Annotated in this window: 58 protein-coding genes (1 of these 58 running past the window's edge); 4 read left to right on the forward strand and 54 right to left on the reverse strand. The window is 34.3% G+C overall.

Going from position 1 to position 57,671, the window contains the following annotated elements:
* The 17 genes from ESZ54_RS01095 to ESZ54_RS01170 all read right to left on the reverse strand — a co-directional run.
* A partial coding sequence (locus ESZ54_RS01095) for a reverse transcriptase domain-containing protein (RefSeq protein ID WP_275426528.1) occupies positions 1 to 547 on the reverse strand: 547 nt, incomplete at its 3' end.
* 569 nt (positions 548 to 1,116) lie between these two features.
* A complete protein-coding gene (locus ESZ54_RS01100) occupies positions 1,117 to 1,857 on the reverse strand; it encodes a M23 family metallopeptidase (protein ID WP_136135829.1) in 741 nt (246 codons plus the stop codon).
* 229 nt (positions 1,858 to 2,086) lie between these two features.
* The gene (locus ESZ54_RS01105) at positions 2,087 to 3,136 is read right to left on the reverse strand and encodes a peptidoglycan recognition protein family protein (RefSeq protein ID WP_136135830.1); all 1,050 of its coding nucleotides are present in this window, start codon (positions 3,134 to 3,136) and stop codon (positions 2,087 to 2,089) included.
* Between the two features lie 19 nt (positions 3,137 to 3,155).
* Complete coding sequence (locus tag ESZ54_RS01110; protein WP_136135831.1) at positions 3,156 to 3,491, reverse strand: phage holin, LLH family; 336 nt, start codon at positions 3,489 to 3,491, stop codon at positions 3,156 to 3,158.
* Between the two features lie 13 nt (positions 3,492 to 3,504).
* Positions 3,505 to 3,849, reverse strand: coding sequence for a hypothetical protein (locus ESZ54_RS01115; RefSeq protein ID WP_136135832.1), 345 nt, complete (start codon positions 3,847 to 3,849; stop codon positions 3,505 to 3,507).
* Positions 3,850 to 3,963: 114 nt separating this feature from the next.
* Positions 3,964 to 4,212 (reverse strand): hypothetical protein, encoded by a 249-nt coding sequence (locus ESZ54_RS01120; protein ID WP_136135833.1) that lies wholly within the window; start codon positions 4,210 to 4,212, stop codon positions 3,964 to 3,966.
* A 1-nt stretch (position 4,213) separates the two neighbouring features.
* Positions 4,214 to 4,630 carry a DUF1617 family protein gene (locus tag ESZ54_RS01125; protein ID WP_136135834.1) on the reverse strand — a complete coding sequence of 139 codons (417 nt, stop codon included), beginning with the start codon at positions 4,628 to 4,630 and terminating at the stop codon, positions 4,214 to 4,216.
* Between the two features lie 14 nt (positions 4,631 to 4,644).
* The gene (locus tag ESZ54_RS01130; RefSeq protein WP_136135835.1) at positions 4,645 to 8,913 is read right to left on the reverse strand and encodes a phage tail protein; all 4,269 of its coding nucleotides are present in this window, start codon (positions 8,911 to 8,913) and stop codon (positions 4,645 to 4,647) included.
* Positions 8,910 to 9,689 (reverse strand): distal tail protein Dit, encoded by a 780-nt coding sequence (locus tag ESZ54_RS01135; RefSeq protein ID WP_136135836.1) that lies wholly within the window; start codon positions 9,687 to 9,689, stop codon positions 8,910 to 8,912. Before ESZ54_RS01135 ends, ESZ54_RS01130 begins: the two co-directional genes overlap by 4 nt.
* 17 nt (positions 9,690 to 9,706) lie before the next feature.
* Complete coding sequence (locus ESZ54_RS01140) at positions 9,707 to 12,121, reverse strand: phage tail protein (protein WP_136135837.1); 2,415 nt, start codon at positions 12,119 to 12,121, stop codon at positions 9,707 to 9,709.
* Positions 12,122 to 12,136: 15 nt separating this feature from the next.
* Positions 12,137 to 12,445: a hypothetical protein gene (locus tag ESZ54_RS01145; protein WP_239433717.1), complete on the reverse strand. Its 309-nt coding sequence runs from the start codon at positions 12,443 to 12,445 to the stop codon at positions 12,137 to 12,139.
* Positions 12,446 to 12,483: 38 nt separating this feature from the next.
* Positions 12,484 to 12,852, reverse strand: a complete 369-nt coding sequence (locus ESZ54_RS01150; protein ID WP_136135839.1) for a tail assembly chaperone — start codon at positions 12,850 to 12,852, stop codon at positions 12,484 to 12,486.
* 39 nt (positions 12,853 to 12,891) lie between these two features.
* The gene (locus ESZ54_RS01155) at positions 12,892 to 13,395 is read right to left on the reverse strand and encodes a phage major tail protein, TP901-1 family (RefSeq protein WP_136135840.1); all 504 of its coding nucleotides are present in this window, start codon (positions 13,393 to 13,395) and stop codon (positions 12,892 to 12,894) included.
* A 79-nt stretch (positions 13,396 to 13,474) separates the two neighbouring features.
* Positions 13,475 to 13,639: a hypothetical protein gene (locus ESZ54_RS12460; RefSeq protein WP_162615054.1), complete on the reverse strand. Its 165-nt coding sequence runs from the start codon at positions 13,637 to 13,639 to the stop codon at positions 13,475 to 13,477.
* A gap of 132 nt (positions 13,640 to 13,771) precedes the next feature.
* Positions 13,772 to 14,164, reverse strand: coding sequence for a hypothetical protein (locus ESZ54_RS01160; RefSeq protein WP_136135841.1), 393 nt, complete (start codon positions 14,162 to 14,164; stop codon positions 13,772 to 13,774).
* Between the two features lie 50 nt (positions 14,165 to 14,214).
* Positions 14,215 to 14,541 carry a hypothetical protein gene (locus ESZ54_RS01165; RefSeq protein WP_136135842.1) on the reverse strand — a complete coding sequence of 109 codons (327 nt, stop codon included), beginning with the start codon at positions 14,539 to 14,541 and terminating at the stop codon, positions 14,215 to 14,217.
* 2 nt (positions 14,542 to 14,543) lie between these two features.
* On the reverse strand, positions 14,544 to 14,726 hold the full coding sequence (locus ESZ54_RS01170) for a hypothetical protein (RefSeq protein ID WP_136135843.1): 183 nt from the start codon (positions 14,724 to 14,726) through the stop codon (positions 14,544 to 14,546).
* A gap of 254 nt (positions 14,727 to 14,980) precedes the next feature.
* On the opposite strand from ESZ54_RS01170, the gene ESZ54_RS01175 reads away from it, so the two are divergent.
* Positions 14,981 to 15,292, forward strand: coding sequence for a helix-turn-helix domain-containing protein (locus tag ESZ54_RS01175; RefSeq protein WP_136135844.1), 312 nt, complete (start codon positions 14,981 to 14,983; stop codon positions 15,290 to 15,292).
* A gap of 15 nt (positions 15,293 to 15,307) precedes the next feature.
* Positions 15,308 to 15,712 (forward strand): ImmA/IrrE family metallo-endopeptidase, encoded by a 405-nt coding sequence (locus ESZ54_RS01180; protein WP_136135893.1) that lies wholly within the window; start codon positions 15,308 to 15,310, stop codon positions 15,710 to 15,712.
* A gap of 123 nt (positions 15,713 to 15,835) precedes the next feature.
* Here the strand turns inward: ESZ54_RS01180 and rplS are convergent, their stop codons facing one another.
* The 11 genes from rplS to ESZ54_RS01235 all read right to left on the reverse strand — a co-directional run bounded on the left by rplS (position 15,836) and on the right by ESZ54_RS01235 (position 24,653).
* The gene (rplS, locus tag ESZ54_RS01185; protein ID WP_136135845.1) at positions 15,836 to 16,183 is read right to left on the reverse strand and encodes a 50S ribosomal protein L19; all 348 of its coding nucleotides are present in this window, start codon (positions 16,181 to 16,183) and stop codon (positions 15,836 to 15,838) included.
* Between the two features lie 120 nt (positions 16,184 to 16,303).
* Positions 16,304 to 17,053 carry a tRNA (guanosine(37)-N1)-methyltransferase TrmD gene (trmD, locus tag ESZ54_RS01190; protein WP_136135846.1) on the reverse strand — a complete coding sequence of 250 codons (750 nt, stop codon included), beginning with the start codon at positions 17,051 to 17,053 and terminating at the stop codon, positions 16,304 to 16,306.
* Complete coding sequence (gene rimM / locus ESZ54_RS01195) at positions 17,053 to 17,574, reverse strand: ribosome maturation factor RimM (protein WP_136135847.1); 522 nt, start codon at positions 17,572 to 17,574, stop codon at positions 17,053 to 17,055. Before rimM ends, trmD begins: the two co-directional genes overlap by 1 nt.
* 121 nt (positions 17,575 to 17,695) lie before the next feature.
* Positions 17,696 to 17,950, reverse strand: a complete 255-nt coding sequence (locus ESZ54_RS01200; RefSeq protein WP_136135848.1) for a KH domain-containing protein — start codon at positions 17,948 to 17,950, stop codon at positions 17,696 to 17,698.
* Between the two features lie 12 nt (positions 17,951 to 17,962).
* Entirely contained in the window at positions 17,963 to 18,238 is a 276-nt protein-coding gene (rpsP, locus tag ESZ54_RS01205; RefSeq protein WP_136135849.1) for a 30S ribosomal protein S16, read from the reverse strand.
* A 91-nt stretch (positions 18,239 to 18,329) separates the two neighbouring features.
* Positions 18,330 to 19,766, reverse strand: a complete 1,437-nt coding sequence (locus tag ESZ54_RS01210) for an amidase (RefSeq protein WP_136135850.1) — start codon at positions 19,764 to 19,766, stop codon at positions 18,330 to 18,332.
* A 114-nt stretch (positions 19,767 to 19,880) separates the two neighbouring features.
* Complete coding sequence (locus ESZ54_RS01215; RefSeq protein ID WP_136135851.1) at positions 19,881 to 20,396, reverse strand: P-loop NTPase family protein; 516 nt, start codon at positions 20,394 to 20,396, stop codon at positions 19,881 to 19,883.
* 67 nt (positions 20,397 to 20,463) lie between these two features.
* On the reverse strand, positions 20,464 to 21,894 hold the full coding sequence (gene ffh / locus ESZ54_RS01220) for a signal recognition particle protein (protein ID WP_136135852.1): 1,431 nt from the start codon (positions 21,892 to 21,894) through the stop codon (positions 20,464 to 20,466).
* A gap of 11 nt (positions 21,895 to 21,905) precedes the next feature.
* Complete coding sequence (locus ESZ54_RS01225; protein WP_204249495.1) at positions 21,906 to 22,289, reverse strand: putative DNA-binding protein; 384 nt, start codon at positions 22,287 to 22,289, stop codon at positions 21,906 to 21,908.
* Positions 22,290 to 22,431: 142 nt separating this feature from the next.
* Entirely contained in the window at positions 22,432 to 23,964 is a 1,533-nt protein-coding gene (locus tag ESZ54_RS01230) for a HAMP domain-containing histidine kinase (protein ID WP_136135854.1), read from the reverse strand.
* Positions 23,964 to 24,653, reverse strand: coding sequence for a response regulator transcription factor (locus ESZ54_RS01235; protein ID WP_136135855.1), 690 nt, complete (start codon positions 24,651 to 24,653; stop codon positions 23,964 to 23,966). The genes ESZ54_RS01230 and ESZ54_RS01235 overlap by 1 nt, the downstream gene beginning before the upstream one ends.
* Before the next feature lie 335 nt (positions 24,654 to 24,988).
* On the opposite strand from ESZ54_RS01235, the gene ESZ54_RS01240 reads away from it, so the two are divergent.
* Positions 24,989 to 25,852, forward strand: coding sequence for a LysR family transcriptional regulator (locus ESZ54_RS01240; protein ID WP_136135856.1), 864 nt, complete (start codon positions 24,989 to 24,991; stop codon positions 25,850 to 25,852).
* A 39-nt stretch (positions 25,853 to 25,891) separates the two neighbouring features.
* Here ESZ54_RS01240 and gndA read toward each other — a convergent pair whose 3' ends face one another.
* The 16 genes from gndA to rimP all read right to left on the reverse strand — a co-directional run bounded on the left by gndA (position 25,892) and on the right by rimP (position 42,931).
* Positions 25,892 to 27,313, reverse strand: a complete 1,422-nt coding sequence (gndA, locus tag ESZ54_RS01245) for an NADP-dependent phosphogluconate dehydrogenase (RefSeq protein WP_136135857.1) — start codon at positions 27,311 to 27,313, stop codon at positions 25,892 to 25,894.
* A 128-nt stretch (positions 27,314 to 27,441) separates the two neighbouring features.
* Positions 27,442 to 28,365 (reverse strand): metal ABC transporter substrate-binding protein, encoded by a 924-nt coding sequence (locus ESZ54_RS01250; protein ID WP_136135858.1) that lies wholly within the window; start codon positions 28,363 to 28,365, stop codon positions 27,442 to 27,444.
* Positions 28,366 to 28,548: 183 nt separating this feature from the next.
* Positions 28,549 to 29,715, reverse strand: coding sequence for a molecular chaperone DnaJ (gene dnaJ / locus ESZ54_RS01255; protein WP_136135859.1), 1,167 nt, complete (start codon positions 29,713 to 29,715; stop codon positions 28,549 to 28,551).
* 148 nt (positions 29,716 to 29,863) lie between these two features.
* Positions 29,864 to 31,693, reverse strand: a complete 1,830-nt coding sequence (gene dnaK, locus ESZ54_RS01260; protein ID WP_136135860.1) for a molecular chaperone DnaK — start codon at positions 31,691 to 31,693, stop codon at positions 29,864 to 29,866.
* Between the two features lie 42 nt (positions 31,694 to 31,735).
* A complete protein-coding gene (gene grpE / locus ESZ54_RS01265; protein WP_136135861.1) occupies positions 31,736 to 32,287 on the reverse strand; it encodes a nucleotide exchange factor GrpE in 552 nt (183 codons plus the stop codon).
* A gap of 17 nt (positions 32,288 to 32,304) precedes the next feature.
* Positions 32,305 to 33,357, reverse strand: coding sequence for a heat-inducible transcriptional repressor HrcA (gene hrcA, locus ESZ54_RS01270; RefSeq protein ID WP_136135862.1), 1,053 nt, complete (start codon positions 33,355 to 33,357; stop codon positions 32,305 to 32,307).
* Between the two features lie 267 nt (positions 33,358 to 33,624).
* Positions 33,625 to 34,761 (reverse strand): radical SAM family heme chaperone HemW, encoded by a 1,137-nt coding sequence (gene hemW / locus ESZ54_RS01275; protein ID WP_136135863.1) that lies wholly within the window; start codon positions 34,759 to 34,761, stop codon positions 33,625 to 33,627.
* Position 34,762: 1 nt separating this feature from the next.
* Entirely contained in the window at positions 34,763 to 35,710 is a 948-nt protein-coding gene (gene ribF / locus ESZ54_RS01280; protein ID WP_136135864.1) for a riboflavin biosynthesis protein RibF, read from the reverse strand.
* 11 nt (positions 35,711 to 35,721) lie between these two features.
* Positions 35,722 to 36,645, reverse strand: a complete 924-nt coding sequence (truB, locus tag ESZ54_RS01285; RefSeq protein WP_136135865.1) for a tRNA pseudouridine(55) synthase TruB — start codon at positions 36,643 to 36,645, stop codon at positions 35,722 to 35,724.
* Positions 36,646 to 36,829: 184 nt separating this feature from the next.
* Entirely contained in the window at positions 36,830 to 37,789 is a 960-nt protein-coding gene (locus ESZ54_RS01290; RefSeq protein WP_162615055.1) for a Gfo/Idh/MocA family protein, read from the reverse strand.
* Positions 37,790 to 37,857: 68 nt separating this feature from the next.
* Positions 37,858 to 38,208, reverse strand: coding sequence for a 30S ribosome-binding factor RbfA (gene rbfA, locus ESZ54_RS01295; RefSeq protein WP_136135867.1), 351 nt, complete (start codon positions 38,206 to 38,208; stop codon positions 37,858 to 37,860).
* 12 nt (positions 38,209 to 38,220) lie between these two features.
* Positions 38,221 to 40,554 (reverse strand): translation initiation factor IF-2, encoded by a 2,334-nt coding sequence (infB, locus tag ESZ54_RS01300; RefSeq protein ID WP_136135868.1) that lies wholly within the window; start codon positions 40,552 to 40,554, stop codon positions 38,221 to 38,223.
* Positions 40,555 to 40,577: 23 nt separating this feature from the next.
* Positions 40,578 to 40,883, reverse strand: a complete 306-nt coding sequence (locus ESZ54_RS01305; protein WP_136135869.1) for a YlxQ-related RNA-binding protein — start codon at positions 40,881 to 40,883, stop codon at positions 40,578 to 40,580.
* A complete protein-coding gene (rnpM, locus tag ESZ54_RS01310) occupies positions 40,876 to 41,172 on the reverse strand; it encodes an RNase P modulator RnpM (RefSeq protein WP_136135870.1) in 297 nt (98 codons plus the stop codon). Before rnpM ends, ESZ54_RS01305 begins: the two co-directional genes overlap by 8 nt.
* A gap of 20 nt (positions 41,173 to 41,192) precedes the next feature.
* Positions 41,193 to 42,437 (reverse strand): transcription termination factor NusA, encoded by a 1,245-nt coding sequence (gene nusA, locus ESZ54_RS01315; protein WP_136135871.1) that lies wholly within the window; start codon positions 42,435 to 42,437, stop codon positions 41,193 to 41,195.
* Between the two features lie 20 nt (positions 42,438 to 42,457).
* Positions 42,458 to 42,931, reverse strand: coding sequence for a ribosome maturation factor RimP (gene rimP, locus ESZ54_RS01320; RefSeq protein WP_136135872.1), 474 nt, complete (start codon positions 42,929 to 42,931; stop codon positions 42,458 to 42,460).
* 565 nt (positions 42,932 to 43,496) lie between these two features.
* Between rimP and abc-f the strand changes: the two genes are divergently transcribed.
* Positions 43,497 to 45,005, forward strand: coding sequence for a ribosomal protection-like ABC-F family protein (abc-f, locus tag ESZ54_RS01325; RefSeq protein WP_136135873.1), 1,509 nt, complete (start codon positions 43,497 to 43,499; stop codon positions 45,003 to 45,005).
* Between the two features lie 51 nt (positions 45,006 to 45,056).
* On the opposite strand, the gene ESZ54_RS01330 is transcribed toward abc-f, so the two are convergent.
* The 10 genes from ESZ54_RS01330 to ESZ54_RS01375 form a co-directional block, all read right to left on the reverse strand.
* Positions 45,057 to 45,809, reverse strand: a complete 753-nt coding sequence (locus ESZ54_RS01330) for a tRNA 2-thiocytidine biosynthesis TtcA family protein (RefSeq protein WP_136135874.1) — start codon at positions 45,807 to 45,809, stop codon at positions 45,057 to 45,059.
* 13 nt (positions 45,810 to 45,822) lie between these two features.
* Complete coding sequence (locus ESZ54_RS01335; protein WP_136135875.1) at positions 45,823 to 47,667, reverse strand: LTA synthase family protein; 1,845 nt, start codon at positions 47,665 to 47,667, stop codon at positions 45,823 to 45,825.
* Between the two features lie 8 nt (positions 47,668 to 47,675).
* Positions 47,676 to 48,518: an ammonia-dependent NAD(+) synthetase gene (gene nadE / locus ESZ54_RS01340; RefSeq protein WP_136135876.1), complete on the reverse strand. Its 843-nt coding sequence runs from the start codon at positions 48,516 to 48,518 to the stop codon at positions 47,676 to 47,678.
* A gap of 80 nt (positions 48,519 to 48,598) precedes the next feature.
* The gene (locus ESZ54_RS01345) at positions 48,599 to 48,862 is read right to left on the reverse strand and encodes a type B 50S ribosomal protein L31 (protein ID WP_136135877.1); all 264 of its coding nucleotides are present in this window, start codon (positions 48,860 to 48,862) and stop codon (positions 48,599 to 48,601) included.
* A gap of 90 nt (positions 48,863 to 48,952) precedes the next feature.
* A complete protein-coding gene (gene rho / locus ESZ54_RS01350) occupies positions 48,953 to 50,224 on the reverse strand; it encodes a transcription termination factor Rho (protein ID WP_136135878.1) in 1,272 nt (423 codons plus the stop codon).
* 17 nt (positions 50,225 to 50,241) lie between these two features.
* Positions 50,242 to 51,507: a UDP-N-acetylglucosamine 1-carboxyvinyltransferase gene (locus ESZ54_RS01355; protein ID WP_136135879.1), complete on the reverse strand. Its 1,266-nt coding sequence runs from the start codon at positions 51,505 to 51,507 to the stop codon at positions 50,242 to 50,244.
* 198 nt (positions 51,508 to 51,705) lie between these two features.
* On the reverse strand, positions 51,706 to 52,572 hold the full coding sequence (locus ESZ54_RS01360) for a class II fructose-bisphosphate aldolase (RefSeq protein WP_136135880.1): 867 nt from the start codon (positions 52,570 to 52,572) through the stop codon (positions 51,706 to 51,708).
* A gap of 136 nt (positions 52,573 to 52,708) precedes the next feature.
* Entirely contained in the window at positions 52,709 to 54,184 is a 1,476-nt protein-coding gene (locus ESZ54_RS01365) for an aldehyde dehydrogenase family protein (protein WP_136135881.1), read from the reverse strand.
* A gap of 202 nt (positions 54,185 to 54,386) precedes the next feature.
* Positions 54,387 to 57,299, reverse strand: a complete 2,913-nt coding sequence (locus ESZ54_RS01370; protein WP_136135882.1) for a beta-glucosidase — start codon at positions 57,297 to 57,299, stop codon at positions 54,387 to 54,389.
* Between the two features lie 172 nt (positions 57,300 to 57,471).
* Positions 57,472 to 57,671 carry the 3' end of a GtrA family protein gene (locus ESZ54_RS01375; protein ID WP_136135883.1) on the reverse strand. 316 nt of this gene lie beyond the right edge of the window, so only the last 200 of its 516 coding nucleotides appear in the window; its start codon lies off the right edge, out of view; the stop codon is at positions 57,472 to 57,474.

Raw genomic sequence — 57,671 nt, forward strand, 5'->3', positions numbered from 1 at the left:
AAGATTTCATACTAACATCATAGTACATTAACTTATCATGATTCACAGTGTCAAAATAAGCTTTCATATCAATATCTACAACATATTTGTATCCTTGTTCGTAATACGCTTTAGCTTGTATGATAGCCATTTGAGCACTACGTTTTGGACGAAATCCAAAACTGTTATTGGAGAACTCAGATTCAAATATGGGTTGTAGTACTTGATTAATCGCTTGTTGAATCATTCGGTCGACAACCGTAGGTATTCCCAACTTTCGAACACCACCTGTTGGTTTAGGTATCTCTACCCTTAAGACAGGTTGTGGCTTATACTTTCCCGTTCTAAGTTGAGTTAATAACACCTCACGGTTTTCTCTCAAGTAGGGAAGTAGCTGGTCATACGTCATACCATCAATTCCAGCTGCTCCTTTATTTCTGACTACTTGGAGATATGCTTGGTTGAGATTACTTCTCGAGATAATTTTCTCAAACAAATCTACACCATCTTGATTGTTTTGTTCACCATGAAAAGCACTACACGCTCTATCATATCTTTCATGTTCCACATTATCCTTTTGACAGTAGCTTTATTTAACTGTTTTCTGTGATTTCTGCACTTTTCACACCTCCTAAAATTTTCAAGATTACTATTGTTCAATCCTTCATAGTTATCAGTCTAACTACTACTATGACGTCGGCTGACTTCTTTCGATTCATCTAAATGTCACCACTTAAATTGTACTTTGGCTTGTTTTTTTTTTTATTCAACTTGCACTTGTACCCTCGAAAGACCTCCCCCGGTAAGAGATATAACTTTCATTCCATGTAACTGTTAGATTTACTGTATAGGTTTCGGGCAATATTGGACTTTGTTTTGTTTAGCAAACTTATCCAACCTAATCCAGCCTTGTATCTAATTTCTGTTCGTCAGTTCGGAATTTTGCGTCGAGCTTCCTTCAGTCACTGCCTTACGGCAGACACCTTGCTTTTCGCTAACAGTTCCTATTGCCAAGCCTGTAGTGAACTTTCATCACCTAGTTATATCCCATGCGGGGCACACTAAAAAAACCACGGACTTTATCTTTAAAGATAAAGTCCGTGGGAATATAAACTAAAACATATTTATTTTTTTATGTTACTTATTTACACAATTAAGATGTTTAGAAATTACGACTTCATAATTTAATTTATTTGTTTCTAAATAATCAATTATTTTATTTTTCCAAACAGATTTTTGAGGAAAAGTTCCAATTTGGATATTAACATTTCCATCTAATTTATCAATAATTTTAAAGTCCATTCCCTCTTTTCTTAACCATGCTTCAACATTTTTCTTCGATTGACCATTCTTTGAATAGCCACCTGTTACTACATAATGTAAATTTCCTGTATCTGGTACCACTGGCCCCACTCCTTTATCTTCTTGAATAATTTTAATTGGATTCAACCACGTTCCATTATCAATGTCCCATGAAGCTTGCGCTTTTTTCCAATCAGATTTTGTCATTCCTAAATGCAGATGATATGTACTTCGAGTTCCAATCTGCTGTCCTTTCATGACTCTTTGACCAACTTTAACTTGAATATTTGAAGTACTGTGTCCAAATTCTTGATAAATTATATTCATTCCATCAGAATTTTTTATTACAATTACAGTTCCTAATGCTTCATATCCACTCGGCGCCCAATTCGCATAAATAATTTCTCCATCACATACTGCAAATAATCGAGTATCCGGGTATTTCGCAGACCCAAAATCAAAGCCATCATGAAAAAAACCTCGACCTCTTGGAACCTTTGTATTACCGAATTGTTGACCTTCTTCATAATATCCTAAATATGGTTTTACATTTGGCCAATTCCAATTTCTTCCCATTTTGAATTCCTCCTAATCCTAAAAGAATAAACAATCTTATCCTTTCATACTATAATTTTTTTAAGCCTAATTGCTTCCTACAAAAAAATATATTATCTGATCTAAGGCTACGCTAACCATTAGATACTTTATATTTCACATGTAAATTTATTTCTAATATTTACTTTTTCTATTCATCTCTATTCAATTCTTCTTATTACAAAAATAGTCTATACATGACTTTTACTCATTATTTTAATTCAGATGTAAATTCTGCATTAATATAACCGCACCATTTTCCTTTAACGTTATAGAGTGAATAATACGTAAATCCATTTTGATGGAAATATTTCCCTGTTACTTTAAATACTTGACATGCAGCATCAATTCCCTTTTTCCACCTCGTCCAATTAAAATCTGAATAAATATCACAATCTTTTGTATGAATCATGATATGTTTACTTTCTTTAAACCATTGTCCTTGGGGTTGTAGATAGAGATTGAAATTATTTTGTGAAACTTCCGTCGTATAACTTTTGTTAATATACCCTTCCCAACTATTGTTATCGTTATAAAGGGAATAATAAATTTGACCATTTTCATGTTCATATTTTCCAGTTACATTGAATTGTTTACGTCCAACATCTTCTCCATTTTGACGAAATTTCCATTTGAAATCACTATAAATATGAGCATCTTTACTATTAACAATCACTCTCTTATACTCATTCATCCATGGACCTTGCGGTGTGTCTCTTTTTACTGGTCGAACAGGTTTAAGCTCTGCTCCGTCCATAAATTTTTTGATTTCTTTAATAAAATAATCTTTAACCGCATTCATAGATTTACCATGCAAATCCCAAGAGCGATGGGGACAAGCTGTTGGAGAAAATTCTCTGTGCAATCGAACCGTATCTCGATTAGCTGATAATCCATAAAACAATAAATCTTCAGCTGCTTGTTTAAACACAACTTGTTCGTTTGCCAAAAAATCTGTCGTAGACGCTCCATAAGATTGACACACTTCATAACCAATATAATTCGCATTACCATCTGTATTAGCTGTATGCCACGCCATATTAAATGTATCCTCAGTTCTCACAATCGTAAATCTATCAATATAATAATGGACAAATCCATTGGCTAATTGAGTATTATTCATGTTACCTAACGCTCCTAAATAAGACTTTGCTGTTGCATAAACTGATCCAGCATCGTTATGAATAACCACTCCTTTGACATTGCCTTGCCTCTTGCCAGCAACTCCATGACAAACGGATTTATTAATCACTTCAACCATTGACTCTCACCCCATTGGATTAGTTATCATTCAAAACATCTTCTATGTTTTTATTCATTTCAGATACTGCTGATTCAATAAATGCTTTTAATTCAGTTTCAGTAAGTCTAATTCCATATTCGTTTAATAGTTCAACTGACATGGTTTTAGCAGCTTTATACTTATCTGAAATATTTTCGATTGTGGCAATTTGTTCAACAGCTTTCACTGCGATTCCGACTTGTTCTTGTTTCTTTTCCATTAGACTAACAACACCTTTATTTTTCAAAAAGGTAGTCACTTGTTTTGTTCCAAATCCTAAGATACTAATTAAGATTGCTGCCATTAAATTTAATACTGCTGTTTGAATGTCCATATTTATCCTTCTTTCAAATTAGTTTTAAAATTATATCGATCACAACATACACTAATCCGCCACTACCGAAAATTGCAAAGCCAATTTTAAAAGCTGAATTAATTTTTATTTTGGTTAATTCATGGTGTCGTTGATCTGATTGGTCATTTCTTTGCAACACTGCACTTAAAATTTGCGTGTTCTGTTCTGATTGACGTGTATTTTGTTCCCTTAAAAATCGATTTGATTCATCTACTCTAAGTAAGCTCTCACTTATCGATTTATTCATCGTTTTTATTTCACTTTTAATATCTGAAATTTCATCAGTGTGAGCTTTTAACATTTTGTCATGCTCATCAACTCGTTTCTCTAATTCCATCCTTTCTCACCCTTAAATCAAAAGTATCTGAAAATGACCAGATACTTTACTTCTTTCTTAAATACATATCTCCCCGATTTATTAAATCCTGTTTTTAATAATTAATGGATTGATTTATTTCTCCATGGCAATATCTTTAACAAATTGATCTTCAATTTTCCAAACTTTTTCTTGAAATTCTTTAATTTGTTTTCTACATTGTTCTTTATTTTTAGAATATGCATCCTGATTATAAATTGTTTGATTTACAGTTGTACTATCCATATTTTCTGCTGAAACATCAGCATACAGATTAACAATTACTTCGTTCTCTATTTTTATATCTGCTGCTAGTCTTGTTGTTTGTTTTATATATAATGACATCTTAATTTCCTCCTAATTTTTCTAATTCAGTCAATAACTCATCAAAAATAAGTAAGTCGTTTCCCTTTAATTCTGCATTATTATTTTCAATTGCTTCAATTAAATTACTCATATACGGTTCAAACTCCGTTAAATCAATCACGACTTCTTCATTTTTTAAAATCATCATTTCTTTGCCTGCTTTATATGCATCTTCTGCTCTAAAGTTATAAGTTGTTGGGTCGATAAGCTGACCATCTTCATCTTTTACACCATACTCATTTACAATTTTATATTCGTCTTCTGCATACTCTTGTCGTTTTGCTTCAACCAACTTCATAAATTTAGCAACAGCTCGCGCATGCTTTCCTTTTGCTGATACTACATTAAAAAATTGAGTAAAATTTAATACTTGTAAATTTGTTATTGTTAATTTCATTTGTTTTCCTCCAGTTATTTAAATCCATGCCAATTAGATTTGTGTCTAAATGCAAGAGTACCCCAATCACCAAAAAAGATACCACAGTTATTTGCTGTATTTCTAATAGCCAAACCACCTTCATTGTTTAAATGTAATCGTTCAACAAACATTACTGAATTTTGAGAATAGTTTGTTGTACCAAATTTTTGTAATCTTAAAATTGAATTTGGATTAACATCAATATGTCCTGTATTTCCGTGAATGGTAATAGCAGGATTATACACATTACCTTGATTATTATCTCCCTGGAAACCTAAATCCAATTGATAGTTTCGTTTAGCCCATAAAACAATTCCGGCAGTTGAATCTGACATTGACCCTACCCAATTTCCACCATTCCAAATTTGAATCCCATCTGGAAGATATTTTGACGAAACTGATCCATTATTTCGATAAGAAACTAGACCTTCACTTGTAATTTGAACAGAATTATTTACGCCATTCCATGCAGACCTAACAAATTGAGTCATATTTCCAACTAATGAATTGACATTTATATTTATAACATTCAAGTTGGCACCATTAAAAGTACCAGCTGAAATTTTTGAAGCATCTAAAGTATCGATCATCGCCGATTTTATCGTCGCATTAGCAATATAAGTTGTCTGAGGTGTAATCATAACTTTATTTCCTTGAACGTCAAATATTTGTCGATTCGCATCTAGATTAATCTGCGACATGATCTTACCTTTTTCAACAACACGCATATTGATATCTTTAATTGTTTGTGTAAATTGTGTTTGCGTGGCACCCGCTTTTTTTATTGTATTTTGAATTAAGTTGGACATCTGAACTTGTTCTGATTTAATACCCGTAAGATCGTTTGTTGTTGTTTGACGGAAACCTTCAAATGTTTGTACAAATTGAGTAAATTCAGTTTGTGTTATTGGAATTCCTCCATGTGACCATGGCGATGCTACCTTACCAGCTTCAAGTTGTGGAGCAGCAAAAAATACTTTCGTTTCATCATTAATATTAGATGGCTCAAATCTAAGTGCTGCAGAATTACTCTTTATTTTATCTAGATTGGCAAACTTAAAGTATGTTTGTATCCGGACCCAACCATCTTTTTCAAACACATTGTGTGTGTATGCACTTGCATCAATATGATATTTATTCGAATTATCAAGCTGACATAAGAAACTCATCTTAACCACACCAGGTGACTCTACTTTAATGTACTGACTAAAAGTGTACCAATCAGCTTCATTAACGAACTGCCTATGGTTTAAAAGTCTTGCTTTAGGCGCTCTCCATACATTCTTAGTTGAATATACGTCAGTCCCTCGATATTTATCTGGTTCTTTGATCATTGGACCAATATCATTAATCCAAGCTTCGCCAGTCATAGATGAAGCATCTATTAAGATATTAGTAGGAATTTGGTCAATACCATCAAGTCTATTCTGTGTTTTGCTCATTTCAACTTCAAATCGATCTGACTCTAATCTAAGCTTTCCTATTTCTGTTTCGTTATTGGTTACTTTTTGAGATTGTAATTGTATTAAATTATCAAGTTGAGTGAATTGAGTTTGAGTAGTAATTTCATTCTGTGAAACACAATATGGAGTTGCTTTACTACCATATTCAAGCTTTCGTTTGTAAACTGTAATCGTACTCCCAACTGGTGTTTCAGTATATCCTCCTGAATACATTCGAATTGTAAAATCCTTTGTATCTTTTCCTAAAGTAAATGTCCATGAAAAATAACCATTCTTTTCTATTTCTACGGTTGTATTAGCAGGATTTTTAGATGTTGTCCTATCATAAACACGTAAAGAAAAACGTTTATTATCAGAAGGAATAATATTTTTTACATAACCACTAATTGTATAAGTTTTATCACTTTCTGGTATGGTAGCAATTATTTGATTGTTAAAGCCATTAATGGCTTTAGGATATACAATTTCATTTGTTGAATCAGAAAGTAAGTTTTGATTTTCATAACTTAAACTATCCATTTTTTCAACAGTATTTTGAATTATTCCAGATAGCTGTACTTGCTCAGATTTAAGCCCTACAAGTTCATTCTCAGCTGTAGATTTAAAACCTTGGTAATTTTGTTCGAATGTAGTGAATTCAGATAAATCAAGTAAATCTTCTGATGCTGGTGACCAATCCGTTGGAACATTTCCGTTTTCAAGTTTGAATTTTGTTAACACAACCTCTTTCGAATTAAATGGAACTGTCACTTTGAAGTATTTCATTTGATCTGTAATGATAAATTTAGATGTAGTTCTATTACCTTCAATTTTTTTATGGACAACACGAGTAATAAAATTTTTGTCTATATCATATACAGAAATGTTATGTGAACCGTTAACATTTTGTTGTTGCTCATCTATGAATATTTGAAAAATGTATTCCCCTGGATTGACTGAAATATATTCTACAGTAGTTGAGTCTTGCGGACTATGTTGAAACTTTCCTGATGAATCTACCCATCCTTTTTCCCATTTTGTTAACGGAAATCTATTTACACTACCTATTTCCATCTCGTCAATTTGCTTCTGGGTCTTACTCACTGAACTCTTAATTCCCTCACTATCAGCTTTAAGATTAAGTAACTCTACTTGCTGCTTCTCCACTTTACTAGAAGTTAACTTCACTTTTTCGTTCGTTTTAATTATCTCAGTTTGATTACCCTCACCAAGTAGATGAGCCTTTATTGCTTGTTCCCTAGCCGCTTTAGCAACTTCATCTGAGTTAAAAGCTACTTTCTTAGCCTCATCTGCTTTTGATAGTGCATTTTCTGCTTCTTTTTTGGCTGCATCACTCTTTTTAGAACTTAAAGACGACTGTTCAAAAGCTTTATTTGCTGAGGAAACTGCTTTATCAATTTCTTTTATCGAAGTTTCAACTTCTTGTTCAATATTTTTAATTTGTTTTTTGATATCTTCTCCAAACGCATCATCAATTTCAACAACCCATTTTTCGCCATCCCAAATTTTTAATACAATACGTCCATCTTCTTGACGATGAAACCAAACGTCATCTTTTTTCTTATTTTGTGGCTCAGACACTCCAAATGTAATCCCATTTCCATTGTTATTTACAATTGTCACGTTATTCTGTAAATTCTCAATTTTTTCTTCTGTTAATTGAACGGAGTTTTTGATTGCTTTTAATTCATTTGCTCGTGAATCAATTATTTTGTCACCAATATTTAAAATAGATAATTGATTATCTAAAAGATTACGTTCAATACTAAAAATTCGAGTTAAGTATTTGATATCCAAATCTTTTCGTTTAACGGCAACGGTATCGCCTTTATTAAAAGAACGACTCATTTTAGCAACTGTCGTTTTAAATTGAACTTTTGGGCGGTTAATTTCTACAAGCAAGTTATAACTTGCTTGTAGTAAATCTTTTGGATCAGTAATATCTTCAAATGACTGAAGTAAAATTCTTGGTTTATTTCCGTCATGACCATAAATTTGAGTAGCCATTGGATCAATTAAAAGATTACTTCCTTTTGGTTTGTCTAATGGATTTCCATTTTCCTTCCGCCATTCAATCTCAGAAAAAGTGATTTTTTCATCATATCCACCTGATAATTCTCCAGTATCACTATCTGTTTTTTCTTTACTTTTTCCACGTCCTAGAACAGCTGTATAAATATCTACTTCAGAGTACTCTTTCTCAATAGAAATCGCATTTGAGCCATATGAAATAACGTGAGGAGTTAATTCACCTTGCTTAACATAAGCATTTAAGTATTCATCTGTCACTTGTCTGCTGTCTATTGCGATATTAAAATCAAACTCTACTTGATAACTCGCAGATATTTTACTTAAACATTCCTGAATTGTTAAATATGAAAAAGAAAGCGAAATATTTGGTAATGTATCATCAACATATCGAACACTAATTCCTGTATCTTTTAATAAATATTTTAGAACATTTGAAAAAGATATATTTTTAGGATGATATTCTTCAATTATTTTAATATCTTTTAGTCTGTCTAATGATGATTGGACACCACTAATTTCAATCGATTCATTTGTTGTTTGATGAGATACAAAACGAAATAATTTATAACTATCAAGGCTCTCATTTTTCGTTACAATATAACTTGATTTTTCAATTAAATGGAGCATATCTTTTGATAGTCTTACTGATAAAGAAATTGTTTCAAGAACATTAATACCTTCTTTTACCTGTGCGGAAAACAACTCAGTTTTGTTGAAGTTATGAATGATTTCTTTATTTTGATTTAATAAAATTATTTTTGATTTCATAGTAATTTCTCTCTCACCTCTATTTCAATTGACGTCTCTGGAGTAACACTTAAAACGTCACCCTTTTGAACGTCAAAATATTCACAGTCACTATTCCAACTCACAAGTTGAGGCTTTTCTAAAATACCAATAAACGCAGTGTTTTGTTGCGGTTTTACAATTATTTTCCCTTCAAATTGTTTGTTTAAAATTAGTTTAATAAAATTGCCAGTTCGATTATTTGTAACTGTAACATCATCCATTTTTTTTGTTACATCTATAAAGAGCGATTCTGGTACTGTCTGAAAATAAAAATTGTTCATAATTTTTTGATTTTCTTTTACAGTACGGATCGAATATTTAAATGGCTTGGGACAGAAAAATTCTAAAGTAAAACTACTATTGTTAGTTCCTTCTGTTACGCCACTACTACTTTGAAAATAAGCTTCATAATAATACTCTTTGTCATCATTAAACGAGAGACACAAAAGACCTTGTCTTAATAGACGATTTAACTGTTCAAAACACAATCTAAAATCATGGTTAGTTTTAGCTTCAATTAAACAATTAACGCTAATTATGCGACTATCCTCATTAGAATTTAAGAATAAAACCCCATCAAGTTTATCTACACTCTTTGTTGAAAGATTTACAGCATTCAATTCTCGACCAGTTGTTGTTAAAATTTTTAATTCTGGTAATTCTTGTTCTAGAGCTGAGCCATTAATAAATAATGACTCAGCTGAAAGAACTCTTTTTACTGTTGTTTTTTGATTTGTATCGACAAAACTATACAAATTATCACCTCATTTCTTTAAAATGAATAAACTGATTCTAATTGAACTTTTTGATCTTGTAAGCTTGTTATATCCTCTACAAAGCCTTCAAAATTACGCCCGCCTAAATTCAGATTTAAGTATGCAGGTTTTTTAGAGTCATTTAAGATAAGTTCGTTAGCATGTTGAATATTCATACTATTCATTTTTCTCATTTCCTTATCTAAATTTCCTATTGATGGACTCACGTCAAACGACGAGTTTGCAATGTCATTTGTGATATCATCAATCGTTCTCTTAACTCCTTTAAAACCAGTCTCTAATCCGCCTTGTAAACCGCTCATAATTGATTTACCGGCAGGAATTAGTAATCTTTTATCATAACTAATTGGACCTTTATGCTCTCGAATCCAATCTGCAATATTTCCTACAAAATCGGTTATCGAATCCCACATTGATTTTAATCCTTTTAAAAAGCCATCCATAATCGCTTTTCCAGCTTCCCACAAGTTAATATTACGAATTCTTTCAAAAATACGTGTCACAGAATCAACAACGTTACTTACACTTTGTTTTAAGTTTTCCCATGCTCGTTTTGCACCATCAACTATATTGTTAAAAGCATTTATTGTTGATTCTTTTAAATTATTCCAACCATTAAGAGCCCCTTGAACAATATTTCCTACAGTCGAAATTAACCATGATTTAAAACCATCCCACAGTTCTCTTGCAAATGAAATCACCGCATTAAATAAATTAATCGTGCCTTCTTTTAGATTTGACCACGCTGTTTGAACGCCTTCAACTATCGTTGTAACGATTAAAACCAATCCGTCTTTAAAAGCATTCCAAATATTTGTTGCAGTTTCGACTAATGCTTGAAATAATCCGACTACTAATTCTTTCATAGTATTAAAAATAGTTGCCGCTGCTTCTGAAATAGCATCCCAAATTAATGCTAAATCTTCTTTTAATTGTCCAAAATCACCCATGATTAGATCAATTAAAAATAAGACTGGAGCCATGATGACAGCTTTTATCATCTCCCAACCTTCAAGAGCAATCGTACTGACACTTTCCCAAAGTGTTCCAAACCATTCAATTAGAGGCATGAATATTGCTTGAATTGACTCAATAATTGGCGAGGCAAAATCAACAATTGCTTGCCAAGCATTATTTGCTAGTTCTTTGACACCTTCCCAAAGCTCAGCGAAAAACTCTTTGAATTGTGACCATTTTTCTTTGATTGCTTCAATGGCTGCGGAAGGCGCTTCTTTAAAACTTTCCCAAAGATTTACAAAGAATTCTTTGATACCATTCCAAATTGTTTCTGTAAAGGCTTTTAAATCATCCCAAACATTTTTAATTGCTGTACTAATTCCTTCAAATAATGTTGATGCAATTGATTTAATACCATCCCAAATTCCTAGGACAGTATTTTTAATCGTTTCCCAAGCACCTTCCCAATCACCATTAATGATTTGCATTACTGTTTTAATAATGCCTAAAATAACACCCATCACAGTTTCAATGACAATCTTAATACTTTCCCAAGTAGCTTCGATTAACGGTTGAAGATATGTCATCGCTACTTCAAAAATTTTCTTAATTGCATCCCAAGTTGTCGTAAAGAAATTCTTAATAGTATTCCAGACTGTCATTGCTGTTTGTTTCATTAATTCTTGATTTTCATTCCACCAACTTAACAGTGTTCCCCAAATATCTTTAATAAAACTTGAAATTGTTTCAATTATTGGCTTTAAAAATCCTGAAATAGCAGACCAGATTTCCATTACTTTTTCTCTAAAGGTTTCATTAGTTTTCCATAAATAGATAAATCCTGCTGTCAATGCAACTACAACGGCAATGACAATCCACATTGGCCCAGTTATACCTGCAAAAACTCCCTTAAGTATTTTAAATACAGGTTCTAACTTTGCAAATGCCTCTTTTACTCTAGAAACTGTCTCAACTAAACTTACAACTGTTAGGATTACAGGCCCAACAGAACCCGCGATACCAACTATCGCTAAAATAATTATTTGAACCCATTTATCAGCTAACGCAAATTTTTCACACATTTTCCCAATGATTCCCGTAATTGTTTCAATTGCTGGAGATAGTAACTCCCTAATAACTTTAGCCACTTCACCAAAAGAGTTCTGCATTGCTTCAATATTAGTTTTTGCACCTGAAGTTAGCCCATCTATTCCGGATAAACTACCATTTGCCTCCGCTCCAACTGAGAATATTTGATCTTTCATAAGTTTTAGCGGATTTGTGACGTTATCTATGAGTATTTCACCAATGCTTGAAAAACTTGACTTAATTTCACTGCCAGCTCCATCAGATGCTTCTCTTAATTTTTTCAATTCATCTCTCGCATTTTTAATAGTTGAACTAAATGACGTATCAGAAGCCTCCAAAATAGCTTCTACTCCATAATTTTTCATAAGATTCCTCCTTTCTTATTTATTTGCTTGCATTAGCAAGTCTTTTAACTCATTTTGATCTGTTAATTGAACTTCATTTTTCTCATCTAAAATCTCATTTTGATAAGTTTCAAAATCAAAAAATTCTTTAAAGCTTCGGTAATATGGTTTAACATTTTTACCGCTACCTTTTGTAGCTTGTACCATTTGGTTTAACCATGCTTGTAAATGAAGATCTTGTTGCTTATCTAATTCTGATAATCGATAAGATAGCATCCGTACATTAAACTCATAAACCGTCATTGACTCAATCTCTTTTATATTTGACATCTTCAAATGACGCATTGAATTTACTAAAATTCGCTCATACACATCAGCAGAGCTTATTTTTTCTTGCTTTTTTCGGCCTTCGCGATTGCTTGATTGAACTTCGTCATTGCTAACTTTCCCGAATTTGAAGTTTCGATAGCTTTCAGAGTCATGTCAAATAATTCTTCAATATTTTCACAATCATCAATATAATCATCTAAATCATTTAATGACGCACGTGGAGTTTGATTATAATTCGCAAACGATAAAACGCGAGCTAAAGTATTTGTATTTCCCGATTGAAGTTCCGGAATTACTTTAGCGGATAAACTCAATCCAAAATTACCTTGTTCTGTAACGATAGGCATTTCCTCATCTAAAGTTCGAATAAATTTAACTCCAAATTTAAATTGATACATTTTTTTATTAATTGTTAATTCCATTATTTTTTCCTCCTAAAAACAAGAGAGCTTAAAGCTCTCTTATTCTGCTGTATTTTTTGTTGTGTCTTTGAATTCGTACTCAACGACTGTTTCTTGTTCTTTGGTTAAGGTTGCTTCACCATCAGCACCTTCACCATCAATTGAAAATGTTAATGATACTTCTACTGCCCCATCAACTGCAGGTTTTTTAGAAAATTCACTAACTTTACCACGGTAGTATGTTGCACCATATTTACCATTTTCTTTTTTATCTTGTGTATCTACTTCCCAAATTTCTACTAGATCACCTTTTCTACGTGCATCACGTAGTTTTTTCAACATCTCATCATTACGTGCTAAGATAGATGTACAACTCATCTCAATTGTAGACGTTCCTTGTGTATTCACACTGCCATCCTTTGTTGCAATAGCTTCGCTTTCACTTGTTTCTGTTGTTTCGTGTTCTGTTTGAAATGCAAGTTTTGTTGCTGCATTCGTTGCTGCGTCCTTCATAATTCTAAATAATAAAACCACGTCTTTACCTAATACTGCTTCTAATGCCATTTTTATTCCTCCTATTATTTTCCTAGATATTTTGATCCTCGCATACTTGACCCAAAAATATTTATTACACTTGATACAATTAATCAGCTTTTTCTTTGGGCATAATATGCATTGAGAATTCTTCAAGTTGTTTTGTTAATGCTTTTTTCTTACGAATTTCTTCCGAAAGTCTTTTTTGTAATTTTTGAACCACTTTATCTTGATTCTTTAAATTCCTATTATTCTTATTGTTATTTTGTATCATGATATATATTCCTTTCTCGCATTTATAGGCTTGGGAGCCATTTTCTCGCATTTTCAGTCCTGGGAGACTTTATTTGAATCAGCTAACATAATAAGGTTAACTTGTTTTATTAAAAGTTGGTATACACAGAAGTTATGGTAGATTCGTCGTGAATTTTTCTATTAGTTCGATTTGTTTGATTATTTCCGAATGTTTTTGATAAATATAACTTTCCGAATAATTTAATTCTTCTGCAATATCGAATAATTTCTTATTTTCTATATATTTTTTTATTAAAATTTTACTTTCTAAATCATCAAATTTATAGATAAAATCCAAAATTGCTTGTCTTCGTATTATTAAATACTCTAACTCTTTTTCTTTTTCGCAAATTTTATTCTTCATACCAAGATCGGTACTTTCGCTGACGACGTTTTTAGGAACTTTTGACAGATTTTCTATGTTTAATTGAAAATCTAATATTTCGTATTCTAAATAATCAATTTGTTTTTGAAGAGTTTGATATTTTTTTAACCATTTATACATATTGAGCACTTCCTTCCTTTTTTTGTATTTTCTTGTATGGTAACTATTTACTAGATGAAATATTTGCAACACAACTCTCTTGTCCGATCAAATTTAGTGTCAGTAGATATGACAAATTTCATATCACTAAGCCGTACCAAACGATTTCCTTGAGGAGTGGACACACTAAATGTATTTTCATAGCTCCTTATTACAACACATTCAATACCTTCAATTATTAGTTTTTGATTTTTTTTAAAACGAGCATCAGTTGATGAACAACTCGTACTTTCTTCTTTTGTAAAATAAATAATATCAGGTTTAATTGATAAACGATTAACATTGTTTAACAAAATATTTTGTTCCGCTTGACCAAAAAAATAGTCACTTCGAATCATTTTTACCACCCCTTATTTCTTGAAAAATATTCTAATTCTCGATATGCAATAAAAACTAATAGAATAAAAGTATTAAACATCCAAGCCCCTGTATAATTAAAAAAATATAACGTTTGAGCTATCGCAAAGCCAATTAAGATTGAAAAAATTAAACTCGCGGCTTTATTAATTTTCGAAATTATCATTTTATCTCTCCTTTTGATTTATATTTTTATCTTTAAAAAGAAAATATTCGACAAACGCTTGACTAATCACGGAAAATATTCTATATTATATGCATAATAAATAACCGTAAAAACGATTTTCGTTGATACGTACAAACAAAATATTCTAATGATTTAAATTACTTTGTAAAACTCTTTACTACGTAATACAATATATCACGGAATATTTTCAGCGTCAACTATTTATTTAAGAAAATTTTCTAAGAGGTGAGGAAATGACTATTTTACAAAGCATAAAAGACCTAGCAAATATCAATCAGGTTAGCTTAGCTGAAGTTGAAAGACAAACTGGATTATCTAATGGATCAATAACTAAATGGGGAAAGAGTTCACCATCAATAGACAAGCTTGAGAAAGTTGCTACTTTTTTCAATGTTAGTGTTGATTATCTTCTTAATAATCAAACAAAAAATTCTTTAGCAGAAAAATACGGAGTTTTTGCATTTGATGGCGAACCAGTGACTGACGAAGAAGTTGAATTTTTAAAATCTGTTCTCGCAGCAAAACGAGCATCAGAAAACAAGTAAAAAGTGAGTGATAAAATGTATGAAATTAACAGTCGACTAATTGAAATCGCAAAAAATTTAGATTTAGATTTAGTGTTTGCTGATATTAATCGTAGCGGTTTTTATTTTGCAGATGAAAAAGTTATATTTCTTAGTAGTAAACTTTTAAATCAAAACTCGGATTTTGAAATCTCTCACGAATTGGGACATTGTATTCAAAAACATGAAGAATTAGCAGCTTTTTACAACGCAACAAACTCTAGCCGTAGAAAGTTGGAGCGGGAGGCTAATAAAGTAGCAATTCAAATATTACTGGAAATTTTTATGAGTGACCATGATCTTGATAAAGAACAATTAAATGCAGTAAAATTTATGGAATACTATCAAATTTCAAGTGATTTAGAAGATTGTGTCAAAGAAAGTATGCTTAACTATGTATAAAAAAAAATTTAATCAGATGATTCTATTACTACTAAAAGATAAATTTCTTTATCTTTTAGTATTTTTTTATAAAAAAAGAACCCTTGATTTCTCAAGGATTCTCTAGATGTTAATAACTGATTATTAACGACGGACTTCTTTAATTCTTGCTGCTTTACCGTGTAATGCACGTAAGTAATAAAGTTTCGCACGACGAACTTTACCATAACGAATTACTTCGATTTGAGCAACACGTGGTGTATGTAATGGGAATGTACGTTCCACACCAACACCGTTAGAAATTTTACGAACTGTATAAGTTTCGCTAATTCCAGCACCACGGCGTTTGATAACAACACCTTCAAATAACTGGATACGTTCACGAGTACCTTCGACAACTTTAGCGTGAACACGTACAGTGTCCCCAGGTCTAAAAGTTGGAATATCAGAACGTAATTGTTCGTTTGTAATTGCTTCGATTAATGGATTCATTATAATTTCTCCTCATTCCAAAACACTCATATAGGCTTCTGCTATAGCGGAATGTCGTAATTTATGAGCAATAATACTCACCAAGACATCATATCATACTTGAAAAGTCATGTAAAGCCTTTATTCTTTACATTTTACTTCTTCAGACTCTATCTCAGTCAACATTTTTTGCATCTCTTTAGTCAATTCAATCTTTTCAAGCATGTCTGGTCGTCTTAAATAAGTCCTCCGAAGTGACTCTTTTAATTGCCATGCTTCAATTAATTTATGATTCCCATTTGTTAAGACAAAAGGAACTTCTTGTCCATTATAATCAGCTGGACGCGTATATTGTGGATGCTCTAAAAGACCCGTAGAATGCGAGTCACCGATTGCCGACTCTTCATTTCCTAAAACCTCTGGTAATAAGCGAACTATCGCATCAATCATTACCATTGCGCCTAATTCACCACCTGTTAGGACATAATCACCCAGTGATACTTCATCTGTCACTAAATTACGAATACGCTCATCATATCCTTCATAATGTCCGCATATAAAAACAAGATGTTCTTCTTGCGAGAATTCTTCCGCCATTGGTTGATCAAACTGTTTACCAGCAGGGTCTAATAAAATGACGCGTTGCTTCACACCGGGATTCTTAGCCTGAATATCTATTAAGGCATCATCAATTGGCTGAACTTTTAAAAGCATGCCAGCTCCCCCACCGTATGGGTAATCATCCACTTGCTGATGTTTATTTGTTGAATAGTCTCTAAAATTCGTCACATTGACTTCTAAGAGCTCTTTTTCAACCGCTTTACCTAAAATGGACTCTGTTAAAGGCCCTTCAAACATTCGCGGAAAAAGAGTTAATACATCTATCTTCATTAATCAATCAATCCTTCCGGAATATCAACTAAAATACTTTTAGTTTCTAAGTCTACATTTAAAACAACTGATTCAATGTAAGGTAATAGGATATCCTTTTGACCTTTTTCATTTGGTTTAACTACCCAAACATCATTTGCACCAGGCGATAAAATTTCAGAAATTTTGCCATATTCGTGACCTGTTTCATCAACCACTGATAAACCAATAATTTGATGATAATAAAAATTATTGCCTTCTAATTCTTCCAACTCGTCTTTTGCAATTTTTAGAATACCATCACGATAAATTTCAACATCATTAATCCAAGGATGATCTTCGAAACTTAAAATATCAAAGTTTTTATGTTTACGATGCGTTTTTATCGTCAGTTCTTTAGGTGCCTTGCCATCCTGGAATAAAGTTAAGACATTCCCCTTTTGATAGCGTTCATCAGCAAAATCGGTTTTAGAAATAACTCTAACTTCCCCTTTGATACCTTGTGTATTTACAATCTTACCTACATTTAAATATTCTGCCACTACTGTCCCTCTTTTCTTATCTAATCTTGATGATTGTACCATGTTTTTTTAGAATTAACCAAATAAAAAAAGATTATTTACTTAACTTAAAAAGCCAGTAAACAATCTTTCAAAAATCCAATTAAGATTGGGCGCCCTCTTCTAAAATGTTTAGACGGACTTTTTTTGGTTCTTTGGTACGAACGTTATAGACAAGTGTTCGAATCGCTTTAATGACACGGCCTTGCTTCCCAATAATTCGCCCAATATCAGAAGGATCAACAGAAAGGTTATATTCCATGAATCGATCTGATTCTACTACATCTAAAGATACTTTATCAGGATGACTAACTAACGGCCGAACAATGGTTAAAACCAATTCTTTAACATCAGTCATTCAAATCCCACCTTATTTTTTAGTATATTTAGCTTCGTGATGTTTTTGCATGATTCCTTCACGAGAAAGAATGTTACGAACTGTATCAGAAGGTTGTGCACCTTTAGATAACCAGTCTAAGATTACTTCTTCTTTAACTGTAACTTGTGCTGGATCTAGTAATGGATTGTAAGTTCCCACTACTTCAATATAACGTCCATCACGAGGTGAACGAGAATCTGCTACTACCATACGGTAAAATGGGTGTTTTTTAGAACCCATACGTTTTAAACGAATTTTAACTGCCATTATATAGGCACCTCCAAATTTCTTTTCTTATTAACACAAACAATAGTTTAACAGATATTTTTAACCATGTAAAGTCTTTTTTCTTTACACCTCAAATATTTTTAAATTTAAGTTGCTGATGTAGTTCAAATTGAAGTCCAATCTCTAATAAGAGACTGTCATTTCCTTTTGCTGCCATAAATTGAATGCCAATAGGTAGCCCTTCTTTTGTCACAAAAGTTGGTAAACTAATCGCAGGTTGTCCTGTTAAATTAGCTAGTTGTGTATAGGGTGTAATCCATAAACTTCTTTCAAACATATCGTAAACAAGTTCTGCCAGTTCACTTTGATTCAAATCTTCGGCATGTTCTAACCTTGTTCGAATGTCATCACTTTGTAAATCGTCATTAATTTTTGGCGCAACAGTTGTCGCTGTTGGTGATAGAAAAAGATCATATTTTGTAAATAGATTCTCCATTACAACCGTTGCATCGTCCCAAGCTTGGAAAGAGCTGACATAATCTGCAGCGGACAATTTCTGACCGTATTGATAAATCGCCCAAGTCATCGGTTCCATATCTTCATAACTCATACTTCGATTTAGAGTTTCGGATATTTGATTCATCATATGAGCCGTTTCGCCACCGTTCATTTGGTAATAGCTCCGAATCAGACGCGATCCATCGACTGGATATTGAATGACATCGACTTGATGACCAAGTGACGTTAAAAATTCAACTGCCTCATTTACTGCTTGAATTGCTTCTGGAGATACTGGATTACCAACTGGTGAATCCACGCAAACAGCAATCTTATATGATTTCAATTTTGCTGTACAACATTGCGGCATTAAAAAAGGCGAAATTTGTTGATCGGGTTTCAAACCATTTAAGAGCACTTTTGTATCACGAATTGAACGTGTTAACGCAAAATTAATGGAAGCACCTTGCCAATCGCGCCAACTATCTGGCCCAGTTACAATCCGTCCTCGACTTGGTTTTAAACCAATTAATCCAGTGAAAGAAGCTGGGATTCGAATTGAACCACCACCATCACTTGCACCAGCTAAAGGCACAATATCTGCAGCTACAATTGCAGCTGCTCCCCCGCTGCTTCCGCCTGAATAACGTGACAAATCCCATGGGTTTCTTGTTGGTCCGTTTATTTGAGCATCAGTAATATTTTTAAATCCAAATTCTGGTGTTGTCGTGATGCCAAAAGAAATCAAACCTAATGTTTCGATTTTTTTTACATAATTATTTGTAGAGGTTGCAACATGATCCTTAAATAATTTTGACCCAGAAGTTGCTTTAAAGCCTTGTTTGTTTTGGCCCAAGTCTTTAAGAGCAAAGGGAACACCAAAAAATGGTGCCTGTTTTTCTTCATCAGTAGCATTTATTATTTTTTCTTTTGCTTCTTCAAAATTTAAATCGACAAAAGCATTTAATTCCAGGTTTTTTGAGACTTTTTTACTCACTTCTGCTAATACTTCTAACGGTGAGATTTCATTTGCTTTAATTTTTTGTGCATAATACGATGCATCCTTCATTGATGACACTCCCCTTTTTACATTACCCGTATTCTAACGAATTCGGAGGATAAAGGCCAGTAAACTAGATTATTCCTTAGAAATGACCAGACTTTGACTACTAATCACTAGATATCAAAACAATTTAGTTTTTTCCAAAAACATTTTAAGTTCTTGTGGTGTTTTTATTTCCACCCATTTATCAGGATAGGTTTGTTTCATTTTTGCAAAGTGTTGCTGTTTGACTGTATTTCTACCCTTATGTAACACCCACCAAGCGAACTCAAAATCTAATTTTTCGTTACATCCTTCCGCCATATCAACTCTCGTTTGATTTCGATTTTGGCGATAACGATTCACAATACGATAAAAACAGCGCCATCTTGAAAAATTCATAAAAATGATTTGAGTCGCTGCTTGAAAACGTTCCTCTTGTAAAATATTAGAATAATTACCATCAATTACCCAATCACTATTTTCTTTTAAGAATTTACCTACTATTGCCTGTTTTTCAACTAACTCTCTTTCATTCCACCCCGGTAAAAATTGTACTGTATCGAGATGTAACACTGGGATATTAAAAAACTGACCTAATTCCCTAGCAAGGGTTGACTTCCCGCTGCCACTAAAACCGATAATTGCAATCTTCATCTTCGTTCCTCCATTCATTTTTTAAGGTCAAAAAACTGAGTCAGAACTCATCCGACTCAGTTTATGCTTATTTTTTTTTTTTCTTCTTCTTGTTTTTGTTCTTCTTCTTATTTTTCTTAACCATCCGATTCATGGCCATTTTGCCAAGTTTTCCTTGAACGCCACTACCAAACATATTTTCCATACCTGCTGGCATACTGCCTTTAGACATTTGCTGCATCATTTTACGTGATTCATTAAATTGTTTAATCATGCGATTGACTTCAACCACGTTATTTCCAGAACCCGCAGCAATTCTACGACGACGGCTTGGATTCAATAAATCTGGATTTTCACGCTCAGCAGGGGTCATTGAAAAGACAATCGCTTTTTTACGTGCAATATCTTTTGGATCCACTTGAAGATTATCAAGACCTGGTACATTATTCATTCCTGGAATCATTTTTAATAAATCATCCAAAGGTCCCATATCCATAATTTGATCTAATTGATCAATAAAATCATTGAAGTTAAAGCTATTTTCGCGCATTTTTTTTGCAAGTTCTTCAGCTTTTTCCTCATCATATTCTTTTTGGGCTTTTTCAATTAACGTTAACATATCACCCATGCCAAGAATACGACTCGACATACGATCAGGATGGAAGACTTCAACATCGGTTAATTTTTCGCCAGTCCCGATAAATTTAATTGGTTTTCCAGTAACGGCACGAATTGAAAGCGCCGCACCACCACGAGTATCACCATCAAGTTTTGTTAAAACAACCCCAGTAACATCTAGTTGTTCATTGAAACTTTGGGCAACCGTCACAGCGTCTTGTCCAGTCATTGCGTCGACTGTTAGTAAGATATCATTCGGTTGTGCAAACTCTTTAATACGTTGCAATTCACCCATTAGAGTTTCATCAATATGTAAACGACCTGCCGTATCAATAAAGACATAGTCGTTTTTGTTTTCTTTAGCTTGTGCTAAACCTTGTTTAACGATTTCGACTGGATCAACATCAGTTCCCATATCAAAAACAGGAATGTCTAATTGCTGACCAATGACCTTCAATTGATCAATCGCTGCTGGACGATAGACATCGGCTGCGATTAATAATGGACGAGCTTTTTCATTCTGCTTCAAAAAATTTGATAATTTACCAACGAAAGTTGTCTTACCAGCACCTTGAAGCCCAACCATCATGACCACTGTTGGAATTTTAGGATTCTTATTTAATCCTACTGCTTCTGAACCTAGAACTTTTGTTAATTCCTCATCTACTATTTTTACAATCTGTTGGGTTGGATTTAAAGATTCTAAAATTTCAACCCCAATTGCACGTTCTCCTACGCGCTTGGTAAAACCACGGACAACTTGTAAGTTAACGTCGGCCTCAAGTAAAGCCAAGCGAATCTCACGCATCATCTCTTTTACATCTTCTTCTTTAACCGTTCCTTTTTTCTTCAGTTTGCTCATTGCAACCTGTAAGCGGTCTGTTAAACTTTCAAAAGCCATTTTATCTACTCCTACTCTTCTTCTATCTCTTGAATTTTGTCTAAAAGCTGAATAATTTCCGGATTTAATTCTTGATTATCCAATTGATTCAGTCTTTGTTTGATTTCTTGAATGAGTTCATTTCGAACCACATAATTTGAATATAAATGAAGTTTACGTTCATAATTTTCTAAGAGTTTTTCTGTTCGTTTAATATTATCATAAACAGCCTGACGACTTACTTCAAACTCTTCAGCTATTTCACCCAACGAAAAATCGTCCGCGTAATACAATTCAATATAATTCATTTGTTTTTCTGTTAAAAGGGTTGAATAAAATTCAAATAACGCATTCATGCGATTGGTTTTATCGATTTCCACTGTCTTCCCTCCTTGGACAAAACAATACTCAAACATTATATCATAAAACGTGGATGATTTTAGCCTTATCGTAAAGTCTTGTCGATAAAATGATAGTATTTTTAAGATTCCATCAAAATAAAAAAGCACTTTTAATTGATTCGAAAACGAAACAAAATAAAAATGCTTATACTTACCGTTAATCAGATGATTTCTTTTTCTCTTCAATCAACTCATCTTTTAAGATTGGTAATGAAATTTTAAATGATGATCCATGATTTAAAACACTTTTGACTGATATTTTACCATTATAGTTGTCAACCAATTGTAAGGCTATTGATAAACCTAGTCCATTTCCACCTGTATGACGCGCACGCGCTTTATCAACGCGATAAAAACGACTAAAGATTCGATCACGATCCTCATCAGAAATCCCTTCACCAAAATCTTGAATTTGGATATCTGCCATGTTAAATGAAGAAGAAATTGACACTAAAATCTCTTTCCGATCGGTTGTATATTTCACCGCATTATCGAGTAATATAATTAAAATTTGTTCAAAATGATTGCGATAAATTTTAATTTTCGTATATTCCGGTAAATCAATATCATAATTAAAGATAAAATCAGGGTACAACATTCTGAAATTGCTAATCGTTGTCTTTAAGACATCAACCGCAATTGTTACCTCATCTTCATAATGAAAATTAGATTGTTCTGCTCTTGATAAATCAAGCATCTCTTGCACTAAACTCTTCATCCGAATAATCTCTTGTAATGACGCTTCTAAGGACTCTGCTAAAACTTCTGGATCATCTTTACCCCATCGATTTAATAAATTAAGGTGTCCTTCAATTACCGCAACTGGTGTCCGTAATTCATGTGAGACATCTTCAACAAATCGTTGTTGTTGATGAATAAAAAGTTGCATTCTTTCCAACATATCATTAAAAGCTTCAGCCAAATCGGAGATTTCATCATTTGATTTAGGAACCGGCATTCTAACGTCAGTCTTATAGGCTTCTTGAATACTATCAAGTGATTTCGCCATTTTACGCAGCGGTAATGTAAAGTACGTTGATAATAAAATCCCAATAATAATACTGATCAAAATTCCAATAATCTCTAGAAGAACTAATGTTTGGAATATTTTATCGCGAACCTTCATAAAGCTACTAAGTTCTAAAAAACCTTGCGAATAACCGATTGTCTTCCCTGTGTGTTTGGATTTAATCGGTCGCATTTGTATTAAACCAGTCACATTATTAAAAGTATCAATTGACATTTCTTTTTGCTCATCTAACTCAAAAGGTAGGTACAAACCCTTTGTTTCAAAAACAAGTCGTTCATTAGAACTATAAATTTTTACATTTAATTCCGGCTCAGAAAGTTCTGAAATAAAACTGTTCAGATTCATTAAACTTGTTTCTAAACTATTACGGTCATAATAAGTATCTCCCATATAACTACCAGGGGATTCTTTCAAAAAATTGACCGTCGAACTAAGCGAAAGTGGATCTTCAGAACGCGATAAACGCTCCTCGATTTCCGACATCGTTCGGTTAAAATCGGTTTCTTCCTGTTCAAACATACTTCGTGTGCTTACCTGATAGGTCACAAATGCGAAGATTGAAAATAGAATTGAGATTGAAAGTGCAGTTAAAAAAGTCCACTTAAATGTAATCGAGCGAAAATTAATGGTTTGGAAAAATTTCTTGCGCTTCTTTTCCATTACGATCTCATAACATAACCCGTTCCACGAACAGTTTGAATATAACTGTCTTCACCTGGAACATCTATTTTATTTCTTAAATAACGAATATAGACATCGACAACATTTGTTTCGACTTCGATTTCGTAACCCCAGACTTTATTTAGCAAGACATCACGTGATAATACCACATTAATATTTTCCATTAAAATCAGAAGTAACTCATATTCTCTTTTAGTAAGCTCAATCATTTGATCATCACGGCGAACGACACGATTTTCTTTTTCAATCGTTAAATCACGATAAGTAATCGTTGTTTGTTTAGTAATGTTCTTATCGCCTTCGATATCAATTCGACGTAATAATGCACGTAGACGAGCAAGTAATTCTTCAATTGCGAATGGTTTAACAATATAATCATCCGCACCATGATCAAGACCAGAAACACGATCAATTACTGAATCACGAGCAGTCATCATGATAATTGGTGTGTTTTTCACTTGTCTCACGCGGCGACACACTTCCAAACCATTTAATTCAGGTAACATTAAATCTAAAAGAATCGCTTCCCAATCTCCTTCAAGTGCTGCTTCTAAACCAGTTCTACCATTATAATGAACTTCTGTTTCATAGCCTTCATGTTTTAACTCTAATTCAACGAAGCGTGCTAAGTTTTTTTCATCCTCAATGATTAAAATTCTATTTGACATTCTGACAACTGCCTCTCTAATATTTTATTTCTAGAAAACGTCCATTGTACTCTCTTCATTCAATTTGAAATTTACTTTAACTTCAGTATTAATCAATTTTAAGTAAGCTAAAAAAGAACTCTTATCAATCAAAAATTTAATTAAGATTGAATGAGAGTATTTTCAATAACTCATTATAACATTTTTAATTTGAGTAATCTATTCCTCTGTTTAAATTAGTTTTAAAAAAAGAATGACGGAATCGTATTTTTTTGATATCATTAACATTAAATGGATATTAGAAATATATAGATATTATCATTTTATTCTAATTCAGTGTGCAAGGAGGGATTTAAATGGACGTTCGGCAATTAAACTACTTCATTGTTTTAGCGGAATCAAATACGATATCCGAAGCGGCAAAAAAACTTAAAATGGCGCAACCACCGTTAAGCCAAATGTTAAAAAATTTGGAAATAGAGTTGGGCGCTACTCTCATTAAACGTAGTAAGAAAAAGCATCAACTCACGAAAAGTGGTCATATTTTATACCAAGAAGCTTTAAATATTCTCAAACAACTTGAGGAGATGAAACTTAAAATTAGAGAAGAATCGAATGGACTTTCTGGTAATTTACGTATCGGTTGTAATCATATTGCCATTTTAAATTTAGAAACAGTTACCTCTCACTTTCTCAAACAGTTCCCTAATGTTTCTCTCATAATTGAACAAAACGATTCCATCACTTTACAAGAAAAATTAAAAAATCGTACGATTGATCTTGCCTTTTTACAAGGCCCAATTAATCAGGATATCTTTACTAATCACTTTTCAAAAATGGATGAATTTGTTTTTGTAACGTCTGAAGAACTAAAACAAAAATCAATCTCGCAGCATGACTTTTTTAAAAAGCCTTTATTACTACCTGATTTTCACTCACTTACTAGTCAAGGGGAACAGTTTTCAGAAATATTAAGCGGACAGCCCGAAGGATTCACCATTTCATATTGTTCAAATTATACTTTGATTCAGCAGCTTGTTGCCAGCGGAATTGTAAATAGTTTTGTCCCTAAGTCACTGTTCAATAAAGATAATTTTCTAGAGCTCTTCTACTATCCGATAAGAAAACCATTTAAACTCACCTGTTATCACTTAATTAGTTTAAAAGATAACTATCTAGATCAAACAAGCCTCAACTTTATTGAAACATTAAAAAACTGAGTGTTTCCTTAGCCAAAAGGAAAACACTCAGTTTATTTGTTATTCTTTACCATACCAATCGTAATGGAAGACACCTTCACGATCTTTTCTTAAATAGGTATGAGCACCAAAGTAATCACGTTGGGCTTGGATAATATTTGCCGGTAAATCTTCAGTACGATATGAATCGTAATAAGCAATTGCTGAAGAAAATGTTGGACTTGGCACACCAGTCTGGACGGCTAATGATACGACATCACGGACAGCTGATTGATATTCTGTCGTAATATTCATGAAGTACTCATCTAACATTAGATTTTTTAATTCTGGATTACGGTCATATGCATCAGTAATGTTTTGTAAGAACTGAGCACGAATGATACAACCAGCACGGAAAATTTTAGCAATTTCGCCATACTGTAAATCCCAATTATTTTCTTCACTCGCCATTCTCATTTGCGCAAAACCTTGAGCGTAACTCATAATTTTACTGAAATAAAGAGCTTTTCTGATTTTTTCAATCATTTCTTCTTTATTACCAGTGAATTTAGTTGTTTCTGGTTGAGGAATAATTTTACTTGCAGCAACACGTTCGTCTTTTAATGCTGAAATATAACGAGCAAACACTGATTCAGTAATTAATGGTAATGGCGTACCTAAATCTAAAGCATTTTGGCTTGTCCATTTACCTGTTCCTTTATTTCCAGCAGCATCTAGAATAACGTCTACTAAAGGTTTACCTGTACCTAAATCATCTTTTCTAGTTAATAAATCTGCTGTAATTTCGATTAAGTAGCTATCTAATTCACCTTTATTCCATTCAGTGAAGATGTCTGCAACTTCTTCAACTGATAAATCAAGTACACGAGTTAAAATATCGTAAGCTTCTGCGATTAATTGCATGTCACCATATTCAATTCCGTTATGTACCATTTTTACGAAATGACCAGCCCCATTTGGTCCAATGTATGTTACACATGGTTCACCGTCATTTGCTTTTGCTGCCATTTGTTCAAAGATTGGTTTGACCAAATCATAGGCTTCTTTTTGTCCACCAGGCATCATTGAAGGTCCTTTAAGTGCGCCCTCTTCTCCACCAGATACACCAGTTCCGATAAAATTAATGCCAGAACTTGCTAACGCTTCGTTACGTCTAATAGTATCTTTAAAGAATGTATTACCACCATCAATCAAGATATCACCTTTATCTAGATGTGGTAAAAGACTTTGAATTGTTAAATCCGTAGCTTCTCCAGCTTTAACCATCAACATAATACGTCTTGGTTTTTCTAACGAATCGACTAATTCTTCAATTGTGTATGCAGGAAAAAGTTTTTTTCCAGGGTTTGCTTCAATTACATTGTTTATACGCGCTTCTGAGCGGTTATATATTGAAACACTATAGCCTCTACTCTCAATATTAAGAGCTAAGTTACGCCCCATAACTCCCATTCCTACGACACCAATTTGTTGTTTACTCATCAATTGACCTCCTCAATTTACTCCGATAAAAAGTTATCTTCATCATTATAGCTTATTTTATATGAAAACTAAATCATTCTTTCTCAGGAATTGAGATATCATACGATAGGTCTCTTTTTTGTAAAAAACTATTTAATAGATTCTTGTAAAGCTTTCAAGTTATCTTTCATCACAGAAATATAATCTTTGCCATCATCCCGGTCTTTATCTGACATGCTTTCTAAAGGATTTAAAACAGATAGTTTGGCACCCGTCGCATCAGAGATTGTTTTAGCCACTTTAGATGATGCGCTGCTTTCGGTATAAATGACATTGATTTTTTCATTTTTTACAACATCTTCAATGACTTTTAACTCTTTTGGTGTTGGTTCTTGCTCAGGTGATAAACCTGAAATGGCAATTTGTGTTAAACCGTACTCTCTAGCTAAATACGAAAAAGCCTGATGTTGCGTCACAAATTTTTTATTTGTAGCATTTTCTGTTGCTGAAACAAACTCTTGATTTAAATCATTCAGCTTTTTAGAATAATCGGCTGCATTTTTTTCGTATTCATCTTTTGATTTTTTATCAATTTTTTGTAATTCTTTCGCAATGGTATTCACTTCTTGACGTGCTAAGATTGGACTTAACCACACATGCGGATCAATCGCATGTTTATGACCGTCACCATGTTCATTATCACTTTCAGCTGCTTCCATAAAATCAATACCTTTACTTGCCTCAATAACCTTAACTTTTTTTGTATCTATTCCCTTAAGGACGTCTTTAACCCACGTTTCCATCTCATTTGAATTGTAGATGAATACATCAGCTTCTTGAATCTTTGCCATGTCTTTCGCACTAGGCTCATAATCATGGGGTTCGACACCTGCTTCAATTAGTAAATCAACTTTTGCTTTGTCACCGACGACATTTTTTGTAAAATCATACATTGGATAAAAACTAGTCACAATTGATAATTGCTCTTTGTCCTTCCCCTCTTGTTTTGTTTCGTTCGCGGCACATCCGCCTAATAAAAAGATACTGGCAACTGCTAGTATAAGTTTTTTCATTATGTTTAGCTCCTTTATTCTTTAATTCGTAATCATTACAATTTGCCTTCCTGCTAAATTGTAAACGAAACAGAAAAAAAATTCAAGACTTTCTTAAATAATTTTTCATATATTTCAATAAATCAAAAAAAATGGTTGAACCAGAGTCATACGACCTTGATTCAACCAATTTAATTTTATTCATTATTTACGTTTTTTTTTGCCACCTGACGAAAAAGCATCTTTTACTTTATCGAAAAAACCTTCTTCTTGCTCAATCACAGCCTTGTTTCCACTAACTGCTCCAAATTCTCTCAATAAATCTTTTTGAGCATCTGAAAGGTTTGTTGGTGTTTCAACAATAACAGTTACATGTTGATCACCATTTGAATTACCTCTTAATTTTGGTGCTCCCTTACCTTTCAAGCGGAAAGTAGTACCTGTTTGCGTACCAGCTGGAATACGTAATTTAACACGACCATGCACTGTTGGTACTTCAATTTCATCACCTAAAGCTGCTTGGACAATTGAAATATCTTCTTTATAGTAAATTTCTGAACCTTCACGTTCAAAGACCGGACTATCTTCAACACGGAAAATAACATAAAGATCGCCATAAGGTCCACCATTATAACCAGCTTCACCTTGACCAGCAAGACGCATTTGTTGACCTGATTCAACACCAGCAGGAACATTTACTTTTACTGCATGGGATTTCATCATACGGCCAGACCCTGAACAAGTTGAACATTTATCTTTAATAATTTTTCCTGTACCAGAACACTCATCACACGCTTGGCGACTCATCATACGACCAAGTGGTGTTTGACGTTCCACATTAATTGAACCTGATCCATGACATTTACCACATGTTTCTGGTTGCGTACCTGGTTTAGCACCGTTACCGTGACATGTTGAGCATTCGTCTTCGCGGTTAAAACGAATACTTTTTTCTAAACCAAAAATAGCTTCATTAAAAGTTAAATCAAGTGTATATTGTAAATCAGAACCTTGTCTTGGTGCATTTGTTGAGCTTTGACGAGAACCTCCGCCACCGCCGAAGAAAGATTCAAAGATATCTTCAAAACCGCCAAATCCTCCGCCACCAAAATCTTGGAAGCCACCAAATCCACCAGCACCAAAGTTTGGATCAGTGCTTGAATGACCATATTGGTCATAAGCTGCTCTTTTTTGAGGATCGCTTAAAATTTCAAAAGCTTCTGAAACCTCTTTAAATTTATCCTCAGCGTCAGCTTCTTTATTTATATCTGGATGGTATTGTTTTGATAATTTACGGTAGGCTTTTTTAATCTCAGCATCTGTCGCAGTTTTTGACACACCTAAGACTTCATAAAAATCTCTTTTTGCCATTGGACGTCATCCCCCATCTTTTTTGTTCCTAGAACCTGTTAAATCATACCACAAAAACTAAACTTTAGGTACCATTACCCTTATTTTTCATGAAAAGAAAAGCCAAAAGCACATTGCTTTGGCTTTTCAGTATCGTTAATTCATTTGATTATTTATCGTTATCGTTAATTTCTTCAAAATCTGCGTCCACAACATCATCCGCGCCACCTTGAGCAGCTTCTGGATTTTCTGCAGCTTGTTGTTGTGCTGCTTGTTCATAAAGTTTAACTGTTAATGTTTGAACGATTTCACTCAATTCATCACGTTTAGTTTTCATATCTTCAATGTTGTTTGCTTCAACAGCAGCTTTTAATTCGTCACGAACAGCTTCAGCTTTTGTAACTTCTTCAGCATCAACTTTTCCTTCTAATTCTTTCAATGTTTTGTCAACTGAGAATAATAATGCATCCACATCATTTCTTAAGTCAACTTCTTCTTTACGAGCTTTGTCTGCTTCTGCATTTGCTTCAGCATCTTTCATCATTTTATCAATTTCTTCATCTGTTAAACCTGAAGATGATTTAATTGTAATTGTTTGTTCTTTTTGAGTACCTAAGTCTTTAGCACTTACGTTTACGATACCATTTTTATCAATATCAAATGTGACTTCAATTTGAGGGATACCGCGTGGTGCTGCAGGGATATCTGTTAATTGGAAACGACCTAATGTTTTGTTGTCTGCTGCCATTGGACGTTCACCTTGTAAAACGTGAATATCAACTGCTGGTTGGTTGTCTGCTGCTGTTGAAAAGACTTGTGATTTACTTGTTGGAATTGTTGTATTACGGTCAATTAATTTTGTAAATACACTACCCATTGTTTCGATACCTAATGATAATGGTGTTACGTCAAGTAAAACAACGTCTTTAACATCACCTGAGATAACCCCACCTTGAATAGCAGCTCCCATTGCAACTACTTCATCAGGGTTCACTGATTTGTTAGGTTCTTTGTTTGTTTCTTTACGAACAGCTTCAACAACTGCAGGAATACGAGTTGATCCACCAACTAAGATTACTTCATCAATTTCAGAAGTGTTTACGCCAGCATCTTTAATTGCTTGACGTACTGGAATTTTAGTTCTTTCAACTAAGTCAGCTGTTAATTCATCAAATTTAGCACGAGTTAAAGCAACTTCTAAGTGAAGAGGTCCAGCTTCGCCAGCAGTGATAAATGGTAAGCTAATTTGTGTACTTGTTACACCAGATAAATCTTTTTTAGCTTTTTCAGCAGCATCTTTCAAACGTTGAACAGCCATTTTATCTTTAGATAAATCTACGCCGTTTTCTTTTTTGAATTCTTCTACTAGGAAGTCAATGATCTTGCTATCAAAGTCATCCCCACCAAGATTGTTATCACCTGCAGTTGATAATACGTCAAACACGCCATCACCTAATTCAAGGATTGACACGTCAAATGTACCACCACCAAGGTCAAATACTAAAACTTTTTCTTCTTTATCTGTTTTATCTAAACCATATGCTAATGCAGCAGCAGTTGGTTCATTGACGATACGTTCAACTTCTAAACCAGCAACTTTACCAGCATCTTTTGTCGCTTGACGTTGCGCGTCGTTAAAGTATGCAGGAACAGTGATAACTGCTTTTTCAACTTTTTCACCTAAGTAATCTTCAGCAAAACCTTTTAAGTATTGTAATACCATTGCTGAAATTTCTTGTGGTGTATATGTTTTTCCTTCGATATCAACATTATGTCCTGTTTCACCCATGTAACGTTTAATTGATGATACAGTATTTGGGTTAGTTACTGCTTGACGTTTCGCAACTTCCCCTACTTGGATTTCGCCATTTTTAAAGGCAACAACTGAAGGAGTTGTACGGTTACCTTCTGGGTTTGTAATAATTTTTGCTTCTCCGCCTTCTAAAACTGATACTGCAGAGTTTGTAGTTCCTAAGTCAATTCCGATAATTTTACTCATAATATATCTCTCCTCATTAAAGTTGTTTTAATTTTTATATTTTTATTGTGCCACAATAACCATTGTTGGTCTAAGAACACGGTCATGTAATTTATATCCTTTTTGTAGCACATTAATAATCTCATCTGTTTTTTGATCATCTGTTGCAGGCATTGTTTGCACTGCTTGGTGCAGATTTGGATCAAAAATTTCGCCCATCGCTGGAATTTCTTCAACGCTGACTTCATTTAAAGCGTGAACTAAGCTTTCACGAACCATCTCGATACCTTTTTTCATGCTTTCGCTATGTTCGTTATCAGCTTCAACTTCAAGCGCACGGTCTAAATTATCTAAGGCTGGTAATAAAGATTTAGCTAAATCTTGTGAGCGATATTTTGAAGCATCTTCACGTTCTTTTTTGTGACGATTACGCATATTAGCTAATTCAGCTTGTGTTCTAAGGAATTTATCTTCCATCTCATCAAGAGCAGCTTTTAAGGCGTTAATTTCTTCCACTTCTGGAGAAATCTCTACTTCCTCACTCTTTACCTCAGTTAATTCTTCATTGTTTACTTCTTCTTTAATTTCTTCTTTTGTCGATTCGTCTTTACTCAAAATCAGACCTCTCCTCTCTACCCGTTACTCGTATTCGAACTACCTAAGCTACGGTAATGTGACTCTAAATGATCCGATAGCTCTGTTTTAAACACATTTAAAAGTCCCATCATCTTCGCATAAGACATGCTTGTTGGACCAAGTAAGGCGACAACACCATTGCCATGATCTGACACCTGGTAAGAAGCTGTTACCAAACTCATATTGGTTAGTAATTCATTGTTAATTTCATTACCAACTTTAATCTCAATTTCTGACTCGCCAGGTAAAATCAGTTCACTCAAGCGCTCAGTGTCAGTAAAAAGTGAATAAATTGATTTAAATTCAGAAACATTTTCGAGTGATCCTGAATCTAGTAAATTCATCCCTCCACTTACATAAATTTGATCATCAAACACTTGATGGAATACATCCTCAAATAAAAGCAACATGTTTGAAGAATTTGTAAAATAACGCTGTAAAATAAGCGGTATTTCCGTTCTTAATTGATGATAAACAGTTAGTAAACTTTTACCAATCAAGCGGTCATTAATGATATTGATCATTTTTTCAATATCACTGTCTGTCACTTCTTCTGGTACCGTAAATACTTGACTTTCAACATACCCCTTATCCGTAACAATGATGGCAATCAATTGTCTTGAATTCAATGGAATAATCTTGAAACTTGTCAATTTACGATCTTTCACTTCAGGACCTAAAGAAAATGCAGTGTAGTTAGTTAAATCTGATAAGATTTTAGCTGAAACCTCAATAATTTCGTTTGTCGCACTATACTCTCGATTAAACAATTGACGAATTTTGTATTGTTCTTCAAAAGGTATAACACTTGGTTTCATCAAATTATCAATGTAGAAGCGATAGCCCTCTTCTGAGGGAATTCTTCCAGATGATGAATGAACCTTTTGAATTAAACCAAGATCTTCTAGTTTAACCAAATCATTGCGAATTGTAGCTGAACTTGCTTTAATACCATTTTTCATCAAGGTATTCGAACCTACAGGAAAACCTGTATCCGTGTATAGATTGACCAATAAATTAAAGATAGCCAACTGCCTTTCACTTAGCATTTCATCACCTTCTTCTTTTAGCACTCTGTTTTACCAAGTGCTAACTACAGTTAATAATATACCAACTATTGAAAACAAAGTCAATCATAAACCACTATTTTTTTAGCACTTGTTTACAACGACTGCTAAATAAAAACTAAATCCTTATCAAATATAGGTTTTCAGCCTTAATATTTCCTTGATTTTCCCTAAAATACACAAAAAAAATTTCAATTTTAACTGTATCTTCAAAAGAAATACAATAAAAATTGAAACTCTTATACTTTATTATTTAGTTAATAAAAACTGTTCAAAAACATCATTGCCAAGAATTAACCCTTTTTCAGTTAAAGCAAGATAATCTTGATTGTGCTTCAACAAACCTTTTTCTATTAAATGTTGCGTTGTAGCTCCGTACACTGAAGTAAAACTCTTGTTAAATTTTTCTTCAAAACGTGTCAGAGAAACACCTTCTAGTTTTCTTAGGCCCAAAAACATTTCCTCTTCCATTTGATGGTTAAGTGTTAAATGTTCTGACTCAATAACTGGTCGTTCATTTTCTCTTAAAGGTTTCAAGTAATGTTGAATTGGTCCATGATTTTTATAGCGAACGTCGCCTAAATAACCACTGGCACCCGCACCTAATCCATAATAATGCTCATTATTCCAATAAACTAAATTATGTTGACTTTCGTACCCTTCGAGTGCAAAATTGCTGACTTCATATTGATGGCGACCACCTGCGGTCATGCGTTCAATCGCACGCTCGAACATATCACCTTCAACATCGATACCTGGTAAATGTAAGCGACCTTGTCTTGCCCAATTATAAAACATGGTTTTATTTTCAAGAATTAATGAATAAAGCGAATAATGTGGTAAATCTAAAGCTAAAGCTTTATCTAAAGTATCTTCAAAGCTTTCCGTTGTTTGATTTGGTAAGGCGTAAATTAGATCAATACTCACATTTTGAAAATCTGCCTTTTCAAAAAGTTTCATTGTATCAAAAACATCCTGCGCAGTATGCTTACGACCTATTTTTTTTAGCAAACGATTATCGAAGGTCTGAACTCCCATGGAAACACGATTTACACCATGGTTTTGCAACACTCTCAATTTATCAAGCGTTAAATCACCAGGGTTCGCTTCAACTGTAAACTCATTTTTTTCATCAAATGGTAAATGTTGACGTACTCCCTCCAATAAACGATCCAGTTGTTTAGCAGATAATGCGGTTGGCGTTCCTCCACCAATATAAATTGTTTCGGTATCATTTGATGGATAGGCTAATTTTGTTAAGCGAATCTCATTAATTAACGCTTCTATATATTCATCTACCGGTTGCCCTTCAATAAAGACTTTATTAAAGTCGCAGTAAAAACAAATATGCTCACAAAATGGAATATGAATATAAGCTGATGTCATGTTATCCCTCAATCTTTCTAAAATAATCTTCCGTATTCACCTGATCGGCTTTTAATTGCTCAATTAAACCTTCAATGCCATCAAATTTTTGTTCATCTCTTAAATAATGATGCCATTCGACTACAACATGCTCACCATAGATATCCTGATCAAAATCTAAAATATTGACTTCGATTGTCATCGGTCTATCTTTTTCAAAGGTAATATTATATCCAATTTGAGCCATGCCGAGATACCACTTATGCGCTACTTTTATTTTGACGGCATAGACACCGCCTTTAGGTAACAACGAACTTGCGTCTGGCGCTACATTGGCTGTCGGAAATCCTAGTGTACGTCCACGTTTATCACCATGAACAACAATCCCATTAATTTGATAATGATAACCAAGATAATGAGCTACTCCTTCCATATCACCAGCAGACATCATTTGTCGAATCATTGTTGAACTAATTTTTTCTGAGGCAGCTGTCTCTTTGGCAATTTCCATTATTTCAAAGCGATCTTGGGCGAAGGTAGGTAAAGTCTCCATGTTCGCAATATCTTTTTTACCATACGTATAATCAAACCCTGCAACCGCAACTTTTGCGTGTAGACCGACGATATATTGATCTACAAATTCTTGTGGGCTTAGACAAGCAAACGCTGAGGTAAATTCAATCACATATAAGTAATCAACGCCTAAGCGTTCCATTTGAATTTTCTTTTGTTCGACAGTCGTTAAATATCTCAATTCACTCACTGCATTTTTTTTAAACACAACAGATGGGTGATGGTTAAACGTCATGACCGCTAATTTCAGGCCAAGTTCATCGGCTTTTTTCTTCGCAGTATTGATTACCTTTTGGTGTCCACGGTGGACACCATCAAAAAATCCCAATGCGATGACAACATCATCGTCTGGAATTGCTTCACGAGAATACGGATGATGGATTTCAATTGTTTTCATTCTTAACACTCCTAGTCATTTCGAAAAACTTTTACCGGTTTTAATTTACCAGGTTTAGTCGGATGTAAATCATAGATTGAGATGGCTTGATCTTGATAAGTCAATAATATCGGCCATTGACTTGCATCTTGAACTTGTACAAAATAATCGCTTGGAACCACCAAGCCATTTTTTATCTCTGCATATTCTGCCTCACTCATTGCTAGCTTCTCAAAAGATTCCAAGCCGTACTCTAATGGGAAGAAGATTTCATCCATTGTGTCTTCATCCATAGCTTGCTGTACTTCCTCTAAAGTTACACAGTCTTCTTTAGTAAATGATCCACTACCCGTCCTTGTTAAAGTTGACATATGTGCTTCGACGCCAAGTTCTTTACCCGTATCAACAGCTAAAGTTCTAACATAAGTTCCTTTACCGCATTCAACATCAAAAGACCACTTTTGGAGTTGTGCTTTTGCATCATACTCAACTTGACTGGTTCTTTTATAATCATAAATTTGCGCTATGCGAATTGGTCGTTCGACAGTTTCGCCTTTTCTAGCATAATCATATAATCTACGTCCATTGACCTTAACCGCAGAATACATTGGCGGCTGTTGCTTAATTTCACCAATAAAACGTGCCATTGCTTCATCTATTTTTTCAGTTGAAAATGGGACTTCAATGGGTGTCCTTGTGACAACTTCTCCTGAGGCATCTTCTGTTTCCGTTGAAAAACCTAACGTCACCTCACCGAAATATGTTTTATTTGAGTCTTGCAAGTATTCGACCACTTTGGTTGCGCGACCCACACATATTGGTAAAACCCCATCCACATCAGGGTCTAATGTCCCACTATGTCCAATTTTTTTTGTTCTTAAAATCTTTCTTAATTTAAATACACAATCGTGACTTGTCATGCCACGAGGTTTCCATAAAGGAATAATACCTTCCATTGTCTGATTCTCCTATTTTAAAAATATCTTTACCATTATAACACAGTTGAATCGTCACGTAAGTTTTTTGCACTCTGACAACAATAACCTAATGAATTTTGTTCAAATAAAAAAACCAACACAGATTATTTTGATTGTGTTGGTTCGATGTTCTGCATGAGTCACATTTTTACATATTTGATGATTAATCAATTCTCCACTGCCACTCTTCACGCATATCATCCATAATTGAAATCACTCGTTGTGTCAATTCACGCAAATCTGGTAAGGGACTTGATTCTGATAAATAGCGATTGACCATGTCTAATTCATATGTGAAAACATCTTCTGCCTCACCACTTGAGATTTGTTCTATCTCGCCATTATTGTAATAAATTTTTGCTGAGGTTGCTCTTGGAAAGTCTTCAACAACAAGGTAGCCAAGATCACCGGAAACAAAGATTTGTTTTGGTAATTTACCACGGAAGGAAATCATCACACTTCCCAATACTTGATCATCATTTTCAAGCAAAGTCGCCGATTTTTCGTCAACGCCACTTGGCGCCATGACAACATTCGAAGCTCGAAGTTGTGTCGTGTCTCCCATAAAATAAAGGGCAGCTGACAACGCATAAGTGCCAATATCAAATAAAGCACCACCACCTTTGGCCGGTGAGAAAAAGCGATTCGCTTCGTCATATTCTTTACAACTACCAAACGTAACATTCACAACACTTAGTTTTCCCAATTTATTTTGACTAAGACAGGCATGTAACTCTTGGTATAATGGCATATAGAATAGACTGACTGCTTCAAGAAGAACCAATCCCTTAGACTCAGCCAAAGCAAATAATTCTTGCGATTCATTCCCTTTTAAAACCATTACTTTTTCACATAAACAATGCTTGCCCGCTTCAAGTGCTTGTTTCACATAGCTATAATGCGTTTGATTAGGTGAGGCTATATAAACTAAATCGATGTCTGCTATCAAAAATTCATCATACTTCGTAAAAGCATTAGGAATACTGTATTCCTTTGAAAACTTTTCTAGTGAAACAGGATTTAAATTAAAAACAGCCACCACTTCATATCGTTCGCGATTGAGTTGCGTCATAAATTCATGCGCAATCGTACCTGTTCCAACTACACCAATTTTTTTAATCATCCGTAATCCCTCTTTCATTTTTGCCAAAAAAACCCAAGTGAAGGATTAAGATTCACTTGGGTTATCATCTAGTCTTGTCGATTCAATTTATTAATTAATTCATCAATATGATTACCATATTGGACAGACGCATCCACTTCAAAAATCAATTCTGGTGTTTTATAAATTTGCAAACGGTGACCTAATTCACGACGAATCAAGCCCGTAGCTTTTTCTAAACCTTTTTGAATTTTTTCTTTTTCAGAAGCTTTTTCTGCTAATGAACTATAATAAATAGTAGCTTGTTGTAAGTCTCCCGTCACATTTACTTCTGTAATTGTCACGTTTTCTATGCGAGGATCGCGAACTTTTTTTTGTAAAATGTCGTTAACTTCACGCAACACTTCTTGAGCGACACGACGATTACGATAGTTTGCCATTACTGTTTCCTCCTATTTTTTAACTTCTTGCATGATGAAGCCTTCGATGACATCATCTACTTTTACATCATTATAATTTTCGATGGTTACACCACATTCAAATCCCATTTTAACTTCTTTAGCATCGTCTTTGAAGCGTTTCAAGCTTGCTAAATCACCTTCATGGATGACAATACCATCACGAATTAAACGAATACCGCTATCACGACGAATGTAACCTTCTGTTACATAACATCCGGCAATCGTACCAACTTTAGAAACTTTGTAAGTTTCACGAACAAGCATTTGACCTGTAATTTTTTCTTCAAATTCAGGATCTAACATACCGTTCATAGCTGTTTCGATTTCTTCAATAACTTTATAAATAATTCGGTGTAAACGAATATCAACTTCTTCTTGCTCAGCTTGAATACGAGCTTGAGGTGTCGGACGAACGTTGAAACCAACGATGATTGCATTACTTGCAGACGCTAAGGTAATATCACTTTCGTTAATTGCTCCAACTGCTGAATGGACAATCTTAACACGTACGCCTTCAACATCAATTTTGTTTAAACTTGCTGCTAAAGCCTCAGCTGTTCCTTGCACGTCAGCTTTAATAATGACATTAACTTCTTTAATTTCGCCATCTTTCAAGCTTTCAAATAAATTATCAAGGGTTACTCGACTGTTTGATGAACGGTGTTCTAATAAAGCACGTTTCGCACGTTCTTCACCAGCTGCACGCGCTGTTTTTTCATCATCAAACGTTACAAAACGGTCGCCAGCTTGCGGGACATCATTTAAACCTGTGATTTCAACAGGAGTTGCTGGGCCAGCAGTTTTATCACGACGACCAATATCATTTGTCATCACACGAACACGTCCGTGTGTATTACCCACGACAATTGGATCACCAACTTTAAGCGTACCTTGTTGAACAAGTAATGTAACAACAGGTCCTTTACTCTTATCTAAACGAGCTTCAATAACACTACCGATTGCTCTTGAGTTTGGATTAGCTTTAAAGTCTTCGACTTCAGAAACCAATAGAATCATTTCTAATAATTCTTCAATGTTGTCGCCAAATTTAGCTGAAATTGGTACGAAGATTGTGTCTCCACCCCAATCTTCAGGAATTAAACCATGTTCACTTAATTCTTGCATCACGCGATCTGGATTGGCAGCTGGCTTGTCAATCTTATTGACTGCAACAATAATTGGCACACCAGCAGCTTTCGCATGGTTAATTGCTTCAACTGTTTGTGGCATCACACCATCATCAGCTGCAACAACTAAAATTGTAATGTCAGTGATACTTGCTCCACGCGCACGCATACTTGTAAAGGCCGCATGCCCAGGTGTATCTAAGAAAGTAATCTCTTTACCTTGAACTTCAATTTGGTACGCTCCAATATGTTGCGTAATTCCACCCGCTTCACCTAAAGTGACACGCGCGTCTCTTAAAGTATCAAGTAATGTTGTTTTACCATGGTCAACGTGTCCCATGATTGTCACAACTGGTGGACGAGTTACAAGTTGATCTGCTGGAATATCTTCGTCAACTTCAAAGAATTTGTCGATATCCGCAATATCTTCTTGAATTTTTTCTTGTGCTTCAATACCGTAATCAGCAGCTAAAATTTCAATCGTATCTTTATCAAGCGCTTGGTTTTGGTTAACCATTACACCTAACATAAATAATTTTTTAATAATTTCTGCCGGTTCACGGAAGATTTTTTTCGCAATATCAGCCACGTTCATTCCCTCAGTATAGACTAAAACTTCAGGCAACTCTTTAAATTTACGTGGTGGCACAGCCGGTTTATTAGATGTTTGGTATTTACCTTTACGTCCTTTATTATTACGGTTGTTACGACGATTAAATTTATTATTGTTATTTTGAGGACGGTTTTTATTGCCGCCACGGTTGTTTTGTTGTTGGTTTGAATTGCCACCTTTATTTTGGTTAGCATTCGTATTAGTTTTTTGACTATTTGTTGTATTTTGGTTTGATTTTGCTTGTTGTTGAGATTTTCCCGCACCTTGATTTGGTTTTACTTGGTTTGACGGACGATTCCCTTGGTTCTGATTATTCACATGAACATCCTTACTTTTTTTATTATTTTCTGATTTTTGGCTAGAATGACCCTGCTTCGTAGTATTGCTTGTTTGTTTTTTAGGTGCGTCAGTTTTGATAGCTGCCACCTTTTTTTCAATTTGTTGACGAATTTTTGCTTCTTCGTTAGAGGAAATGCTACTCATATGGTTTTTAATATCTAATCCTATTGAATGAGCTTTTTCGACTAATTGTTTACTTGAAACTTCTAACTCTTTAGCCAATTCGTATACACGTTTTTTACTCACGCAATCACCATCCTATTCTCTATTTATTCTTCCATTAGTTCACACATCTTTCGAGAAAAGCCTCTATCCTTCACGCCTAAAATCCCACGACTTTTTCCAATCGCTTGACTTAAGCCTACTTTTGAAGAAAAAATTACCAGAGGCACCTCATAAGTTTTACATTTATCTGTCATTTTTTTAATCGTACTATCGCTTAAATCATTTGCAATAATCACTAAATCTAATTCACCTTGACGAACGGCTTTTAATGTTGTTTCTTCACCCGAAATTAATTTTCCAGCTCGTGTTGCAAGACCAAGAAGATTTAATATTTTTTTCTCATTAGTCATTTGCAAATAGCTCTTTTCTTGCTTTTTGATGGGTAACATATTTTAAAAGCTCTTCATAAAATTCAGGTGTTAATTTTGATCCTAACACACGGTCCAAAATTTCTTTTTCCTGACTTTTAGTCACAACGTCAGGCTCCATAGATAAATAGGCACCACGTCCTGGTAGTTTACCAGTCGGATCAATCGAAACTTCCCCTTCTTTCGAACGAACGATACGAATCATATCCTTCTTTGGTTTCATTTCATTTAAGACCACACATTTTCTCATTGGAATTTTTCTTGCTTTCATCTATTTCGCCTCCCAGTACATTACTCTTCAGATTGTTCTGATGCTTCTTCAGTTACTTCTGATTCAGTCACAACTTCTTCAATTGTTTCTTCCACATCAGCGTTAAAATCTGGCATTTCAATATCAGATAACTCTGAAGCCATTGCTGATTCAGTAGCTTTAATTTCAGCTTCTGTTTCAGCTACCTTAGCTTCTCTTTCAAGTTTTTCTGCTTCGCGTTGTGCGATTACTTCATCCAATTCAGATTCAGGTTTGATATCAATTTTAAAGTTTGTTAAACGAGCGGCTAAACGAGCGTTTTGTCCACGTTTACCAATTGCTAATGATAATTGGAAATCTGGCACAATAACAGTACATGCTCTTTGGTGTTCATCGAACATAACATCAACGACTTGAGCTGGATTTAATGCATTAGCAATAAAGACCGCTGGATCTTCATTCCATTCAACAATATCCATGTTTTCGCCTTTAAGTTCATTCACAATCGCTTGAACACGTTGTCCTTTTGGTCCAACACATGTTCCAACTGGATCAATATCTGGATTCTCAGCTTTAACAGCAACCTTAGCACGATCGCCTGCTTCACGAGCGATACTGACAATCTCAACTTCACCATTATAAACTTCAGGAATTTCTTGTTCGAATAAACGTTTCAGTAAATCCGGATGACTACGGCTTACATAAACTTGAGGTCCTTTTGAAGTATTTTCAACTTTATAGATGTACACTTTGATACGATCGTGTGGTTGATACACTTCGTTAGGAATTTGATCTTGTTTAGATAAGACAGCTTCAATTTTCCCTAAATTCACATAAATATAACGACGGTCTTGTCTTTCAACAATCCCTTGCATAATATCATTTTCATAGGCACTAAATTCGTTATAAATGATTGAGCGTTCTGCTTCACGAACACGTTGTAAAATAACTTGTTTTGCTGTTTGAGCTGCAATACGTCCAAAGTCTTTCGGTGTCACTTCAAAGCGAATTGTATCGCCAATTTCGTAAGCTGGGTTAATTGTTAATGCTTCTTTTAAGCTGACTTCAAGTTGAGAGTCCATGACTTCTTCAGTTACTTCTTTAATAGAGTAAATGTGAACATCGCCTTTTTTCTCGTCAAATTTGATTTCAACATTTTGAGCTTGACCATAATGTCTTTTATAAGCAGAAACAAGTGCTGCATCCAATGCTTCAATTACGATATCTTTTGAGATACCTTTTTCTTTTTCTAAGGCGTCTAATGCACCTAACATATCTTTGTTCATCGTTCCTTCTTAACCTCCAGTTAAAATTTAATTGCTAGACGAGCTTTTGCGATATTTTTACGATCAAATGTCATTTCTTTTTCTCTTGTCTTAACAGTAACTGTTAAGGTCAATTGATCAGGTGTTAGTTCTTTTAAATAACCTTGAAACTGTTTTTCACCTTCAACAGTTTGATAAAGAGACACATTGATATATTCACCAATCGCTTTTTCATAATCAGTTTCTTTTTTTAATGGACGCTCTGCCCCTGGAGAAGAAACTTCTAAAAAATAAGGATGAGGAATCGGGTCAGGATCGATTGTATCTAATTTTTCACCTAACTGTTCGCTTACTAAGGCACATTCATTGATATCAATGCCACCCTCTTTATCAATAAAAACCCTCAAAAACCAATTTTTTCCTTCTTTAACATATTCGATATCTACTAACTCAAATGAATTGTGTTCCATAATCGGTTGAACTAAATCTGAAACAACGTCAACTACACTTGCCAAGCGTTTTCGCCTCCTCTTTATATTCTTGTTCATTCATCAAAAAGAGTGAGCGTTACACGCTCACTCTTTTCCGGTTATCTAATACTTTCACAGTATACCACATTTTGAGACACTTTACAATTATTGTGAAAACAAAGCAATCTGTTTTCCTGTTTATCTTAAGAGAAGTAAAAATGCATTTTAAATCTTGATTTTTAATCCACTGTATTTACAGAACTTACAAAAAAGTTATGTGTTCGTTAACAGAATGAAAAAAATGGTTTAATTAAAATTTAACAACTTTTCAAATTGACACTTTCTTATTGTCATGTTAAAGTGGCTTTAATAACGAAAGCGAGGGATCATCCATTGAAAATCTAACCAATTCACACATAAAATTATGCTTTAATACTAAGACTCGGCCAGAGGCTTATTTTGCATATTTTAGAATTGGTTAACACAAAATGGGATCCTACCTGATAAGCTTATTTAGGTATACTTTATCTACCCACGACCAATTCTGTCAAAAGATTGGTCGTTTTTTGTATTTAAGCACACTAATTACAGAAAAGGCGGCGGATGCTATATGAGTATTATAAAAATTGAAAATCTAACTTTTGCCTATGATGGCGCAGCACAAAATTTATTTGAAGATGTTACATTGAATCTAGAATCATCATGGAAATTGGGATTAATTGGTCGAAACGGACGTGGTAAAACAACATTCCTTTCACTTTTACAGAAAAAATATGATTTTACTGGTAAAATTGACCAACAATTACCTTTTGCATACTTCCCTCAAGAAGTGAAAGACCCTGAAACTTTAACTTATCTTTTAATTGATGAATTAACCACTGTAGAACAATGGCAAGTTGAAAAAGAATTGACGCAGCTAGGAACATCACTTGACTGCTTGTGGCGTCCATTCAGTACTTTATCCGGCGGCGAACAAACGAAAGTTTTACTTGCATTACTATTTGCCGACCCTGATTGTTTTCCATTAATCGATGAGCCTACCAATCATCTTGATGCCAAGGGACGTAAGCAAGTTGCTGCTTACTTAAAAGATAAAAAACAAGGTTTTATCGTTGTCAGTCACGATCAAGATTTTATTGACCAAACGGTAGATCATATTCTGGCACTAGATAAAAGTAAAATCGTACTTTACCAAGGAAACTACACCACCTTCCTTGAACAAAAAGAAGTTGAAGATATTACTGAAGAGATGGAAAACGAAAAACTCAAAAAAGAGATTGGCCGGCTGAAAGAAACAGCGCGAAAAAAAGGCGAATGGGCTGGGAATCGTGAGAAGGATAAATATGGTGACCCTCGTGTTAAAAATAGTGGTGCCATTGGAGATACTGGCTTCATTGGCGCCCGTGCAGCTCGTGTGATGAAAAAATCAAAACAATTAAACGAACGCATGTCACAACAAATCACTGAAAAAGAAGGCCTACTTAAAAATAAAGAAGTGATTAGTCCGTTAAAAATGAATGTCGAAGAAGATAATCACAAATTAATTCTAACCTTAGAAAACTTTACCTTATGCTATGATGATATCCCTCTTTTCAAACCCATTTCATTAACGATTAACCGCGGCGATCGGATTGCGATTATTGGTGAAAATGGTGTCGGTAAATCGACACTGATTGCTGCTCTTAAACAAGAATTTGAAGGCACTAGTCAAGGTAAACTAACTGTTTATGCTAAAGAAAATTGGAGTTACCTAAATCAAAAATTCGAATTATTAAATAAAGGAACACTGCAAGAATTTTGCGAACTACACAAACTTATCCTTGAAGACTGCTTAAATAACTTAAGGAAACTCGGTATTGATCGTGAAGTTTTCGCCCAAAAAATTGAAACAATGAGCATGGGGCAACAAAAGAAAGTGGAAGTGACTAAATCTTTAATCACGCCCAGTCAATTTTATCTATGGGACGAACCTTTAAATTATTTGGACCATTACAATCATGAGCAAATCATTACCACAGTTTTAAATGATCAACCTACCCTACTTTTCGTTGAACATGATCAACACTTTATTGATAAGGTTGCAACCAAAACAGTTGAACTTCTTCCTTATGAAGACTAATAAAAAAATACTCTTTCACTCGCCAAGTTATGGTAGTGAAAGAGTATTTTTTTATATATCTGGATTAAATTGGGTAAACCAGTCATTTTCTTTTGGATGTTCCATTGCTTGAATAAAACGGTGTTTGATTAAAGGATAATCTTGGCCCATTTTCTCAACAAAATATTTCATTTCTTCGCGCTTCGTTTTCTTATCAACGGGACAAGGATTAAAAATGACAGGCAAATCATAGTGTTCTACAAAGTGAATAATTTCTTTTTCTTCTAAATAGATTAAGGGACGAATTAAGTGAATATCAGTATTAGATAAATAGGTTTTCGGTTCAAAACTCTCCATCACACCATGAAAAAGAAAATTCATAAAATAGGTTTCCACTGCATCATCTAAGTGATGTCCTAATGCAACTTTTGAGCACCCTAATTCTTGACTGCGCTTATAAAGAATACCGCGACGTAATTTCGCACACAGTGAGCAAGGATTTTTTTCTTCCTTAATATCGAAGACAATTTCAGCAATTTTTGTTGGTACAACATCAAGCTCATAGCCTTTCGAGGCAACAAATTCTTGCATTGGTTTCAAGTCCATGTCAAAGCCCATATCTAATGAAATCGGGACAACTTCAAAAGAAAAACCCAGTCGTTCCTGTTTGGCAATTGTATCCAACATTTCAAAAAGAAATGTACTATCTTTCCCTCCGCTCATGCCAACCGCAATTTTTTCATTTGGTTGGATCATATCATAATTAAGAATTGCGCGGCGAATCGGATTATAGAATTTTTGATTCTCTTTACTTTTAAAACTCATAAACGTCCTTCTTTCACTCAAACATCGGATAGCTTCGTCCTTTTCCTGCAACTTGATCATATTGAATCACTTGGTAGGCTTCATATATTTCTTGTTCTTTCTTATTCAAAGAAACAGTCTGATGCCATTCATGATTTTGATAATATAATCCCTTTTCAAACGCTGGTAAAACAGATTGTAAATCCAACAATAGTTCAGTAAAACCTGTTGCTTTTACACCATTTTGATGGGTCAATTGTGCTTGAAAATAGAACGGACTCATTAACTGATGTTGGGTTAATGCTAGTTCTTTGGTATTCATAATAAAATATTCTGATTGACGCAACGTTTCTTCATTATTACTTTTTTCAACCTGCTCCGGATAAAACGACGGTAGATGATCACCCCAAAAAACTAAGCTCACAGGTCTGTCCTTTTTTTCTAACTTTTTAATAAAGCGAGCTAATGATTTTGAGGTATAACTCAAATCTTGAGCATAGTTGTTTAAGCTATCCGTATAATCGCCTAGGTCAGATTCAAAATCAGGATCTTGATATTTTTGATTATATGGCATATGCGTTTGCATTGTGACTAAATGAATAAATTGCGGCTCTTTCGTTTTGTTTAACAACATTAAAATTTCTTCAAATGCTGATTCATCAGAAATATAATCATTATTTTCAATTTTTTTCTGGTGTTTCATCTCTTTTTCGGAAATAAATTGATTAAAGCCTAAGACATCGTAAACTTGATTTCTTTTATACATCGATGTGTTATACGGATGAATAGCCGTTGTTTTATATCCTTGTTTATTTAGGTTTGAAACAATTGAAGGAAATTTTTCTTTCTTCGGTAGCAACATGGTATAAGGTGTATTTAATTGTGGTTTTAGTTCCGCCATTGAAAAACCAGTAAGTGCTTCAAATTCGATATTGGCCGTGCCACCACCGTAACCTTGTGAAAGCATTTGACCACTGACCTGGCTTCTTTTTGCCACTTCGCGATATGCTTTTAACGGGTCCGGACTAACTTTTACCCCTTTTAACCGATTTGGATCAGAAAAACTTTCTGACATCACGTAAATAATATGTGGTTTTTCATCTAGGTTCTTCTTCTTATTTTTTTCCATTGCTAACGAGTTGTACTTATCGACAATTGTATCAACCTTTTTATTTGTATATCCCTCCGGTCGCTCCATCGGGTCAACTGCTAAATTATAGAGAAAGCCACCGACGAAACCGACATTATAATAATTCATTTTTTGGCTATATGGTATCCATAAGGCAGTTCTACTATAAGCTTTTTTAAATTGATTATTTGGGCGATTAAATTGACCAACATAGAGTAAGCTTATCAGTGATAATACAGCAAAACTTGCTCTAACAACTAGCATAATACGATTTTGCTTTCGTGTTCGATAGAATGAATACCCTAGCAAACCAACTAGACTTAAACTGATAATAATAATAACGATCATTAATGGTAACCCTACAATATCCTTGAACATACTAAATTCGAAAATCATTTTGACGTCTTCTGGATATAGAGGCTCCATGCGATATTTCATTTTATAGAAGTTGACAATTGGGGCAACGGTCATCACAATCAAATAGACTAAATTGCCATAAAGAAACGAACCTGAAAAGGTAATCAATAATAAATCTATTAACAATAATACAAAAGTTCCAAGTAAGAATTTTTCTGTATGCCAGCTTGTTATAAATTTATAGACCAATGAAAAAGAATAACCATTTTGACTAAGTTGAAAATGGACATGCGTCAAAAATACAATCACCATCGTGAAACAGACACCCAAAACAAATTTGAGTTTTGGACGGCGTATTTTTTGTGCTTTTAATAAGTGTTTACTTTGTCTCATCTGCTCAATTAACTTTCTTGTTTTTTCCAAAAGGTGCTTGCAACAGTAATTGGCAAGTGACGCTTATGTTCTGATTTTTGGTACCACGATTCAATCGTTTGAGCATCTTTTTCATCAACCTCTAAGCCTTCTAAATAATTGTCAATTGCTTCATAAGAAACGCCTAAGGCACTCTCATCTGAAATCATCGGACGATTTTCTTCTAAATCTGCTGTTGGCACTTTTAAATATAACGAAGGATCCGCTTCTAAATAGCTCAAAATTGAACGTCCTTGACGTTTCGTTAAACCTGACAGTGGCAAAATATCAGCAGCTCCATCTCCAAATTTGGTATAAAAACCAGTGACACTTTCAGCAGCATGATCCGTTCCTATGACAGCACCATTCATCTCGCCAGCAATTGCATACTGAGCTATCATTCTAGCGCGTGCTTTAATATTGCCTTTGTTAAAGTCTGAAATCAGCATTGAACTTGATGTTTTTATTTCAGATACAAGTGCATCAACAGTCGTTTTGACATTGATGACTAATGATTGATCTGGTTGAATAAAGTCCAAAGCTTTTAACGCGTCGTCTTCATCATTTTGCTTGCCATATGGTAAACGAATTGCGACAAACTGATACTCATTGTCGTTAAGTTCCATTCTTAATTCTTTAATTGCAAGCTGAGAAATCTTTCCAGCCAATGTAGAATCCTGGCCACCGCTAATACCTAAAACTAATGTTTTTATAAATGGATAGGTTTGAATATATTCTTTTAAAAAATCGATTCTTGCGCGAAGCTCTGTCGCCGGATCAATGGTTGAATTAACGCCAAGTGCCTTAATGATTTCTTGTTGCAATACTCGCATATTAATCATCCCTTCATTTTTTGAAATTTATTTTAAATAAAAAAGGCTCCTCTTGAAATAGAGAAGCCATGAAACATTCATTATTTTGCAGCGTTTGTGTCTTTGAAACCGTATTTTTTGTTGAAACGATCCACACGTCCGTCTGCTTGAGTGAATTTTTGACGTCCAGTATAGAAAGGATGTGAGTCAGAAGAAATTTCCACACGAATTAATGGATATGTATTTCCGTCTTCCCATTCTACTGTTTCTTCAGAATTTTTAGTTGATCCTGATAAAAATTTAAAACCTGTTGTTGAGTCCATAAACACTGTTGGATGGTACTCTGGATGAATTCCTTGTTTCATTATTTTCTCTCCTTTGCCCTGAATCATTTGCTGAATCAGAGTTTAATTTTAACACTTTACATCTTATCATGAATTGTATCACTTAGCAATTCATTTTTTAGAAAAAGATACATCTTTAAACGCTTTGAAAAAATCAGCATTTGTTTTTGTTTTCTTCAAGAATTTTAACAATTGATTAGTCGTTTCAATTGCGTCACCACGCATATTTTTGCGGATTTTCCAAATCTCATCTAATTGATCAGCTTTCATTAAAAGATCTTCTCGTCTCGTACCTGAACGTTTAATATCAATTGCAGGGAAGACACGTCTTTCTGATAGCTCTCTCGAAAGATGTAATTCCATATTTCCGGTTCCTTTAAATTCTTCATAAATCACGTCATCCATCCGGCTACCAGTATCAATTAAGGCCGTAGCTAAAATCGTTAAGCTACCCCCCTCTTCAATATTTCGAGCCGCACCGAAGAAACGTTTAGGTTTATAGAATGCAGCCGGATCAATCCCACCACTTAGTGTTCGACCACTTGGCGGAATCACTAAGTTATAAGCACGCGCAAGACGCGTAATACTATCCATTAAAATCACAACATCACGTTTATCTTCAACCAAACGTAAAGCGCGTTCTAAAACAAGTTCGGACACTCGCGTATGATTTTCTGGTAATTGATCAAAAGTTGATGAAACCACTTCACCTTTAACACTTCTTTCAATATCTGTTACCTCTTCAGGACGTTCATCGATTAACAACACAATTAATTCAACATCAGGATAGTTTTCACTAATCCCATTTGCGATTTCTTTAATGACGCTTGTTTTACCTGCTTTAGGTGGTGCGACAATTAAACCACGTTGACCAAACCCAACTGGCGCAACAATATCCATCATACGAGTTGCTAAACGGTTTTTGACTGTTTCTAATTGAATCGCCTCATCAGGATAAAGAGCTGTCAACGCAGGGAAATGAGGGCGTTCTTTGGCTTCCTCAGGGTTTTTCCCATTAACAGACTCTACGTGCATCAAGCCATAATAACGTTCTGTTTCTTTTGGAGGTCTAGCTTTACCAGAAACTTTATCACCATTTCGTAGTCCAAAGCGACGAATTTGCGAAGATGAAATATAGATATCTTCTTTACTCGACATATAGTTAATTGGACGTAAAAAACCATAGCCTTCTTGAGAGACGATATCCAAGACGCCTTCCATCATGTAAAAGCCTTGTTTTTCAGCTTGTGCACGAATAACGGCTAAGGATAACTCTTTTTTATTCATTTGACTATAATAGGGAATTTTAAATGTTTTGGCATAAGCATAGATATCTTTTAATGTTTTATTTTTTAATTCACCCATTGTTAAATAATCGCTCATCTTTAGCCCTCTTTATCTTAATTTTCTTCCATTGCTACATCAGCTCCAAGAGCTGTTAATTTATCAATAATATGATCATAGCCTCGTAAAATATTACCCACATTTGAAATTTTAGTCGTACCATTAGCCATGATTCCAGCAATCACTAAACAAGCGCCTGCGCGCAAGTCACTCGCTGTTACTTCACCACCTTCTAATTTTAAATCTTTCGAACCATTTAAAATAATCATATTGCCTTCAACACTAGCATCAGCACCCATTCTAACAAGTTCTGGAATATGATTAATACGTTTTTCATAAATCGTATCAATCACCATACTTTTACCTGAAGCACATAATAGTAATGGCGTCATCGGTTGTTGTAAGTCCGTTGCAAAACCCGGATATGGAACTGTTGTTACATTTGTCGGTTTTAGTTCTGGACTAGGATGAACTGTAATCGTGTCTTCTTCAATGATCATATTAACACCCATCTCTTCTAATTTCGATAAGAAACTTTCAAGATGTTCATAAATGACATTTTTAACTTTTACGCCTTCACCATATGCTGCAGCTAATGATAAATACGTACCTGCTTCAATTCGGTCCGGAATCATCGCATGGCGACAACCATGTAATTCTTCAACACCATCAATTCTAATTTCATTAGTACCTGCACCTCGAACCTTGGCACCCATATTATTTAATAATGTTGCCACATCAATGATTTCAGGTTCACGTGCCGCATTTTCAATCACAGTACGTCCCTTAGCTTTAACTGCTGCTAACATGACATTAATCGTCGCACCAATTGACACCATATCCATAAAGATACGCGTACCATGCAAACCTTCTTCTTTTGTACGTAAATATGTCGCACCATGTTCAGTTGTCACGCTCGCACCTAGGGATTCGAAACCTTTAATATGTAAATCAATTGGACGTGGACCTAAATAACAACCACCAGGCAATCCAACTACACCCTCACCAAATTTCGATAATAAGGCACCCATAAAATAGTACGATGCTCTTAAACTATTAATTTTTCCACTTGGCATTGGAATTGATACCATTTCACGAGGATCAATTACCATGACATTGTCTTTAAAGGTGACTTTAACACCCATCATTTCTAGAATTTCTTTTAAAGAATGAACATCTTGAATATCAGGAACACCTTCCAAAGTCACTGGCGAATCCGCCAAAATTGCAGCTGGAATTAAAGCAACAGCACTATTCTTTGCACCACTAATCGTTACTTCTCCTGTTAGTTTCTTACCGCCATTAATTATCATTCGTTTCATTTTAATTTAATATCCTCACTTTACGCTTGAAAAAAGCTGCTTAAAAAATCAAGCAGCTACATTAGTTTTATATTTTTTTATATCAGTATAATTCTAGCATACAATGTACGATAAAAAAAGGGAAAGCGTACTATATCAGGTAATAAAAAAAGGAATAAGTGCATTTGCACTTATCCCTTTCTTTAATCAGGAGTTTAATTAAGCTTTGTTTGTAGAACCAAACCACTCAATACGTTGTTTAACTAGGTCAACAACAGCTTGAGTACCAGGTGCTAAAATTTTACGAGGGTCAAATCCTTTTCCTTCTAAGTCTTTGCCTTCTTCGATATATTTACGTGTAGCAGCTGCAAATACTTCTTGACATTCAGTGTTTACATTAATTTTAGAAACACCTAATGAGATTGCTTTTTGAACTTGGTCTAAAGGAATACCAGAACCACCATGTAATACTAATGGTTTACCATCAGTTACATCAGCAATTGCGCCTAAAGTTTCAAAACTTAGGCCAGTCCAGTTTTCTGGGTAAGAACCGTGAATGTTACCAATACCAGCTGCTAAGAAATCAATACCAGTATCTGACATAGCTTTACATTCAGCTGGATCTGCTAATTCACCAGAACCGATAACGCCGTCTTCTTCTCCACCAATACTACCAACTTCACACTCAACTGAAACGCCTTTAGCATGTGCTTTCGCAACAACTTCTTTAGCTTTTTCTAAGTTTTCGTCGAATGGTAAGTGAGAACCGTCGAACATTACAGAAGTATAACCAGTTTCGATACATTCTAATGCATCTGCATATTCACCGTGATCTAAATGTAGAGCTACAGGAACAGTAATTCCCATTGAATCGATTAAGTTTTTAACGATTTCGTAACATACTTTGTAACCGCCCATATATTTGGCAGCTCCCATAGATGTTTGGATCATTACTGGAGCATTTGCTTCTTGAGCTCCTTGTAGAATAGCTTTTGTCCATTCTAAGTTGTTTGTGTTGAAAGCTCCTACTGCGTATTTACCTTCTCTAGCTTTTTTCAACATTTCTGTTGCTGATACTAATGCCATAATTAAGTTCCTCCTAAATTTTGGATATCAATTTGTTAAGCTACTAACTAACAAGCTTATTTTAACAGATTCTTGGTTAGTTTGCTAGCGAAATCACAATTTTCATGTATTTTTTCAGAAATTTTATTTAAACCTTTTAATACAAGCCAAATCCACCTTCGTTTGTATCAATATAGATGTTTTTAGTCTGTGTATAAGCACCTAAGATTTCTTTATGTGTTTCACGGCCGATACCAGATTTTTTGTAACCACCAAATGGTGAGCCAGCTGGAATTTGATTATAGGTATTAACCCATACTCTTCCTGTTTCAATTCCGCGACTTACTTTTAAGGCTGTGTTTAAGTTTTTAGTCCACACACCACCACCAAGACCGTAATCAGAATCATTTGCAAGTTGGATGACTTCATCTATTGTTTTAAATTTAATGACAACTGCGACTGGTCCAAAGATTTCTTCTTGAGCAACAGTCATATCATTCGTAACATCTGTTAACAATGTTGGGGCAACATAACAGCCATCAGCAAGCGCACCTTCAATTTTTTTACCACCAGTTAAAATTGTTGCGCCTTCTTTACGGCCAATTTCAACAGCAGCTAAAATTTTGTCAACTTGACCTTGGTTAACTTGGGCACCCATTTGAGTATCATTTTTCCATGATTCACCCACAACAACTGCTTCAAATTTTTCTTTCAATGCGCCGACAAACTTGTCATAAATACCTTCTTGGACAAAAATACGTGAGCCTGCACAACACACTTGGCCTTGGTTAAATAAGATACCTAATTGAGCACCCTCGACAGCTTTATCAAATGGCATATCATCAAAGAAGATATTTGCTGATTTTCCGCCAAGTTCTAATGTGGCTGGAATTAAGCGATCAGCTGCTGCCATTGCCACATTATGACCAATTTCAGTTGAACCTGTAAAGGCCAATTTATTGAAGCCTTCGTGATGTAACATGTATTCGCCTGATTTAGATCCTTTACCAGTGATCACGTTTAAAACGCCTTTCGGTAACATTGGACCAATTAATTTTGTCATTTCTAATAAACTTAATGAAGTTGAAGATGATGGGTGAATGACAATTGTATTGCCTGCTGCTAAAGCTGGCGCTAATTTCCACGCTGCCATCAGAATTGGGAAGTTCCATGGAATAATTTGACCAATTACACCGATTGGTTCATGAATCACAATACTTAAAGTATTTTCATCAAAGGCTTGTGCTGATCCTTCTTCACTACGGATAACACCAGCAAAATAGCGGAAATGATCGGCACAAAGTGGTACATCAATCGCCATTGTTTCACGGATTGGTTTACCATTATCCATTGATTCAACCATTGCTAAGTGTTCCATATTTTCATCAATCACATCTGCGATTTTTAATAATAAATTGCTACGATCAACAATTGACATTTTCTTCCATTGAGGTAACGCGTCTTGTGCTGCCCTTACTGCGTCATCGACATCTTCATCAACCGCATCAACAAATTCTGCTAATTTTTGGTTATTACTTGGTGCATAACTTTCTAAGGTATTTGTTCCTTTTCCACTTGTCCATTCACCATTAATATATAATTCGTATTTATTGTCTAACTCGATAAACTCCATCAATAAAGACCTCCTTGATATAAATATTTATTTGGTATAGTTAAAATTGTAACCGTTTTAATTTTAAAGTCAAGGTTATTCTTTGTGAAGATACGACACAATCTCAAAAAAAGTTCATCAGTTGATTGCTACATCAAGCTTTAAAAAATAAAAAAAGTTTGAAATAGGATCAGTATTTTCCTATTTCAAACTTAAATTTAAATTAAAGACGATTTAATTTTGTTTTTTTACGATAAATTGCAATTGCTAATATTTGTAATGATGCTAAGGCAACTATAACGATTATATTTACTGTATAAGTTGTTTTTTCCCATGCCATTAAAGGTGTTTTCTTCACATCTTTTTCGTAAGCACGGCTGTTAGCAACTGTATAAAGAATATTGTGAGTTGCAGTACGCATTGCTTTAACACTTGTTGCACTTGTTGTGTCATCTAAAGTGGCACCCATCTCACCATTTGTTGAAAGCATTGCATCATTACCATTACGAATTGCTTTATCAGCATCCATGTATTTATAACCACCAAAGTAGTCAGTTAAAACGAAACCACGGAAGCCCCATTCGCCACGAAGAACATCATTTAATAATGTTGCACTACCACCAGCCCACTCATTACCAATATAGTTAAAGGCTGACATTGCTGCTGTTGCGCCACCTTTTTTAACTGCGTCTTCAAATGGTTTTAAATAAATTTCACGCACAGCTTGTTCTGTTGACCATGTTAAGAGTAAATCCGTACGATTTGTTTCTTGATCATTTAATGCAAAGTGTTTCATGTATGTATAAACGCCTTTATCCATCGCACCTTTAATTTCTGCTGCTGCCATTGCACCTGAGACAACGCCATCTTCAGAATAGTACTCAAAGTTACGACCAGCGAAAGCATTACGGTGAATATTCATAGCTGGACCATACCAACCGCTAATGCCCATTTGAGAGGCTTCTTCACCCACACCATGACCACGAGCTTCTGCTAATTCTTTGTTCCATGTTGTAGCAATCATCGTTGCTGTTGGGAATGCTGTCCCATTACTATTCTTAACAAAGAAACTTGAAATTCCAGCAGGACCATCGAAATCATATGTTTGAACTTTTCCAACTGACTTAACTGGTAATGTTTGGTAACCACCATTAGCAATTAGTTTTGTCATATCTTTAACACTTAATTGGTCTAGTAATTGATCCCATTTCTTGTCATCATATTCTAAACCTTTAAGGTCGTTTAAGACTAAACCATTTTTTGCACCAGTTATTGGCATTTTATCTTTATCATCATTTTCTAGTTTGTATGTCTTAACGTTTGTTAGGCCATCTTTTTCTAAATCTGTTAATTCACGTTTAACTGGTGATTTTGTTACTTCATCGTAATTCGCAAAATTATCTTTACGACTTAAGTAAGTCACTTCACCTTCAACAAAATCTTTAAATTTAACTGTTGCTGCTTTTTCGTCACTTGAACGTTTGTTATCTTCATTATATACAATTGTCTCTTTCACTTCATATGCTTCTGAAGCAAGTGTATCGTGTGAGTTTGATTTTAATTGTAAGTTGTATTGACCTTTTTCAAGGACATACGCACCTGAATGATAAGTATCAAATGAAGCTAATTCCTCTTGCGAAATTTCAAATGGAATTGTTTGGCTTTCACCTGGTTTTAATTCTTTTGTTTTTGCAAAATCAACTAAGTTAGTTGCTGCTTTTTCTAAACCACCATTTGTATATGGAGGATTGTTGTAAATTTGAACAACTTCTTTACCTGAAGTTTTACCATTATTTTTTACTGTCACATCAAATGATAATTTATCACCTTTTTGTGTGATTTTACTCATTGATTGATCAAAAGTTGTATAGCTTAAACCATATCCAAATGGATATTGAACTTCTTTACGGTACTCTTCATCTTTGTTTTCGTATTTCGTTTCATAGTATTTATAACCAACATAAATACCTTCTACATAGTTAATTAGTTTGTAATCACTATTTTCATAACTAAAGTCACCAAAGTTATTCCATGTAGGTGTTTTAGTTAAGTCATAAACAAATGTATCAACCGTACGGCCAGAAGGATTTACTTCACCACTTAGAACTTTACCTAAAGCGTTGAATCCAGTTGCTCCAGCACCTGGCATCCAGATTGCACTCTTGATATTATCATAATCGTTAATCCAACCTAACTCCATTGCATTTGAAGCATTTACTAAAACAATAACGTTTTTGAAGTTACTTGTAACTAGGTCCACCATTTCTTTTTCGGATTTGGATAATTCTAAGAAATGCTCTCCTTTTTCAAAATCGTCTTTACGACCATTATATTGAATATCTTTACCTTTCATATCAACAGGTAAATCAGCACCTTCTCCACCAACACGTGTAATCGTAATCATAGCTGTATCAGAGAATTTCTTAGCATCATCAATTAAAGATTGTTTATAATCTTTAGCACCTGGTTCTGGAAGTGTCCAATCTTGTTCCCACATCCCAACAACTGGACGATCTTCACGGTAATCACGGTAAAAATCTAATAATTTTTCATTTAATTCAAAGTCAGCATTTTTTAAACTTTTTTCAATATCAACGGCGTTAGATGTATCAACATTACCTGAACCAGTACCACCGTAGACAGGATTTGTTGCGCCCCAACCAAAGACATTCAATTTTTGACCTTTATCTTGCAACGGTAACATTTGATCTTCGTTTTTTAGAAGCACTGTTCCTTCGTTTGCAATCGTTTCAGTTAAATCTTGATTCTTTTTGTAAGTACTTTCCTTAACATCATTAATTTTGGCATAATTTAAATTTAAGATACTTGACATTGGGCCAAACAGCACCACATTTGTTGAAATTAAAATACTAACAAGTAAAGCAATTACTGATTCCCATTTCAACCAAAACTTAAAGCGTTTACTTTTATTTCTAAAAATAATAAGCGCTGCAATAAACGCAACCACAATCACTAATGATGGAATAAAATAAACTGAAACTGTTTTTATTGTTGCATACACATCTGCCATATTTAGTACTTCATCTTGGCTCAACTTAAATAAGGCAAACGCAATTGCTCCAGCAATAGCAGCAATAATTGCCACCGGTATTAATAGTTTACGATACTTCTTCATGATAAAATTTTCCCTTCTGCTTTTTATTTATTTTTGAGTCCCCTAAGTCCTCCTAAAGAAAGCTTAAAGGAATTGATAACGTTTTCCTATAAATAATTCATAAGCTGTAGTTTTTAATGCATGATTTGTCTTTTTCATTTTTCACAAACAAAAGAGACAAATCAAACACCACTTAATCTTCTTTTTTCATGATTTTATATTTCATCATTGGATAATTTATTACGACTTGGACGATAATATTAATCACGTTAGCAATCGTTGCTGCGAAAGCTCCGACATATGGTTTTAATAATGCAATTGTATACGGTGGTAACCAAACTGAAATTAAACCGGCAACCGTAACTGTCGCAATATACCAAGGTAATACTTTTT

Origin of the sequence: Vagococcus silagei (assembly GCF_004795745.1) — a bacterium.
GTDB classification, from domain to species: Bacteria; Bacillota; Bacilli; order Lactobacillales; family Vagococcaceae; genus Vagococcus; species Vagococcus silagei.

Bases quoted from the DNA above. Each gene is read 5' to 3' on its own strand.
- ESZ54_RS01100 (WP_136135829.1), bottom strand. From the start codon at position 1,857: ATGGGAAGAAATTGGAATTGGCCAAATGTAAAACCATATTTAGGATAT.
- ESZ54_RS01105 (WP_136135830.1), bottom strand. From the start codon at position 3,136: ATGGTTGAAGTGATTAATAAATCCGTTTGTCATGGAGTTGCTGGCAAG.
- ESZ54_RS01110 (WP_136135831.1), bottom strand. From the start codon at position 3,491: ATGGACATTCAAACAGCAGTATTAAATTTAATGGCAGCAATCTTAATT.
- ESZ54_RS01115 (WP_136135832.1), bottom strand. From the start codon at position 3,849: ATGGAATTAGAGAAACGAGTTGATGAGCATGACAAAATGTTAAAAGCT.
- ESZ54_RS01120 (WP_136135833.1), bottom strand. From the start codon at position 4,212: ATGTCATTATATATAAAACAAACAACAAGACTAGCAGCAGATATAAAA.
- ESZ54_RS01125 (WP_136135834.1), bottom strand. From the start codon at position 4,630: ATGAAATTAACAATAACAAATTTACAAGTATTAAATTTTACTCAATTT.
- ESZ54_RS01130 (WP_136135835.1), bottom strand. From the start codon at position 8,913: ATGAAATCAAAAATAATTTTATTAAATCAAAATAAAGAAATCATTCAT.
- ESZ54_RS01140 (WP_136135837.1), bottom strand. From the start codon at position 12,121: ATGAAAAATTATGGAGTAGAAGCTATTTTGGAGGCTTCTGATACGTCA.
- ESZ54_RS01145 (WP_239433717.1), bottom strand. From the start codon at position 12,445: ATGCGTCATTTGAAGATGTCAAATATAAAAGAGATTGAGTCAATGACG.
- ESZ54_RS01150 (WP_136135839.1), bottom strand. From the start codon at position 12,852: ATGGAATTAACAATTAATAAAAAAATGTATCAATTTAAATTTGGAGTT.
- ESZ54_RS01155 (WP_136135840.1), bottom strand. From the start codon at position 13,395: ATGGCATTAGAAGCAGTATTAGGTAAAGACGTGGTTTTATTATTTAGA.
- ESZ54_RS12460 (WP_162615054.1), bottom strand. From the start codon at position 13,639: ATGATACAAAATAACAATAAGAATAATAGGAATTTAAAGAATCAAGAT.
- ESZ54_RS01160 (WP_136135841.1), bottom strand. From the start codon at position 14,164: ATGTATAAATGGTTAAAAAAATATCAAACTCTTCAAAAACAAATTGAT.
- ESZ54_RS01165 (WP_136135842.1), bottom strand. From the start codon at position 14,541: ATGATTCGAAGTGACTATTTTTTTGGTCAAGCGGAACAAAATATTTTG.
- ESZ54_RS01170 (WP_136135843.1), bottom strand. From the start codon at position 14,726: ATGATAATTTCGAAAATTAATAAAGCCGCGAGTTTAATTTTTTCAATC.
- ESZ54_RS01175 (WP_136135844.1), top strand. From the start codon at position 14,981: ATGACTATTTTACAAAGCATAAAAGACCTAGCAAATATCAATCAGGTT.
- ESZ54_RS01180 (WP_136135893.1), top strand. From the start codon at position 15,308: ATGTATGAAATTAACAGTCGACTAATTGAAATCGCAAAAAATTTAGAT.
- rplS (WP_136135845.1), bottom strand. From the start codon at position 16,183: ATGAATCCATTAATCGAAGCAATTACAAACGAACAATTACGTTCTGAT.
- trmD (WP_136135846.1), bottom strand. From the start codon at position 17,053: ATGAAGATAGATGTATTAACTCTTTTTCCGCGAATGTTTGAAGGGCCT.
- ESZ54_RS01200 (WP_136135848.1), bottom strand. From the start codon at position 17,950: ATGACTGATGTTAAAGAATTGGTTTTAACCATTGTTCGGCCGTTAGTT.
- rpsP (WP_136135849.1), bottom strand. From the start codon at position 18,238: ATGGCAGTTAAAATTCGTTTAAAACGTATGGGTTCTAAAAAACACCCA.
- ESZ54_RS01210 (WP_136135850.1), bottom strand. From the start codon at position 19,766: ATGAAGGATGCATCGTATTATGCACAAAAAATTAAAGCAAATGAAATC.
- ESZ54_RS01215 (WP_136135851.1), bottom strand. From the start codon at position 20,396: ATGAAGATTGCAATTATCGGTTTTAGTGGCAGCGGGAAGTCAACCCTT.
- ffh (WP_136135852.1), bottom strand. From the start codon at position 21,894: ATGGCTTTTGAAAGTTTAACAGACCGCTTACAGGTTGCAATGAGCAAA.
- ESZ54_RS01225 (WP_204249495.1), bottom strand. From the start codon at position 22,289: ATGTTTGAGTATTGTTTTGTCCAAGGAGGGAAGACAGTGGAAATCGAT.
- ESZ54_RS01230 (WP_136135854.1), bottom strand. From the start codon at position 23,964: ATGGAAAAGAAGCGCAAGAAATTTTTCCAAACCATTAATTTTCGCTCG.
- ESZ54_RS01235 (WP_136135855.1), bottom strand. From the start codon at position 24,653: ATGTCAAATAGAATTTTAATCATTGAGGATGAAAAAAACTTAGCACGC.
- ESZ54_RS01240 (WP_136135856.1), top strand. From the start codon at position 24,989: ATGGACGTTCGGCAATTAAACTACTTCATTGTTTTAGCGGAATCAAAT.
- gndA (WP_136135857.1), bottom strand. From the start codon at position 27,313: ATGAGTAAACAACAAATTGGTGTCGTAGGAATGGGAGTTATGGGGCGT.
- ESZ54_RS01250 (WP_136135858.1), bottom strand. From the start codon at position 28,365: ATGAAAAAACTTATACTAGCAGTTGCCAGTATCTTTTTATTAGGCGGA.
- dnaJ (WP_136135859.1), bottom strand. From the start codon at position 29,715: ATGGCAAAAAGAGATTTTTATGAAGTCTTAGGTGTGTCAAAAACTGCG.
- dnaK (WP_136135860.1), bottom strand. From the start codon at position 31,693: ATGAGTAAAATTATCGGAATTGACTTAGGAACTACAAACTCTGCAGTA.
- hrcA (WP_136135862.1), bottom strand. From the start codon at position 33,357: ATGCTAAGTGAAAGGCAGTTGGCTATCTTTAATTTATTGGTCAATCTA.
- hemW (WP_136135863.1), bottom strand. From the start codon at position 34,761: ATGACATCAGCTTATATTCATATTCCATTTTGTGAGCATATTTGTTTT.
- ribF (WP_136135864.1), bottom strand. From the start codon at position 35,710: ATGAAAACAATTGAAATCCATCATCCGTATTCTCGTGAAGCAATTCCA.
- truB (WP_136135865.1), bottom strand. From the start codon at position 36,645: ATGGAAGGTATTATTCCTTTATGGAAACCTCGTGGCATGACAAGTCAC.
- ESZ54_RS01290 (WP_162615055.1), bottom strand. From the start codon at position 37,789: ATGATTAAAAAAATTGGTGTAGTTGGAACAGGTACGATTGCGCATGAA.
- rbfA (WP_136135867.1), bottom strand. From the start codon at position 38,208: ATGGCAAACTATCGTAATCGTCGTGTCGCTCAAGAAGTGTTGCGTGAA.
- ESZ54_RS01305 (WP_136135869.1), bottom strand. From the start codon at position 40,883: ATGACTAATGAGAAAAAAATATTAAATCTTCTTGGTCTTGCAACACGA.
- rnpM (WP_136135870.1), bottom strand. From the start codon at position 41,172: ATGAAAGCAAGAAAAATTCCAATGAGAAAATGTGTGGTCTTAAATGAA.
- nusA (WP_136135871.1), bottom strand. From the start codon at position 42,437: ATGAACAAAGATATGTTAGGTGCATTAGACGCCTTAGAAAAAGAAAAA.
- abc-f (WP_136135873.1), top strand. From the start codon at position 43,497: ATGAGTATTATAAAAATTGAAAATCTAACTTTTGCCTATGATGGCGCA.
- ESZ54_RS01330 (WP_136135874.1), bottom strand. From the start codon at position 45,809: ATGAGTTTTAAAAGTAAAGAGAATCAAAAATTCTATAATCCGATTCGC.
- ESZ54_RS01335 (WP_136135875.1), bottom strand. From the start codon at position 47,667: ATGAGACAAAGTAAACACTTATTAAAAGCACAAAAAATACGCCGTCCA.
- nadE (WP_136135876.1), bottom strand. From the start codon at position 48,518: ATGCGAGTATTGCAACAAGAAATCATTAAGGCACTTGGCGTTAATTCA.
- ESZ54_RS01345 (WP_136135877.1), bottom strand. From the start codon at position 48,862: ATGAAACAAGGAATTCATCCAGAGTACCATCCAACAGTGTTTATGGAC.
- rho (WP_136135878.1), bottom strand. From the start codon at position 50,224: ATGAGCGATTATTTAACAATGGGTGAATTAAAAAATAAAACATTAAAA.
- ESZ54_RS01355 (WP_136135879.1), bottom strand. From the start codon at position 51,507: ATGAAACGAATGATAATTAATGGCGGTAAGAAACTAACAGGAGAAGTA.
- ESZ54_RS01360 (WP_136135880.1), bottom strand. From the start codon at position 52,572: ATGGCATTAGTATCAGCAACAGAAATGTTGAAAAAAGCTAGAGAAGGT.
- ESZ54_RS01365 (WP_136135881.1), bottom strand. From the start codon at position 54,184: ATGGAGTTTATCGAGTTAGACAATAAATACGAATTATATATTAATGGT.
- ESZ54_RS01370 (WP_136135882.1), bottom strand. From the start codon at position 57,299: ATGAAGAAGTATCGTAAACTATTAATACCGGTGGCAATTATTGCTGCT.